Raw genomic sequence first — 57,090 nt, 5'->3', positions numbered from 1 at the left:
CCCCCCCTTTTTGGAATCCTCCATGACCTCTCCTTTAAGAATGAGCCTCAGTATTAATTACTGGGGCTCAAGCCCTTTCTATACACAATTTTAATTTCTCCCGGATTTTTATTTATGATTTAATTGATACAGCAGAAGGAATGGTATAAACCGATCGCTGGATGTCGATACTCTTTTATAAAGAAAGGAAGCCGGAATGGCTTATATACATGGCGGTTTCTTTTTGTATGAAAAGAGGAATGGGATATGTTATTTAATAGAAGAAACAGGACTGCAGATCAGGTATATCCGGGGATGCGCCAAAGCCGGAAGCATGGTGTGGATAAGAAGCGCCATTTGGGTAAACAGAAGGGCGTGGATGCGGTTCAGGCAGAACTGATGGAGCATTATCAGGATTATATGGAAGAATTTGCGGATGAGCTGTCGGCGTTTGGGGTTGTGCAGGAGATGGAGAAGGACCGGGAGATGCTGGAGGATGAGCAGTAGTTTGCCTGATTCGCATATGCTCCTGCGCAAACTCGCCTCCGGCTCAAACATGCGCCCGCATATGCTGGCAAGCTGTATTTTATAACGGAAATCTTACTGATATTCATTACAGGGGATGTTCAACTAGATAATGCATCTGTGAAAAAATATGCGTACAAAGGCAATTCGAATATCTACAAAAGCAAAAACTATTTGCTTAAAATAGTATGAATTTCTGTTGGGTGGCTGTCGTTCAAACACTAAAAGCAAGAGCGCCAGCCACTTTAAATTTTTTACAAATTCAAATGTAACAAATACTATTATTGAACATTCGCATTATACAGTTCCTTAAAATAAGAATCTGTATGTAATAGTTCTTCAAAAGTCCCTTGTCCGACAATCTTCCCTTCTCTAAAGAGAATAATTCTGTCAAAACCGGCAATGGAATTTAATCTATGTGCAATCGCAATGACCGTTTTATCTTTCATTTTTTGCATAACCGATTTCATTACAATCTCTTCTGTTAAATTATCCATTGCAGATGTTGCTTCATCCAAAATGACAAGTTCAGGGTTTTCAAACCACAAGCGGGCGAAGGCAAGTCTTTGTTTTTCTCCACCTGATAAGCAGGTTCCTTTCTCACCAATTTCAGTATCTAAGCCTTCCGCAAGATTCTCAACCAAATGAGATAGTTGCACTTCACTCAATGCGTCCAGCATTTGTTCTTTTGACACGTTCTTTTCAAATACCAGATTTTCTTTTATTGTTCCATCAAAAACGGGAACATCCTGCGATATATAGCTGACTTTGTCATACAAATTATTAAGGCAAATTCCACTTAACTCCATATCACCTAAGCAGATTTCTCCCTGATTGTATTTTAGTAATCCCAGTAATATTTTAATCACAGTGGATTTTCCAGAGCCACTTTCTCCTACAAAAGCTATTTTTTGTCCCCTTTTTATGAACAGGCTCAAATCATCAATAATTTTCCGTTCTTCATATTGGAACGATAAGTTTTTTATCGCTATTTCACCAATGTCCGTATTAATTGCGTTACCATTTCTTAATTGATTATCATCTTTTAAATCTAAAAATTCTTCAAATCTCTTATAGGATGCCTTGTCCAATTTATATTGAACATAAAGTACATTAAAAATAGCGATCGGCGTGTAAGCATTTTCAATCAGCGCAATGAGTGCAACTATAGAACCCACTGTAAGATTTTTTGTTTTCCATGCGTAAAATAAAATACCAATATCTAACATTGCCACAAGTAGCGCAAATATTGTAAAAAATGCTTCATGAATCATATTCATTTTTACTTTTGATGAAACAATATTCTCTTTGGCACTACGAGTTTTCTTTATTTCACTCGGAAACTGTTTGCTCATACGGAATACCAACATTTCCATAAAGCCCCTAACCAGAAAATGATTGAATAGCTCCTCACTGTTCAAAATCTTTTCTTTTATTTTGTATAGAAACTTTAGTAGAATATTGGTTATTATAAAAATAAGCATATAGCCTACAAACAAAATATAAGTAATTATTTTATCAATCTTCCAAATAAAATATACACTAAAAACAATGGTAGGAAGTAAATCACGAATCAAACGTAACCAGAAATTGAATACTACATTTCTGCCTGCGGATGAGCCATTCTCGATCCTTTGAACAAGTTTTCCAGTACCTATTTTCTGATATTCCGTATAATCGATTGTACTTATTTTTCTAAGCGACAAAAGCTTAAAATCCAGATAAATACCATACTCCAATTTCTTTTCTGGATAATTATCCAGATAATTCATACAATAATTTACCAGCAAAATAAGACCGTAGGTTATAACTCCTGCAAATGTAAGTGTTCCAGTCGCCAATCCGTCAATAACCTTCTGAAAATAGTCCGTCTTGTAATTAGCCATAAATGCATTAAATATACCTAGTCCAATGTAAGCTAATACCCATATTCTGTTATTCTTTAGAATTTCTTTTATATAGCGCATAACTGTACTCCTTTATATATTGTAGTTCAATCATTTGGACAGTACAGTTAACGACTGCTAGCAAGTTTATTTTCACCTCAGCACAATCTGCCAACAGTTTACATCAACTGTACTGAGTAATTATCTCGGATATATTTCATATCGTTCTCACCTCTTTCAAATAAAGTATTTCCGTTAATCTTATCATATCAAGTCCCAATATTCTAGCGCCATTTCTATAATTTGTTACCAGATTTTCTTTCCCTTATTTTCCCTTATGAGAGTTCGTAAATAAGGGGAGAACGATATAACACGATACAAAATGTAATGAAAAGGACACTTAATAGTATAGTTATAGTTTGGGTGTGATTTTAAGGCTTGCTTAATTTGAAAATACATGTATAATTATCATATAGAAATACTAGGAAATAAAAGCGATGAAACAGGAATGACTGGAGAAAGAGATAATAAGCAGCGAGATAAACTGGGACAGAGTGAGAAGTTTTTACAGCATAGGATAAAGTTACAAAGGAGACGAAGATATGGCGAAGTTGATTACACCGGAGATTTTTCAAAAGAATACAGCAGAAGATTATTTGAAAGCGGCGATCGATACGGCGGAATGGATCGATACGCTGGCAATTAAGACGGAGTATGGCAGGATCTGGCAGGCTCTGCCGGAAGGACAGGATGGATACCGGGAGGATGTTCCGTTATTTACGCCGAAGAGTATGTATGACGGTTCGGCAGGTATTGGTATTTTCTTCATTCGGCTGTATGAAGCAACCGGAGACACACGCTGGCTGACTGAGGCGGAGGAAGCAGCGGCGCATATCATTGCAACGAAGGTTGGCGTGGAATGGTATCAGACGACGCTTCATTCAGAGGTAAAGGGTATTATTCCGGTTCCGGGCTGGGCGGCAGGCCCTTACAATGGCCCGGTTGGTGAGGCGTATTTCCTTGAAGACCTGTATCAGGTGACAGGAAAACAGGCGTATCGGGATTATGTATTATATGTTGCGGATGTCCTGCTTGAAGCAACAGTAACTGATAAGAGAGGACTGCATTGGAGTGATCAGGAGGATATCACCGCAGATGGCGGATTTATCGTATTCTTAGATATCCTTTACCGTAAGACCGGTATAAAGAAATATCTGGAGCTGGCAAAGGAAGGACTTACATATGCAATGAATATCGCAGTTGGAGATGAAACCGGACGATTGATTCCATATCAGGATCATCCGGTAACAGGTCCGACGTATGACAAATATTATCTCAGTACATGTCATGGCCCGGTTGGAAGTACGCTGGCATTTCGTGAACTGTATGAGATTACCGGAGAGGAGATCTACCGGAACTGGACGATCGAATTATCGCGCGGTATCGTCCGTGCCGGTGCGCCGGAGAAACATTCCTGGGGCTTCTGGAACTGCCAGTGCCAGTGCTGTGGAACAGCAGGTATTCTGGAGCATTTTGCTGCCATGTATGAATATACCGGAGAGAAAGAGTTCTATGATTATATGATCCGTACGGCTGATGTGATGCTTTCCGATTCGGATCACCGGACACCGGGACTTCGTACCTGGTATGACAGTTGGTGGAGAACGATCCCGACCAGAGTTGTGAGCTATCCGGGACTGTATGTTGGTGTGGCAGGTTGTGCATCCTCGCTACTTCGTACCTATGCGGCGCTGACAGGTAAGAAGCTGACCAACCTGTACGAATATCATTTCTTTGAGAAGTTTTAGCGGAGCCTTATATAAAAATGTAGATCATGCTTCTAAGGCTACAGTGATTTCGGTAATGTAGTCTTGCGGGTCTTCGGCAGTGAAGCTATCTATAACATTGTGTTCCAGATATTCAGAGGAAGTATGGATGTTGTGCTCATGTTTAAAGGTCATCAGGCGGTCGTAAGTATCGCCGATCGTATCCCAGTGACCGGTGTGGTAGGCGGTGAGATATTTTCCTGCAGGCAAGGTATGGACAGGAAGCCCGTAAGGCTTGTTATCTAACAACAGGGCGACATTATCATAGACAGCGTACTTATCTGATTCGATATGGGAAGCATGCTGGAAATATGCCATATCATAATCATTTTTAAAAGTAGAACCGACCGTTAGCAGAAGATTGATCAGGTCATCGGTTTTTCGATACAGTTCAGCATCTGTAGCGGTCGGTGCTTCTGCATAGAGATAGTATCGTTCCGGGAAGTCAGCAATAAAGATGGCTGTCGGATCGATCTGCATAGCGAAATGGATCTTGCTCTTTTGCTGCGAGATCCATTTTTCCATGGAGCGTAATTTGGCAATCTCCGTATTGATCTGATGTTCACGTTCTTCTAATATATGGAGCATCTTTGCCGGATCACGGTTGGCAAGCTGCTGTTTGATCTCTTTTAACGGCATACCGAGGTCTTTTAATAAAAGGATGGTGTCAAGGATCTCGGTCTGATAGATCGAATAATAGCGGTAACCATTTGGCTGGGTGAGCTCCGGCTGAAATAAACCAATCTCATCATAATGAAACAGGGTTTCTTTTGTTATTCGCATGATCCTGGCGAACTCGCCGGTCGTCATATATATCTTTTTATTCATTTGAATTTCCTTTCATTTTCAAAATTACACTTGACTATAGGGTTACCCTATAGTATATGCTTGGCTTTGTCAATTAGAAAAGTGTTATAAAACGGAGAGGACTTGTTAAAATGGGTAAATCATTAAATCGTCGCATTACGCCATGGTCGCTGCTGAGCTTTGCAGCACCGTCAATCATCATGATGGTATTTATGTCGTTGTATACCATCGTGGATGGTATCTTTGTATCCCGATTTGTCGGAAGTAATGCATTATCATCGTTAAATATCGTATATCCCGTAGTAAATGTGGCGATCGCCATTGCCATGATGCTGGCATCGGGTGGAAATGCGATCATTAGCAAATATCTTGGAGAGGGAAATAAAAAGAGAGCATGTGAGAGCCTGACTCAGTTTGTCACGGTATGTATTCTGGTCAGCCTTGTGATCGTGGTGATCAGTCAGGTGTTCCTGACAGAGATATCCAGACTGCTGGGTTCTAATGAAGTGCTTTTGACAGACTGTAAAAGTTATCTGGGAATGGTGAGCTTATTCATTCCTGCCTGTATGTTGCAAACGTTGTTTCAGATGTATCTGGTCACAGCGGGACGGCCAACGATGGGCTTGCTGCTTATGATCGGTGCAGGTATTGTAAATGCTGTTCTTGATTACGTATTGATCGTGATCTGTGATATGGGAGTTGCAGGTGCGGCACTTGCAACAGGAATCGGTCAGTGCATTCCCGCGATTGCCGGACTTGTATTTTTCATGTTCTCCAAAGGTGAGCTTCGGTTTACCGGATTCAAGCTTTCCTTGCGGGAGCTTGGACATGCCTGCTATAACGGTTCTTCAGAGATGGTATCAGAGCTTTCAAATTCTGTTGTAACGGTATTGTTCAATCTTGTTCTGATGCGTCTTGCAGGAGAAGCCGGAGTTGCGGCTATCTCGATCCTGCTGTATGGACAGTTCTTATTCAATGCATTTTATCTGGGATTTACAATCGGGATCAGTCCGATCGTTGGGTTCCAGTATGGTGCAAAGGATAAGAAGAAGCTTCGGAGTATTTATAAGATTGCATTCCTTTTTGTGGCGGTATCGGCGATTATTCTGACGGTTATCGCAGAGGCGCTTGCGACCTGGATCATTACGGTGTTCACACATGATCCGGCAACATTTGAACTGGCAGAGATCGGATTCAAGATCTTTGCGATCAATTTCCTGTTCAGTGGATTAAATATCACATCCTCCGGTTTCTTCACAGCCCTTTCAAATGGTAAGGTGTCGGCGATCATTTCATTCAGCCGGACATTTATCTTTACGGTGTTAAGCCTTCTGATCCTACCGCATTTTCTTAAGATCTATGGAGCATGGCTGGCTGTACCGATCGCAGAAGCGGTGACGCTTCTTGTGACTGTGCCGTTTCATAAGGTGTATTTTATTGGCAAGGGGGAGAAGAATTATCTGCGGGGGTAAGTAATAGTGATAAAATTTTATAAGGATAATAAAGAAATACAGTAAAGAGAAAAGCAGGGCGGTTTCGGTAGATAGAAATCAGTCCTGCTTTTGTAGTAATTCGATATAAATTTGTAGATAGCGATTCAAGCGATCTATTTCAGTTGGTGTTCCAGTGTAAAGTATATTTGATATTTCTGGTGGCAGTTTTGACAGCGTACTGTCTTCAGATTTTCCGAATACAATATAATCCAGACTACAATCATACAGATGACAAAATTCAGTTAAATTTTTTAAGGAAAGACTGGATTTCCCACATTCGGTATGGGATATGTGCTTAGGACTTACACCAAGCTGGTCAGCTAGAGTTTCCTGAGTAATATTATGGGACTTTCGTATTTCGGCGATTCTTTTTCCTATTGCTATTAAAACATTACTTTCCATACGTGTTCTAGACCTCCTAGATATAGTTTATGTGTAAATCTATGCATTTATAACACTTTAAAAGGTTTAGTAATATTTTAAAATGGTACTTAAAAGGTTTGGTTTGAGGGAGAAATGTGATATAATGTGTAAAATCCAAGAAGCAAAAGCTAACACATAAGGATTATAAAAATATATCTTGATAAATGAGACGTAAGGAGGAATTCATATGAAATGCGAATGTGGAAGAGAATATGAGGGCAGCTTTTGTCCTTCATGTGGAAAGCCAGCATCCCAACAATTATCGACGAGTCAGGGAACAACAAATCAAACGACAGAGGGATCAAATACACAAAATCAACAACAGGTATCGAGTAATCAATACGCAACTCAACAGACCGTAGGATATCAGCAGACAGGTTCTGAAATGAAAATGAATCAGGTAGCATATAATCAGAATTATTATACGAGTCAGGGAATATCGAATCAGAATGCTTATAATGGAACATATAATACTGGGGCATATCCAAGACAAGAAGGAGGAGCCGCAAAAGGATTTTCAATAACAGCCATGGTATGCGGAATTGTTGCTTTATGCTGTTCTTGTTGTTTTTATTATATTTCATTTCCTACGGCAATTGTAGCCGTTGTTTTTGCATATTTATCTATAAAGAAACAGGCAGCGGCTGGAGCAAATCGAGGAATGGCAATAGCCGGAATGGTGTGTGGAATTGTTGCTTTAATACCAGCAATGATCGTATTGTTATGTGGAGCAAGTTTGCTTGATGAAATCTAATAAGTTTAAACAGATATATGGTTTGTTTTTTAAAAGAAGTGTGGCATTATGGATATTTATATTTTTGTTAATGGGGGTACTTGGCATAAAAGTCTTTCACATATCCTTAATAGATTTGATTCCGGCGCATTGTATTTTATACGAGAAGTATGGATTATATTGTACCGGGTGTGGGGGAACAAGGGCTGCAGTAGCATTAATGAATGGACATTTCGTTAAAAGCTTTATATATCACCCTGCTATGATATATTCGGTGCTCTTGCTTATGTTATTTGTATGTTCTGATATTATCAATAATGTATTTAAGACTAAAAAAAAGAAATTACAATTGAGTCCTGGCTGCTTTTACATAATGGTTGGAATCATAATTGGACAATGTCTTATAAAAAATATTCTTTTAATTTTCTTTAATTACAAAATAATATGATACACTTTCAAGGAGACAATATATGAAATGTTGGAATTGTGGATGCGAAGTTAATGATAATTTTTGCTCAAATTGTGGAAAAGCAGTTGGACAGCAGCCAGTAATGGACAACAATTGGGTGAAACAGAATACCTATAGTAGCCCGAATGCATATGGGTATTCATCTACATATAATCAAAATTACATTACGGATACGACGGGAGATAACTATAATCAAACTCCTGAAGAGGAATTGAATCCATTAGTAGGATTTCAAGGGAAATGTTTTTGGGTTGTTACTATTCTGGGAGTTATATTTGCTATTATCTTTTTTTCTAATGGAGATATATTGAGCGGAATTTGTTTAGTAGGTGGAGCATTTACCTTATGTCCACTGGTATTGAATCGGTTACCTAAGAAAAGACAACGTGCTATGGGTTTTGTAACCATTGTTCTTATAGGTGGAGGGTTGTTTTTTACGGGTGATATGGATTGGATAATAGAATTATTAATATGGTAGTTGAAGGAGGAGAGATTGATATATGAAATGTATATGTGGACATGATTTTGATGGGAATTTTTGCCCTTATTGCGGTAGATCCGCAGGCAATATGCAGAATCAAACAAATAATATATCCAATATTAATTTGAACAATTCAAGTGACTCGGAGGAAAAAGAAAGCGGATCAAAGATATTGAGGGAAGCCTATCATGAATCAAAGATGGCACGTTTGAAATGGATGTTTATTGGAATGTTTCTTGTTGCCATTATAGCTTTTCCAATGGGACATACCATATCGGGTATTACATTTGCGATAGCGGGAATATTGGCAATGCCTGGTTGATAAAAAAGGCAGGATCAAAGAAAGTTCTGTTGATTATCGGCAGTGCCATATTGGTGTTGCTTGGTATTTTTACCTGGTACTGGGATGATGCTTTGAGGGAAGAGGGCTGTATTGAATATATTAAGACATATCCGATGGCGACCGCAGATTATACGATAGAGGACTTTTTTGGATTTGCTTATAGTGAGGATGAACTGGATTGGTCGTATGAGAAAGTTGATGATAAAGAATATGTAACAGTCAGTTTTACAGAACCGGATGGTGTGGATGAATCTGTAATATTTGGTTTTAATAGTGATGGCTATCCGGTATTACATGATGTAATTTATGATGGCAAATCAAATGAAAGTCTTTTTGAGGATTACAATAGCCGTTTGTTTGGTGAGAGTGGGACAAAACAGGATAAAACAGAGGAAAGCGTGGTTACGACAGAGCAGCAGACTGTAAATACAACGGAGGCGGCGGAAGAAAAGAGTGAGAAGGCAGATGTATCTTCCGATGTGTATTATCTAATGGAGACTATAGATCAGGATCCATACTGGAGCGTTCAGGTAAAAAATGCGCGTGTCCGGGCAAGAAATGATGGTCAAGGTTTGGAAGTCCATTGCACGGTTTATGTCTATAATAAGGATGAAATGACATCTGGATTTGTATCATCCAATATATTTAGTGATGTTGACAATGATGGAGTAGCCTGCAAAAGAATCTGGTCAGATTGGGAATCTGGCAATTTGGCGGGAAATACAGGAGCTAATGTGGAGGTAGTTTTTGATTTTCCTGCAAATGCAAATGAAGATACCAGTCGCATCAGCATGACAGTGTGTGGAAAATATAAATTATGTCTGGCAACCCGGCCGGGATCAGATGTAACACAGGATGAATCCGTAAGTTATAACGAGAATGATCTGTATTGGTATACAAATTATAGTGCTATATATACACAAGTAGGAAATGGTTCCAATCTGCAGGTTATTAATATGAGTGATCGTTATTTGCAGTTAATGTATAGTGGCTATACATTGTCATGGTCGTTTGAATTAATACCGGATTATATTAATGAAAATGGGGTATTTATTTATTATTCAGATGGTGCAATGCTGACATATAATCCTCAATATGAAAGAATTTATCTGGCTATATCTGACCGGGATTTGTTTAATGAATATGGAGGAATATACGATAAAAGTGAGTATGAGTATACACCATAGATAAATGAATAGAAGAAAGGGAAGGTGAAAAATATGTTTTGCAGTAATTGTGGAAAAGAATTACAGGATGGATGGGCGGTATGTCCAAATTGCGGACAACCTGTAGAACAGGCCTCACCGGAGCAAATATCCGGATCTGGTCAGTCTCAGAATATAGAATACAATACTCAGACTTTTGATTATATTCAGCCTGATTTGCAAAATGACCATAATGATAGAGAGAGCAAGAAGGGAACAGAAACAACTTCATTGACAGGATACCAGAAGTTTCGTTTTTGGAGTGCGACGGTATGTGGCATCATAGTTGCTGTAGTGTTTTTTATTATGGGACAGTATCTGGCTGGAGCAGTTATGATGTTGGCTGCTGTATTATTTTGCCCTCTGATCTTAGGAAAATTTGGCGGATGGAAACGGGCGATATTTATATGCTTCGCTATCCTGGCAGCAGGTTTATCTGCAGAGATCTACTATGCTTCGAATGGGAAAAAGGATGAAGCTTCCGATAAAGTCACTACAAAACAAAGTGAGGTTTCCGAAGATCAGACAGAAATGATAACAGATGCATCAGAGGATTTGTCAACAGATACATCAACAGATGCTCAGGTTACGGAGAAAAATAGTTCAGAGAATACAAGTGAGGCACAGACTGCATACAGTGCAGATATGGTTATTGATTCCGATATGTCAGCACAGGTAGAAACTGTAAATTATACAGGTGTATATTATTTGCCTTACATAAATTATGACGGTGCAGCATGTGACGAAGTAAATAAAAGAATCGAGAAGCTTGCACAGAAATACATAGAAAATACAGATGAATATGGATCGGGTTGTATGGGAATCAGTTATAAATGGACTCTGTATGGCAATATATTATCGTTGATCATACCGCTTCAATTTGATGCAGATATGGTTGAGTATAATGTGTATGTTCTGGATCTGAAAAACGATAAGCTGCTTACGAAGAAGGATCTGCTTGCAGAACTGAATATAGATGAAGCAGATTATGAACAGGATGCACAGGATGCCATGGATGCCTGCTTTTATTCATTGTATGGAAGCTTTAAAGATACAGATGACTATTATGATGTCGTTTACAATGAAACAATAGCGTCTGAAAATGTTGCAGAGGCACTTCCATATATTGATGAAAATGGAACCCTGGGAGCTGTTGCAAAGATTTATTCTATGGCAGGAGCAAATTATTATTACCATATGGTTACGGTATTGGCGTTGGATGGAGCCTGTGAATATAGCGGAGAAAGTGATAATTATAATTCTAAGGTGCTCGCCAATACAGATAACCAGTCAGGCTCACAGGAAACAGGGGATACTTCAGATTCCGAGTATATGCTTCCGAATAGTGATTCTGAATACATATCAGATAGTGACCTGGATGGGCTGACACCGGATGAATGCCGTCTCGCCCTTAACGAAATATATGCCCGCCATGGAAGAAAATTTAATGATCCGGATTATCAGGCATATTTCAATTCCAAGAGCTGGTACAATGGAACGATTGATCCGGATGATTTCGATGATACAGCAATGTTTAATCAGTATGAGCTTGCAAACAGGGATTATATCATCGATTATGAGAAACGGATGGGGTATCGTTAGAAATATGTGATCGAATAAAATCAATCAGCTCATGATTTATACGTTCATTTTTTTCTTCGTCTTCCATGTATTCTGGAAGTGGTAGATCCGGTTGGCATTCACCGCAGATATCGATGCCGCATACGGTTTCATGGCTTAAGATGATGCCAAGCAGATGTTCCAACATATCAAGTGTCATGTCGCCCTGATTCCAGTTGGTTTCTGTGAAACGGGTAGAGAGAACATCTTTATCAATAGAAATATAAAATGGGACACCTGAGAGGATGTTTGCTGATTTCTTTCGGGCAGTCTCATTTTTTAGTTCTTCAGCAGAAAAGGTCAGAAGACGGTCTTTGCGTACTGCATCAATCTGGAAAATGTCGGCTGCTTCCGGTCCGATCAGAATTAACTGTTTCAGATTTGGATTCTGGTCCAGAACAAGTCCCGCCCAGTCACCACAGCTCATCATTCCGTCAACGAGTGGTCGCTGCATATCTGTATGGTGGTCGAATACTACGAGCGAGAACGGTCGTTTGATCTGGTCGGTTGTTATCTTTGTTACATAATGAAAATTCCCGGAGTCAATAAAATGGATACCTTTGATTCCATATGGCATGATTCGTTTCCGGATCTCGGCAGCGGCTTCATCTGAACAATACAGGTCGCAGCCTTCAATGTCAGAGCAGTCGATCCAGTGAAACCGTGGGTTATCCTTCATATCTTCATCGCAGTATACATGCGTAAAATCCAGGATGTAGTTGTTTGGTTTGTTGTTCATTATCAAAACTTCTTTCTTCAATGCATTCCGCAAAATCAGCATCCTTGCGAGCAAATAATTTTGCGTTCATTATATCATGGTTCAAAAATAATGTACAAATCTTGTATAAACGGACAAAAAATATAAAAATAACCTTGTATAAACGGACAAAAATGCAAAAATAACCTTGTATAAACGGACAAAGATATGGCATAATATATATGAAAATATGAAAGAAGGTGTAGAATGAGAAGAAAAATAAAAAATGATATTTTGAATTTTTTGAATCAGGATGCCAAAAAGAAGGCTTTGCTTGTTACTGGAGCTAGACAGATCGGTAAAACATATATAATTAGAGAATGTATAAAGGAAACCACAGCTTCTTTTGTTGAAATCAATTTTATTGAGAATAAAGAGGCAAAAAAATTATTTTCGGATTTTAAAAATACACGCGATTTTTTGCTCAGATTATCGGCATTTGCAGAAGGTGAATTAATAAAAGGTGAAACGATTATTTTTTTGGATGAGGTACAGGAGTGTAAGGAGATAGTTACGGCAATAAAATTTTTGGTTGAAGAAGGAAATTATAAATATGTATTAAGTGGTTCTCTTCTTGGTGTTGAATTAAAGGATATTCGATCAATTCCTGTCGGATATTTGCAGGTTATAGAAATGTATCCTATGGATTTTGAAGAGTTCTGTATGGCAAACAATGTGAGCCAACGGATATTGGACTCATTAAAGGATTGCTTTATAAACAAAAAAGTCGTAGATGAAGTTATACATGAAAAAATGTTGGAATTATTTCGCTTATATTTGATCGTTGGCGGAATGCCAGAGGTGGTTAAGCAATATATTGATACAAATAATATTCAGAATGTTATTGATTTGCAAAGCCAGATTATAATGCAATATAAAAAAGATATTGCTAAGTATGATCCGGAAAGCAAATTATATTTGGAAGACATATTTGATCTGATTCCAAGTGAATTGAACAATAAGAATAAACGATTTATTATGAAAAATCTTAATGAAAATTTTAAGCTTTCCAGATATGAGAATAGTTTTATATGGCTGAAGGATGCAGGGGTTGCGCTTCCGGTATTTTGTGTATCGGAACCCATGTTACCGTTGCTTATATCCAAATCGACTAATTTATTTAAGTTGTTTCTTGCAGATGTAGGACTTCTTACAGCCATGTATGCAAATGGAATTCAAAAGAAAATGTTGATGAATGAGCTCAATATAAATTATGGTGCAATATATGAAAATGTTGTTGCACAGGAGTTGAAATGTCATGGATTTAATTTGTTTTATTATAACAATAATCGATCTGGAGAATTAGATTTTATTATCGAATATGAAAATTGCGTATTGCCTATTGAGATAAAATCAGGAAAAGATTATGAAAGACATGCGGCTCTTAATAATTGCATGAAAAATCCTAGATATAATATTCATGAGGCGTTTGTTTTCTGTAATGGTAATGTAAATAAAAAAGACAATATTATATATTATCCTATTTATATGGTAACATTTTTGAATAAGGAAAAAAAACTGGGAGATATGATATATAAGCTTGATCTAAGCGCATTAATAGAATAAAAATAATTCTATGTTCATTCCATCAGATAGACATAGACAAAAATTCCTCTGCATACATTGTAAAAATGAGATTTGTAGGGGAATTTTTTTGAGAGATTATATTGAGGAAAGAGCAGAAGAAATTGGACAATATATCGTGGAAAGCGGAGCAACGGTCCGGCAGACAGCAAAGAAATTCGGAGTAAGCAAAAGCACGGTACATAAGGATGTAACCGAACGTCTGGTAAAGATCAATCCATTTCTGGCGGCAAGGATTCGCGTGGTTCTGGATGTAAATAAAGCGGAGCGGCACATCCGGGGAGGAATGGCGACGAAGGAAAAATATCTGCATGAGCGGGAAGAACAAGAGGGACAATGAATAAAAATATTTGTATAGATTGGTATAAGGCGAAAAGATATGGAGTCAGAAAATGACATGAGATGATGATGCAGAGAGGCAATTTGGAAAAGATTGCTTCTCTTTTTTAGTTTACTTGTGTTATCAGATGAGATTGGTTAAAATAAAAAATAGATATAACAAGGAGAATGTACGAGAATAAGGGGTAAAAGATAGTTAACGGAGGCGATTACAATGAGACAGAAGTTATGGAGAAAGAAAAAGTTTGTGGTAATGGCAGCGGCATTTGCATGTATTGCAGCTTTGTCCGCGTGTGGGAAAAAAGATACCGATTATAATGTGGATGTAGGTAATGGAGATGGCGGAAGCGTTCAGAGTAAATATAGTATTCCGGAATCGTGTGATACCACATTTGACGCAGGATCGACCGGGCTTAAAGAGATCCGGTTGACAGATTCGGATATTACTGTGCCGAATACCGGTGCAATGTATGTAGCTCCGGTAAAGATGAAAGAGATCGATCCGGAATATCGAAAAAATCTGGTAGAAAAGTTATTTGACACAGATAAGGGTGTCTATGTCTATTATGATATGGAGAATATGGACAAGCTGTCAAAGGAGGATATTCAGGAATATATCGATCTGTACGAGCAGCAGAAAAAGGCAGATCCGTCACATGCCGCGAATTATGATTCGGATATTGACCGTATGAACCGTTTGCTGCAAACGACTTCAAAGCAGAGAGAAAATGCGGGAGACTATTCCGCGGATGAATATATGGGTACAGTTGGTGATCTGGAATACAGAATCAGTTTTCCTCAGGAAGGGGAAAATGATACGCTTTTCCGGATAAAGGAGGATCTTCTGCAGTATCGTCCGATGGAAGGTGCGACCGGTGTATTCACATCCAGCCTGGAAGAATACAATACCGGCTTGGGTGATGAATATGGAGAGTTGGAATCGGATATTAATGAATGTTCACTATCGGTAGATGAGGCAAGGCAGATTGCTGAAGAATTTCTGTCAAAGATTGGCGGATCGGATGCGATTTTACAGAGTGAATCGGATCTGTGCTGGTTATATCGGAATGATGGTGAATCCGATCAGGAGCTTCCGGTTGTTGTCGATGGATATTCCTTTGAATATATAAGATCTGTCGAGGATCAGCCTGTGTCAGATGTAGCGGTCTGGACCGCAGATAATCTTCGTCAGGCAAATGGATTTGTGAATGTCCCAATCGAGAAATATACGATTCAGGTAGATGCAAATGGTGTAATTGAAGCTCTCTGGAACAGTTATCTGGAAGCGGATGGCAGCCCACAGGCGGTGGAACTGTTATCCTTTGATGAGATGCTTAAGAAAGCAAATGAGTCTATAGCAGCATATTACACCAAATATCCGACAGCATATAAGCAGATTGCATTTAACGATATTACGTTGTCTTACTATCTGAAACAGAAGGAAGATGGAAGCGGATTTGAATATGTTCCGGCATGGATTCTTGCAGAATACGAAGATCCTGCAGATCATGAGCTCCCGGAGCAGGTCGTAATTCTGGATGCCAGAGATGGCTCTGCCCTCGACCTGATGAAGCTTGCCGAAGCAGTCGGCGGCATTTCCAGCGCAACCGAATAGAAAGCACAGCTTGTTTGTTACAGGACAGACTACGATACACGGTGGACATTCGGCTTGCCACCCTAGTTGACGGTGGAGGTCGGCGTGATGCTCTGGCTGGTACCTCCGGCTGTCAGGGTGTAGGTGCTGCCAACTTCAAGCTCCGGGCAACTGACGATGACAGAATTGTAGGACTTTGAAGTTTCATGTGACAGGAGTACATTTCCATCGGCATCGGTCAAAACAACAGTGGTTGTTCCATTTGTATTTGATGAAAGCGTTAGCATGTAGGAACACTGGGTAGAATCCGAGCTGAAGCTCTGCGCCATGCCGGAGTATCCGGTTGACAGGAAGTAACCATCTGTAATGGTTGCGGAGATGCCGTAGTCCAGTGCACTGTCGCCATTGCTCTCCGGTCCTTCGACATATACAGTTCCACCATTCATGTAGAAATAACCATTGCTGTTGATGCCATCTCCATCGGCGTTGATCGTAACAGTGCCGCCATTGATCGTGAGGACACAGGATTCGTCGGCATCCATGTCAAAGCCTCCTATGCTGCTCGGTGCATTCCCTGGCATCTGTTTGTTGTCAGGGAACTGTGTATTTTTGGAGCTTGCAGCATTGTCAGAGGAATTTGAAGTCTGGGTTTCTGAGGTGACGGCATTTGCATTCATAGTCACAACACTGTTGTTGGTTGAATTATCATATGGATCGGATTTGTTATCCTTACTATTCACACCTTTCATTTCTTATTTGATTTGCCCCGATTTATGTGGCTGTATACCACTGATCGATTCTGGTGCAAACAAGTTGCGCTTTCTATTCGGTGTATATGCCTAATTTGCTCATGCTCCTGTGCTACGAAAATGCAGCCCAATAATTGCTTATTGTAAAAAAGTTTCTATCTATAAAATAACAGCTATAACTTAAATCAACTTAAAAATATAGCCAAAGTATACCGCACCTGCTTTTATATCGCAAATTAAAAAGACTCGTAGTTTGGGATATTCCGGCTGCTGGCGCAGCGACCGGAATATCCATGTTTGCCAATCTTTTTAATTGCGATATAGGGGCAGGTGGGGTATAATCAAGAGTGAGTTGCCAGAGGTTTTTCTGGCTGAGAAACAGAAAAGGGGTTATCCTATGAGATTTATTCATATAGCGGACGTCCATCTGGGCGCCGTTCCTGATAAAGATAAAAGCTGGAGCAAAGAGCGGGCAGACGAGATCGAATCAACATTTGACCGCCTTTTGGCTGTGGCAGAAGAACGCAAAGTAGACCTGCTGCTGATCGCGGGAGATCTGTTCCATGCACAGCCATCCCTGCAGGATCTGAAGAGTCTGGATTATAAGCTGTCGAAGCTCACAAATACAAGAACGATCATGATCGCGGGAAATCATGATTATATCAGTAAAGGATCACCGGCAGAGAGTTATGAATTTACATCGAACACAGTGCTGATGCCGGCAGACACATTCAGTAATGCATATCTGGACGATATCAATGTCTGTGTGACAGGATTCAGTTTTGGACAGGTGGAATATACAGAAGATGTCTATGCGGATATCATGCCGCAGATGGAGGATGTGGTCAATATTCTGCTGGCACATGGTGGAGATGAGAAGCATATTCCGATCAATTTTCGGCAAATGGCAGAGGCGGGATTTGACTACTGCGCGTTGGGACACATCCACAAACCAAAGCATATCGTGAAGAATAAGATGGCATATCCGGGTTCGTTAGAGCCGCTTGACCGGACAGAGACCGGCAGACATGGATTTATCTATGGACAGATTAAGGATGGCGAGACAAAGATACGTTGGGAGCCATTTAACTGTCGAAGTTATATTAATCTGGGGCTTGCTGTGAAACCGGAATATAGCGAAGCAAAGATTCTGGATGTTCTTGCGAAGCAGATGGAGAATATGGGGACACAGAATATTTACCGTATTATTCTGTCCGGACATATGGCAAATGGATTGAAACCGGATTTTTCAGGTCTGATGAGAAACTACCGTATCTATGAGATCGTGGATAATACATTGTGTGAGTACGATCTGGACAAGCTTCATCTGGATAATGAAGATAATCTGCTTGGAAAGTTTATTGAACGATTCGCGGATGCAGAGGACGAGATCAGCAAACATGCATTAAAGTATGGGGTAGAAGCAATACTTGCAACTGGAGATAAGTGATCATGTATATAAATAAGCTGTTATTAAAGGAATTTGGAAAATTTAATAATAAAGAGATCCGGCTGAAAAAGGGCTTGAATCTGATCTACGGTGCAAATGAATCCGGTAAGACAACGGTGAAAGAATTTATTGTTGGCATGCTGTATGGAATCGATAAGACCAGAGGGATCGGAGCAAGGCTGGATAATTATGAGCTTCGCAAACCGGTAAACGGCGGTGGTTATTCCGGAAAGGCATACGCTGTAACAGATGACAAAAGCTATCTTCTGGAGCGGAATTTCCTTCGTACAAATAAAAATGCAACGCTGACAGAGATTGAAACAGGAAAAGAAGTACAGCTTAAGAATCCGAATTCTTATAAAGGCATCCTGTTTGATGTAGATAAAAGCACCTATACGAATACCCTTTGTATCGGAGAACATGGTGCTGCACCGGGGAAGGAACTGGCAGAGGATCTTGGCAATTATGTGGTAAATCTGACCACAACCCGGAATGCCGATATTGATAAGACAGAAGCGGTCCGGTATCTGAAAAATGAACGCCGGAATTTTGAAAATAAAAAGCTGGCAGCAGAGATTGATCAGTTAAATGAACAGATGGATGCGCTTGGAGATGTAGACGGAGATCTGGAAGCAATCCGGGAAGAACGCCGGGAAGAGCTGGATGCTTATAATATGGAGATCGCGCGGTTGAAACGGGAGGCAAGACAGCTTGTAAACGAGAAGGATGCAGCAATTCCGGATGAAGACGAAGACCGTACCAGAAGTCATATCTTCCTTGATGTGGAAGCGCTGGATGATGATGAGGAGTTCCGTCCGAAGACACAGAAAAAGCTGACTGACAATATATTTATTATAATGCTGACTGGTATTCTGGTTGTTGCCGCAGTTATGCTGGCGGTTCACTTGCTGAATTTCCAGAAAGCAATCCAGCAGTTATTTACAATCTGTACGATCGCATTTGTGGCTGTTACGATCATTGACGGATTATTCCGGAAGGGCTTCTTTGATGGAGCGGATGCAGTACCGGATGAGGCAGAATTCGACCAGATGATCTATGAACTTGGACGTGCTACAGAATCCAGAACAGTCCGGATCGAGATCGACCGGAATTTTCAGGAAGCACATGATGCAAAATTAGAGCTGTTGAAGTTCAAAGAGCATGATGCCGTAGCAAAGCGGGATTCCTATTATGAATTAAAGGGCAAACGGGATGAGCTTCAGAAACGGTTTGAGGTGATGGAGAAGGAACAGAAGGCGATCGACCTTGCGATCCAGACTATCAATGATATATCGGTGGATATTTATAATGATTTCGGTGGCCGTTTAAATGAGAATATTTCGGAGATCGTCAGTATCATTACAGATGGCAAATATAACGATGTGAAACTGGATGAGAATATGCATATTTCGGTATTTGACGACGATCATTATATGCCGATCGAGTTCCTAAGCAGCGGAACGATTGAACAGATCTATCTGGCTGTCCGGCTGTGCATCGCAGGGCTTCTCTGCAAAGACCGTATGCCGATCATTGTAGACGATATCTTTACAGCCTATGATGAACACCGTCTGAAAAATGCACTCTACTGTATGAGCCGCATTGATACCGATCAGGTCATAATCTTTACTTCAAACAATGCCATTGGAGATATGCTGGATGATCTCTCTATGGAATATAATTATGTAGAGTTGTAAATTGATTGTAAATTAAAAATTAAAAATCCCTGTCCACTTCCAGTTCTATTGCAGGTAGGGATTGAAACATCAGTGCAACGCGTTTCAATCCCTACCTACGATAGAGCTGGATGCAGGCGGGGTTTTTTAGTTATACTTAATTACATCTCATAGTTATCAGAGATGGTATGTTTTTCTTTGTACTCAGCGATACGTGCGTTGATCCGCTCAGCAGGATCTAACAGCTCGCTGATAGAAGCATCATGATTTAAGTGGTCGATGATCAGAGCGATGTACTTGCTCATATCGGCTGATTCGTACCAATCCTTCTTGAACAGGTCAGGCATCTGGTAGGTCAGGTTGGTTGTGATGACCTTTTCGATCAGACCTTCTTCGTGGCACTTATCGAATACTTCAAGACCCTTTGTGAAGAGACCGAAGGTAGCGATACAGTAAACACGTTTTGCTTTTCTCTGCTTTAACTGTCTTGCAACATCGATCATGCTTTCACCGGAAGCAATCATATCATCGATGATGATAACATCCTTGCCCTCAACAGAATCACCAAGGAATTCATGAGCAACGATCGGATTTCTTCCATCAACAACGCGTGAATAGTCACGACGCTTGTAGAACATTCCGACATCGACACCTAACAGGTTCGCAAAGTAGATTGCTCTGTGCATAGCACCCTCATCCGGAGAAATGACCATCATATGGTTGTTGTCAATTTCAAGATCCGGTGTGGTACGGAGCAGGGTCTTGATGAACTGGTAGGTTGGACGTACATTCTCAAATCCGCTCTTAGGGATGGCATTTACGACACGAGGATCGTGTGCGTCAAATGTCACAATATTGTCAACACCATAAGACTTTAATTCCTGAAGCATAACGGCACAGTCAAGAGATTCTCTGGAAGAACGCTTGTGCTGGCGGCTTTCATAAAGGAATGGCATAATTACTGTGATCTTTTTTGGTTTATCAGTCATAGCGGCGATCAGTCGTTTCAAATCTGCATAATGGTCATCCGGAGACATACGCTGTGGCTGGCCTGCCATTGTATAAGTACAGCTATAGTTCCCGACATCAACCATAATATAGATATCTTTACCACGAACGGATTCATTCAGAATACCCTTTGCCTCACCGGAGCCGAAACGTGGACAATCGGCACTGATCAGGTAAGTATCAGCTTCATATCCGTGGAAAACAATGTTGTCTTTGTGTACATTGTCTCTGTTAGCTCTCCATTTTACGAGATAATGATCAACCTTTTCACCAAGGCCTGTACAACTTTTGTGAGCGACAATTCCGAGACTGCCCACGGGTATGGTTTCTAATTTGCTATCGTCTGGCATGATAAATATCCTCCATAATCTTATAGTGTAATGATTCGATACCTTATATTGTTAGTATCATTGATAGTATATATGCAAATGCAGAAGACTGCAATGCCATCAGTTAGAAGTTTTATTCTGGATCCGGTCTTTTCGTTTGGTGTAGCGGATATTTGTTCCATATAATGGAAATACCTTAAAGTCACCAATGATACGGGACATGATACGTTCCGTATACCGGTCAGAAAGCTCCCGCATACTCAGATTGGTTGAGATCAGAGTAGCAAGGGATCGGTTGTTGCGCATGTTTATGATCTCAAACAACTGGGAATTGACGAAGGTATTCGGAACCTCGGTGCCGAGATCGTCGATGATCAGCAGTTCACAGTTATAGATATAATCATATAACATCATCTTTTCTTTTTCACGCACATTACCCATTATAATGCCTGATAAAATATTTTCAAATAAATTTATTGAAGTCAGATAAAGAACTGTGTGTCCTTTGTCTAACAAAGCCTTTGCAATACAGTTGGACAGGAAGGTTTTTCCAAGCCCTGTTTCTCCATAGAGGAGAATGCCGGAGTGGGATTCGTCAAAATGCTCGACATATTCCTTACATGCTGCTAAAGTATTCGAGGCATTCTCGTATGGCGTATGCTTATGCGTGCCATCGTTTTCCCGGCTGTAGTAGTTCAGGGAAAAAGTAGAGAAATTCTCTCTCTCCAGGATTTCGCGGATCGTGGACTGGTTATACAGCTCGTCGATCACCTTCTGTGTCATACATTTGCAGGGACGGTTTCCCTGATAACCGGTGTCGTGACAGAGCGGACATTCATAGATCGGTTCCAGATAATCTTCCGGATATCCGTGTTCTTTTAAAAGCGCTTTTTATGAGCTGCCAACTCACGGTTATTCCGGTTGATATCTTCCATATTAACAGGCAGTTTCCGTATTCTGTTTCTTGCTGCCTGAATAGAAGAGGAAGCGATTTCCTGATCGATCTTTTTTATCTCAGGAATCTTTTCATATATTTCAGCTTTTCTATTGTCTGCCAGAATTTCATTTTCAAGACGCTTCCGTTGAAAGCCTGACAATATACTATCATAATCTATATTTTTCATAATTACACATAATCCTTATTTAGTGAGAATTTATCTCATCTAGGAACAACTGCTCCATTTCATCAAGCTCAGCCGACATGTCTTTTTGCTGGAATGAATTGAAAGCATTCGGTTTAGCATTGTACTGACTTGATTTTTGTGATGTATTTCGTTTTTTTGCTTCGTGATATTCTGTGCTTGCCTTGGCAATATCATCGACTGTTTTGACACCCTGTTGCTGCCATTTTTTCAGGATACCGTTGATATAGGCAAATGTTACATCGTGAGGATGCTGTGCAATTCCACGGTTGCAGGCTTCAATGATGACCGGCAGTTCAAAGCCCATTTCCTTATTCCAGGAATCCATCCATGCGACTTCTCCTGTGGTTGGAGCTTTCCGGTTGATACCAAGTGCCTTAAAGACTGCACGGTACAATGGGTTGCCATTTTCAGCAGCTTCCTTTGCTTCCTCCAGTGTGTGGATGCCGGCCTGATACCAGTTTTTGGCAATGCCCTCTGCATAACGGAGATCCGGTTTCTCAATGCTGACACAGTATTCGATCAGATATTCCATGATCTCGGTGGAGAAGCCTAACTGATCGTGAATATAGATCAGGATCTCGATATCATTCACCGATAATTCTTTTCTGAAATAGGTTTCTGCTTCAAATATCACGTCGGCAAATGCATCATCTTCCTTTGCCTTTGCTGCAAGGGCGGCAGAGTAAGGCTGTTTCTCCGGAAATACAGACGCCGGTTTCTGAACCGGTTCCGGTCCTGATATGGTATTCTTGGTATGTACCGGTTTGCTTGCTGCTGGAACAGCAGGCTTCTTTTTCTTTTCCGGAAACTTTAATAAAGAGATGCTGTCGAGCGACAGGGAGGTGTCTGCCTCTTCCTTTGTTTTTTCATGCAGAGGAAGAAGGGTAATACCTGTAAGCTGGCCGGATGCATCGTAATCCAGACGTAATACGTCCTCGCTGATCCAGTACCGGATCGCACGGCAGATATCCTTCTCTGTGAGGTTGAAATGATCTGCAATATCAGCTACCGAGATCGGTGCTTTTGAGGACAACAGTCGGATAAGATATAGATAGACCTTGACAAATTCGCCATTTGCTTCGGTCATATAATAATCAATAAAATGATTCGATACCAGGGAAAATGTTTCCTTTGCTTCTGTTGAAATTGTGATGTAACTCATGGTAACTTTTCCCGCCTTTCATAACTTTTGGATGTCTCCAAACCTTCTCTGGTCAAGAAGTGCTCACATTATAGCATGTGTTTTTTAAATTGCAAATAGAACAAATAGTCGGTTGGAAAAATGGACAGGGATGTTGATTTTGTGGATAATGTGGAGAAGTTTTGGATAAAAAAATTATTTGTTACTAACACATCGGGAACAGGTGCTAAAACAGGGCATTTGTGAAAAAAAGAAAGTAAATTTTATGTAAACAAATGAAAAGAGCTGTATGAGGAAAACTCCTTCACACAGCTCTGTGGATAATGTGGATAATTATTTTTTTATCAGCTCATTTCCGATAGAATCGACATTTCCGGCACCCATAGTTATCAACAAATCATTTTTTTTGCAATTTTTCAATAAATAATTTTCGATGTCCATAAAGGATGGCAGATAGAACGCATCGGTTCCATAAGAAGCAATCTTTTCGGCGAGCTGCTTTGAGGATACCAGACCTGTGTCTTTCTCTCTGGCCGCATAGATATCAGCAACGATAACATGGTCACAGACACTTAAGACCTTTGCAAAGTCATCGAAAAGGGCATATGTTCTGCTGTAGGTATGAGGCTGGAATACACACCATAATTCATGGTAGTCTGTATTCTTTGCAGCGGCGAGGGTTGCAGCAATCTCAGTTGGATGATGTGCATAGTCATCCATGACCTTTACATTGTCGAGGATCGTTCCTTTATATTCGAATCTCCGCTCTGCACCCTTACAATGCAGCAGACCTGCTTTGATCGCATCGATTTCGATGTCAAGCTCTGTTGCGGCAGCAATAGCAGATAAGGAATTGTATACGTTATGCTTTCCAAATACATGAAGTGTGATGTCGGTGATCTCTTTTCCGTCGATCACAAGGGTATAAGTTGGACGGCCAAATTCATCAAAGCGGATATTTGCAGCGCTGTAATGGTTCTTTGGATCTTCACCGAAAGTAATAACCTGGCACTTCAGATCTCTTGTTACGGTATCAAAATACTGCATATCACCATTTACAATGACTTTTCCGTTTTCAGGAGTCTTTGTTGCAAATGTGTGGAATGACTCCGCGATCTCTTCAATGCCGCTGAAGAAATCCAGATGATCCGCATCAACATTTAAGATAATGCTGATGTATGGTTTGAATGCGTGGAAGCTGTTTGTATACTCGCAGGCTTCTGTTACAAAGTAATCAGAAGAACCTACACGGATATTTCCACCGATATCATCGATGATTCCGCCAACGGAAATTGTCGGGTCAACGTCGGCCTCTAACATAATATAAGAAAGCATGGCAGTTGTGGTTGTCTTACCATGTGTACCACTGACTGCGATGGAGTATTTATAATTCTCCATGATCTGACCTAAGAGCTGTGCTCTTGTCAGCATAGGGATATTTTTGGATTTTGCAGCCTGAAATTCTTCATTATCCGGATGGATGGCTGCTGTATATACGACAAGGTCGATCTGATCTGTAATATTGCTTGCAGTTTGTCCAATATTGATCAGAGCACCCATGTCAGAAAGTTTATCCGTCATATCGGATGCTTTCATATCGGAACCGGTGACTTTAAAACCTTCTTTGATAAGAATTTCGGCAAGTCCGCTCATGCTGATACCACCGATTCCCATAAAATGTACATTTATTGGATGATTAAAATCAATTTTATACATGATGTTTCGCCTTCCTGAAAAGAATATTTGTGAGTATTATAGCATAGATAAAAAAGGAGTGGATTAATTTTTCATAAAAATTGAAAAGTTCAGAATTTAGTGTGCGATGCGGACAAAATGAAAACGAAAAATAGAAAATTATACGGTATCATGTCAAATATAGGCAGATTTCCGTGATTATTAACAGAAATTTGTCGTTTTTTTTGACATGGAAAACATAAATAGTTCACATATTGTTCATGAAATGTTCACACATATACTGTAACATACAATACGAAAGCTTTTCATATATTTGAATCCTTTCCCCCCTCATTTGGAGCCACCATTTTGGTGGCTCTTTTCTTTTTTAAATGTAACAAAAGGTGCTTTCGTATATCCGTGCCGTGGTCTGGCGGTGTTATAAATATCTCACTGCGGTTTCTGTTCACTGCACATGTCTGATTCGTAAATGCTCCTGTGCTAACTCGTCCTTCGGACTCAGACAAGCACCCGCATTTACTGACAATGCGCAGTTCACGACGAAATCCTCGCAATGATATTTTATAACACCGCCAGACCATGGCGCGGATATACGGAAGCACCTTTTGCTCATTATATCGCATGAAATGTCTTGTTATGGAGATGATATAGGTATGTTTGGAGATTTTTTTCGATATTGGGATGAGCTGCCGGAGCAAGGTGGTTTTTCGTTATTTGGATGGATTCATATAGGCTGGCTGGTTGGAATTATATTTGTATGTATAGTGACCGGTTATTATTATAGAAAGGCAGATGCTGCTGTTCAGGACAGAATCCTGAAAATACTGACGGGGATATGTCTGTGTCTGGAATTAGGTAAGGATTTTTATTTGATATGGATCGGGGAGATGGGGATATCATATCTTCCGTTTGAGATGTGCGGACTGGCGATTTTTGTGGAACTGGGATTTGCATTTTTCCACCGGGAATTTCTAGGAGAAATTATGTGCGTGATCAGTATGCCCGGTGCAATGGCAGCATTGTTATTTCCGGACTGGACCAGATATCCGTTATTTAATTACATGCACATCAATTCTTTTCTGATACATGGACTTTTAGTGCTCATTCCGGTGCTTGTTCTGACATCCGGCAGATACAAACCTTCTATAAAAAGGATCTGGCAGATCTTTTTGTTCTTGTTTACAGTTGTTCCCTCTGTCTATGTTATAAACAGGATCTGGGGCTGCAACTTTATGTTCCTCTGTTATCCGTCCAATGGTTCTCCATTTCTGTCTGTTTATCTGCGGCATGGCTATGTTCCATATCTGATCACGTATGCCGTTACAGTTATTCTTTGTATTTTGGTTATATATGGAATACTGGACAAAATCGCTTCCTTTTGTGGTAAAAATGTGGTATACATTAATAGGAAGAATTAGTTGAGAAAAAAAGTCATAATAATAGAAAATATGCGCAGAAAGAACTGCGTATACGGAAGATAGAATACGGAGAATGAGAAAAAATGATAACAAACGATGCGACGCTTTTAAAAGTAAAACATGAAGTATTGTATGAAGTTGCCAAGCTTGCGTATGCCGGACGATTGGAGGAAGAAAGAGACAGTCTTCCTTATAAGATGGTTCCGGGACCGCAGCCGGCATTTCGATGTTGTATCTACCGGGAACGAGAGGTTATCAGACAGAGGATCCGGCTTGCGGAAGGTAAAGCACCGGGTGCTGAAGATGACGGAAATATTGTACAGGTCATTAATTCCGCCTGTGAAGGATGTCCGATCTCCCGATATGTAGTAACAGATAACTGTCAGAAGTGTATGGGTAAAGCCTGTCAGGCAGCCTGCCGGTTTGGAGCGATCAGCATGGGGCGGGATAAGTCCTATATTGATCCATCTAAATGTAAAGAGTGTGGGCAGTGTGCAAAAGCCTGTCCTTATAATGCGATCGCAGATCTGGTACGACCTTGCATGAAGAGCTGCCCTGTGGATGCGATCTCGGTGGCCGATAATGGTACCGGTATTGCCGTGATCAATCAGGACAAATGCATACAGTGTGTTCCTGTGTCCATAAATGCCCGTTTGGCGCGATCGGTTCTAAGACATTTATCGTGGATATCATTAAGAAGATGCGTTCAGATATTAAGGTGTTTGCTATGCTTGCACCTGCAACGATCGGCCAATTTGGTGCAGATATTACGATGGCAAGCTGGAGAACCGCTTTAAAGAAGATTGGTTTTTATGATGTTGTAGATGTATCACTTGGAGCGGACATGACTGCCATGAATGAGGCGAAGGAATGGATCGAAGCCAAGGAGAAGGGGGAGAAGAAGACAACCTCCTGCTGTCCGGCATTTAAGAACTATATTGAGAAGCATTTTCCGACATTAAAGGATGCGATCTCAGAGACAGTATCACCGATGTGTGCAGCATCCCGTTATATAAAGGAAAAATTTCCGGGTGCAGTTACTGTATTCATTGGACCGTGTATCGCGAAGAAAGCGGAATCCATGTCAGGAGAGAAGGATACTGCAGATTATGCACTGACTTATGGTGAGATCCGTGCGATGCTTCGTGCAAAGGGTGTAAAGCTGGAGCCGGAAGAAGATACGGATGATCAGGGCAGTATCTATGGTAAGAAATTTGCAAATGCAGGTGGTGTAACCGCAGCAGTTCTTGAAAGTATGAAAGAACTTGGCTGTACCGGTGATGTATCTGTATGCAAATGCAGTGGCATAACCGAATGCAAGAAGGCATTGACGCTGATGAAGGTCGGAAGACTTCCAGAAGACTTCATCGAAGGTATGGTATGTGAAGGTGGCTGTGTCGGCGGTCCATCGAGACACCGGGATCCAAATCTTGCAATGCGTGACAGAAATGCAGCACTTGCAAAATCATCGGATATATTGATCAAGGACAATCTGGACAAACAGAATGCAGAAACGGTTGATATGATCCGTTAGATATAAGAAGGTAATTGTAATATCGGATGTGGGGACTTCTGATATTACAGGGAAAAGCAGAAACTATTAACAACAAAAGAAAATAAAGAAGAAAGTAAGAAAATTAAATGTCGCCAGACGAAACATAAAATAAGCCCGGCGGCATTTTTTTCGATGGAGGTTACACGCATGGTAGCACAGATTTTGGCACTTGCCATTTTTGTAGTTATGTTCGGATTGATCATATCTGAAAAATTTGAGCGTCATGTTATCACATTGGTATGTGGACTGGCAACACTTGTTCTGGTATTTGGTGTAGCAATGCACAGCATGGATGCGATACTTGAAACATTAAATATCAGAAACATTTTTACACTTTCGTTCTGGTATGAGGCAGGAGCCTCATCCGAGAGTACGGGTGGTATCAACTGGGCCACGATTATCTTTCTTGCGGGAATGATGGTTATGGTAGAAGGTATGGCAAAGGCGGGTTTCTTTCGCTGGCTATGTATGACGATCGCGAAAGCCGTTCGGTATAGGGTCATTCCGATATTTATTACATTCATGATCATGTCATTTGTCCTTGCTATGTTCATTGACAGTATCACGGTTATCCTGTTCTTAGCAGCAGTTACGGTGGAACTGGCGCAGCTTCTGGACTTTAATCCGATTCCGCTGATCCTGTCTGAGATCTTCTGTGCAAATCTGGGTGGATCGGCAACAATGTGTGGTGATCCTCCAAATATCATTGTCGGAACATCCCTTCGGTATTCGTTCTCCGATTTTATTACAAATACCGGCCTGATGGCGGTACTTTCACTGGTGGTTATTATTTTTTACTTTTATTTTTGTTTCAGGAAAGAACTCACTGCATCTTCGGCGTCACAGACTTCGGAGAAAGATCATCCATCACCGGTATCTGCGATCACGGATAAACGGGCATTTGCCATTAGCTGTGTGATCTTTTTATGTGCGGTTGCCTTACTTATCACACATGCACAGACCGGACTGACAGTTGCATTTATCGGTCTGTTTATAGCAATACTGGTTCTTCTGACATCAGGAAAGAATATCGGACATATTTTAAAAAATGTAGATTATAAAACGATCCTTTTCTTTATTGGTCTGTTTGTTGTAGTCGGTGGTCTGGAGCAGACCGGTATTCTGGAACTGGCAGCCGGATTTATCGGGAAGGTAAGCCATGGAAATGCCAAGGTAATGATAGCCATTATTATCTGGGTATCCGCGATCGCAAGTGCATTTGTAGATAATATTCCATTTGCCGCAACCATGATCCCGGTTATCAAGACTCTGGCAGCATCGACAGGTGTGGATCTCTCGGTTCTTGCATGGTCACTGGCAATGGGTACAGATATCGGTGGAAGTGCGACTCCGATCGGGGCATCGGCAAATGTTGTCGGAATGTCGATCGCGGCAAAAGAAGGTCATCCGATCTCTTGGGGCAAATATTGTAAGGTATCGGCTCCGGCATCCGTTATCGTTATTCTGATCTCAATGGTCTGCATTTATCTGCGATATTTCTAAATTATAATAAAGGTGGAATATAACTGCAACCAGCTAATTATATATTGACATTACCAAAGATTTCGTAATGAGATGCATAGTGCCAGTAAATACGAGTGCCTGTTTGAGTCCGAAGGACGAGTTGGCACAGGAGTATTTACGAATCAGGCATATGCAGCGAATAGAAATCGACGTAAGTCAATATATAATTAGCTGGTTGTAGTTATAATTCCCCCGTTTTTTGTAAAAATGAACTGCAAAAAACTGTTGACAGATAAGTGAAATATGGTACTATAGGTAAAGTAGTTTTCAAACTACGTTTGAAGTTAACGAAAAACCCAGAATAAAGTCTGGAAAAACCGAGAACGAAGTTGCAAAAACGTGAAAAAAGGAAACACATTTTTCATTATATAGATCATTATTTTACGGAGGAACAGACAGTATGATAACAGAGTTAAAACCGGAAGAAGGAATTGCCGGAAAGTTTGTCAAGACAGCATTTGATGAGAATGGTGTATTAAGCAAGATTGAATTTACAAATGATGAGACCTTTAATTTTGCATTTGATGTAGTGGATGCATTAGCAGAAAAGACACCGGATAAGACAGCATTGATCTATGTGTCCAGAGATAAGGAAGAAAAGAAGTTTACATTTAAAGAGATCAAAGAGTATTCCAATATGGCAGCAAATTATTATAAGAGCCTTGGTATCAAGAAGGGCGACAGAGTGCTGCTGGTATTAAAGCGTCATTATCAGTTCTGGTTTACGATCCTTGCACTTCACAAGATTGGAGCTGTAGCAATTCCTGCAACCAATATCTTAAAGGTAGAAGATTACAGATACAGAATTGAAGCTGCAAATGTAAAGGCTGTTGTATGTACAGCTGATGACAAGATTCCGGATGCAATGGCAGCCATCGATCCGGATGATAAGGTGATCAAGGTTATCGTAAATGGTGAGAGAGAGCATTTCCATCCATTTGATAAAGATATCCTTTCATTCAGCAAAGAATTTGCACGTCCGACAGGTGAAGATACAGTCTATGCACATGATACCATGATCATCATGTTCACATCAGGAACAACCAAGCATCCAAAGATGGTTGCACATAATCATCTGTATGCACTTGGACATTATATTACAGCAAGATATTGGCATAACGTAAAGACGGATGGTATTCATTTTACAGTATCCGATACTGGCTGGGGTAAGGCTCTCTGGGGCAAGCTCTATGGTCAGTGGTTATGCGAGACCTGTATCTTCGTTTATGATTTTGATGTATTCAGTGCAGACAATATCATGAAGCTTGTAGAACAGTACAAGATCACAACCTTCTGTGCGCCACCGACCCTTTACAGAATCCTTGTTAAGATGGATCTGAGCAAATACGACCTTTCCGCACTGACTTACTGCACAACTGCAGGAGAAGCTCTGAATCCGGAAGTATTCTATAAATTCAAAGAGATGACAGGATTTACGATCTTTGAAGGCTTTGGTCAGACAGAGACTACACTTGCGATCGGAAATCTGAAAAATACAACACCGAGACCGGGTTCCATGGGTAAGGCAAGCCCACTCTATGATGTTCACATTATGAGACCGGACGGAACACTTGCTGATGTAGATGAGACCGGTGAGATCGTTATTAAGATTGCAGATGGCGAACCATATGGTCTGTTCTCTACTTATAATAATGATGAGAAAATGACAAAAGAAGTTAAGCACGACGGTTATTACCACATGGGTGATACCGCATATATGGACAAGGATGGATATTTCTGGTTCGTAGGCCGTGTGGATGATATCATCAAGGTTGCCGGATACCGTGTTGGACCTTTTGAGATTGAAAATGAGATTATGAAGATCCCATATGTTCTGGAATGTGCAGTTACAGCTATACCGGATGGAACCAGAGGACAGGCGATCAAGGCAACGATCGTTCTGACAGAAGGAACGGTTGGCGATGATAACCTGAAGAAAGAGCTGAAGCGTTATTTCAAGGAGAACATGGCGAGCTACAAACGTCCTCGTGTGATCGAATTTGTCGATGAGATGCCAAAGACGATCAGTGGTAAGGTAAGACGTGTAGAGATCAAAGAGAAAGACTGGAAATAAGTCCGGACGATTATCTGCTGGGATAGATTACAGGCAGATGAAATGACATAGCCTGTGAGAAGCAGGCAGGAAATGGAGATGTTCATAAAATGATAGATATGGAAATTAAGCCATATGAGCGTATGGTTTATTACTATGAAACTGACAGAATGGGAATTGTTCATCATTCTAACTATATCAGATGGTTTGAGGAAGCGAGACTGGACTGGATGAAGCAGATTGGATGGGATTACAAGACCATCGAGGACGACAATATCATTATTCCGGTATTGTCGGTATCTGCGGAATACAAAACCATGTCCAGATATGGAGACAACATTGTGATCTATGTAAAGCTTGCAGAGTACACAGGCATCCGTATTGGATTTTCCTATGAAGTACATGACAAGAAGACTGGAGAGCTTCGGTGCGTCGGCACATCCTGTCATTGTCTGCTGGATGAGAACAATAAGCCGGTGTTCATGCGGAAACGTTATCCGGAGAAGGATGCGTTCTTCAAGGAGCTCATGAAGCAGCAGGCTGAAGAATAATATTATAAAAAACGCCCACACCGTGATCAGATCATTTCTTTATGCAGAACACTTTCGTTCTGTGTCTCACGTAGCGGTACTAAATTCACCGCAGAGCGGTTCATCAAGGACCGACGGGAGACAAGGTCTGCCAAAAGAAATATCTGATCACAGCGTGGGCGTTTTTTATAGCTACATTTGTTTGTGTCTCACGTAACGCAAGTGCTCTGCATAAAGAAATGATCCGGACATGGTGAGAGTTTTATAGAATTGCCAAGTTTCCCTGCCAGATCCTCGCTGTTGACACATTGTTTTATAATTGCTAGTATAGGCTTGATATAGGGGATTTCCATGCGGAATCAGGTATTATGTATGAGCTTGTTAGGAAAACTTGTTAAGAAAGATTATGAAGATCATGGCTGCAGGGCATGATGTATTTTGAAATGATATGAGGTTAGAATGAGAAAGATAAAAGAAAACAGAGAGAAAATGTATAGATCGCGTTGGACGAAAATTGTTAGTTATATGTTGGTAATGGTGATGGCTGTTTCCTTGTTTGGACAGGTTGCTGTGAATGGAGCATTTGACGGAACTGGCAAACAGGCAGGCACAGGTGTGATCGCGGGGCTTAGCCAGGTAGAGGCAGCTTCGGATACTTCTATTGATTATAAGGCGGCTTTGAAGGAAACGTCTGTTGCAATCGAGAAAAAACTGACAACCTATAAGGTGGAAGTGGCAGATGAAACAGGCGGAACTTCCGTCGTAGACTGGTATGGTCCTGCAAATGCTTCAATCGGTGGCGAGTGGGCTGTGATCGGAGAAAGCCGTTATGGACGGAAGAATGTATTGTGGTATCGTGCCTATTATGAGAATCTGGTACGGGTATTACAGGCAGCCGGAGAAGCACAGGCATCTGCTGATGGAACAACTACAGGCGGAAGTGCAAAGACTGTGCCATTGAAGCTCGACAGCAGAAAGGGAACGGAAAATTCCAGAGCCATTCTTGCACTGACTGCTATGGGGATAGATGCGTCAAACGTAGAAGGGTATGATCTGACAGCAGCTTTGTCGGATATGACATATGTAAAAAAACAGGGCTTAAATGGACCAATCTGGGCGTTGATTGCGCTGGATTCCGGTAATTATGAGATACCGCAGATCACATCGGGTAAAACAACAGCCCAGGTATCCAGAGAAAAATTGTTATCTTATATATTAAGCAGTGAGCTTACAGATGGTGGATTTAATCTGACGAAAAGTGATTCACAGGGGGCAGATCCGGATGTGACAGCAATGGCATTGCAGGCATTTGCACCATATTATACCGGACGGATAACTGTTGGAACAGAACTTCAGAAGCAGATCAGGGAAGCAGTGGACCGGAACATACAAGTTCTCTCAGATATGCAGAAAACCTCCGGAGCATACAGTTCATATGGAAGTGAGAATGCAGAAAGCACGGCACAGGTGCTGGTGGCTTTATCCAGTCTTGGAATTGATGGAAGAACGGACAGTCGTTTTGTAAAAAATGGAAAGTCTGTGCTGGATGGTCTGTTGTATTTTTATATATCATCAACCGGAATGTTTAAACATGTAGACACGGAAAAATCCGGCAATCAGATGGCGACCGAGCAGTCGTTTTACGCATTGGTAGCGTATCAGAGGTTCCAGAATAAAAAGGCAACCTTGTATGATATGACAGATGCGGATAAAGCATGTGTTATGGATCTGACAGATTGCAGCGTAACCATTTCAAAGACCGCATACATATATACCGGAAAGACGATCAGACCTGCAGTGACTGTTACCTGTAAAAAGCTGGATGGAACAACGATCACTTTAAAAAAAGACACAGATTATACAGTCACATATAAGAATAATAAAATGCCGGGCAAGGCAACGGTCGTAGTAAAAGGTAAGGGTGATTATACTGGAAGCGTAAGCAGAACGATCACGATCGCACCGACGGCAACGGTGATTTCTTCGGTGACAAATACAGAAACCGGAATCCGGCTGAAATGGAAAAAGACGACAGACGCAGAGAAATATATCATATATCGTAAAGCGAAAAATGGCTCCTGGAAGAAATATAAGTCGGTAAAGGCGGCAAATGGATGTTCCTTTACAGATACTAAAGTTACAAATGGAAGCAAATACGCATATAAGATACGGGCGTATGCGGATGGTGTATATGGAGCATACAGTTCCATACACACAATATACCGAGTAAAACAGCCAGCCCTGAAAGTAAAAAAGACAGGAAAAGGCAGACTGAAGTGTTCCTGGAAGAAGAACACGAAGGCGAACAGTTACCAGATCATGTATGGAACGAAGGCGTCCATGCAGGGGGCAAAGACGATCGCGATAAAAAAAGCCGGAACCGTGAAAAAGACTATAGCCGGATTAAAAGCCGGAAAGAAATACTATGTACGGATCCGGAGCTGTAAAACGGTGAATAAAAGGAAGTATTACAGCAGTTGGAGCAAGACCGTAAATATCCGGGCGTGATCGGGATCGTAGAAGCTGACTAAACATGCAGATACCCGGAGAACAGAAACTACAGGTACAATAAATACCGTATGACAGAAAGCAGCAGCATATGAAGTTCATTAAAAAAAATTTAAAAAAAATAATTGGTATTCTGGCGGTGGTGCTGATCCTTACCATGGCATTCTGGTATGGTGGAAATGCACCGGGTTCCAGAGGCTTTTCCGGATTTGGAAAGCAGCATACGGAATCCCGGAATTCGACCGAACTGGCAGAAACTGAAACCGGTCAGGAGGAAACCGGAAGGTCATCGATGACGGAATCGGAAACAACAGACGGTCAGGACGCTGATAGTCAGGACACGGATCGTACAGATGAGACATCAGAAGGAGTGGCAACAGAAGATGGACAGGATCCATATGGCCCGGATGGACAAGGCTCCTCAGGGACGACAGAGGTTCTGACCGAACAGCCAACGACGGAACAAACGACTGAAACAAAAGAACCGAAAACAACGGAACAGCCAACGACGGAAGAAGAACCGGGGCAGAATACGACAGAAGCTCCAACGACGGAACGGCCGGCGCATCAGAAACCGGAGAAGCCTGCAACAACGGAAGAACCGGAAACGACAGAGCAGAAGCAGACCGAGGAGCAGACATATACCTGCACGATATCGATTAACTGCGATAATATTCTGAAAAACTGGAATATGTTAGATAAGAGTAAGCAGTCCTGTGTACCTGCCGATGGCTGGATACTGAAGGAAGTCGAGGTAGAATTTAAAAAGGGACAGACCGTATTTGATGTATTAAAGGATATTACGAAAAAAAAGAGTATACAGCTTGAATATTCCTTTACTGCATTATACGGAAGCTACTACATTGAGGGAATTCATAATCTGTATGAATTTGACTGCGGAGAATTATCCGGTTGGGAGTATTGTGTCAATGGGAAGTTCCCGGCATTTGGATGCTCAAAATATGTATTGAAAGATGGAGATAAGATTGAATGGAAATACACCTGTGACCTTGGAGCAGATGTAGGAAATCCATATTTTGAATAACAGACAGGAGAAACAGGTGAAGAAGATCAGAAGGGATGCATTTGCAGACAGTCATCCAATCGTGAATTTGATATATTTTATATTTGTCATCGGATTTGCAATGATGTCGCTTCATCCGGTTAGTTTAGGGATCGCTTTTTTGGGAGCGGTCTCATATTCTATCTGCCTGAATGGCAGACGGGCACTATATCAGAATCTGCGCTATATGCTGCCGGTTGTGATATTGACGGCACTCATTAATCCGGTATTCAGTCATCAGGGGGTGACGATCCTGCGGTATCTGCCGTCCGGCAATCCGCTGACGCTCGAATCTATTCTGTATGGTATAGCGGCTGCTGTAATGCTGGTGACAGTACTGTGCTGGTTCTCATCCTTCAATAGGATCATGACTTCTGATAAAATGATCTATCTGTTTGGGCGGCTGGCACCGTATCTGTCGATCGTTCTGTCTATGACGTTGAAGTTCCTGCCGGAATTTACCGCAAGGATCCGACAGGTATATCAGGCACAGAAAGCGGCAGGCTGTGTGATGTCTGGGAAATATTTTAAACGGCTTCGAACCGGTATGCGGGTGATCTCTTCGGCAGCAACCTGGGCGTTAGAACGGGCGGTCATAACAGGTGACAGTATGAAGAGCCGGGGATATGGGTTAAAAGGCAGGACAGCATATTCGTTATTTCATTTTAGAAAAAGTGATGGCTGCTGTCTGGTCGTGATTCTGGCAGCGGGAAGCTTTGTTGCGGCAGGAATGATCCGGGGCGTGATCGATTGGCAGTATTATCCGGATATAACAGGAAATGGATCAGACGGAATGGGAACTGCGGTATTTGCAGGCTATCTGTTATTAGTAAGCCTGCCATGTGTGATGCATTTGTATCAGGCAATCCGGGAAAGGAAGAAAAGATGAAATTATATGAGATCGATAATCTGACATTTGCATATCCGGATATTGCATCGGAGAGGGATGATGTTTATCTGAAGCCGGTATTAAAGGATATCGGCCTTTCCATAGAAAAGGGCAGCTTTGTCATTGTCGCAGGTGGTTCCGGAAGTGGGAAGACGACATTGCTCAGACAGTTGAAATCCGTTTTGACACCTCGTGGAAAACGGGAAGGAACTGTCTGTTTTCAGGGGAAAAAACTTGGAGACATAGATGATCGTGTACAGACGGAGCAGATCGGATTTGTTGTACAGGATGTAGATGCACAGCTTGTAACGGATAAGGTATGGCATGAGCTTGCATTTGGGCTGGAAAGTCTTGGATATGATAATGCCTTTATTCAGAAGCGGGTAGCGGAAATGTGCTCATTCTTTGGTCTGGATGGGATTTTTCACAAAAAGGTAAATGAATTGTCCGGCGGACAGAAGCAGTTGGTAAACCTGGCATCAGTCATGGCAATGGCGCCGGAGGTGGTGATCTTAGATGAGCCGGCAAGCCAGTTAGATCCAATGGCAGCGAGGGAATTTTTTCAGTGCCTGTATCGTATTAACCGGGAACTTGGAACTACAGTGATCCTGACAGAACACAGACTGGAGGAAATCTGGCCGATGTGCAGCCAGTTCATTCTGATGGAAGATGGCAGAGTGATCTATGATGGAAGCATTGCAGATGGCGTGGTGCTGTTGGCACAGAATGCACCGGCAATCGAGATCCCTGCGGCATGCAGGATAGCATTTGGATTGTCAGGTTATGGAGTTACAGACTGTCCGGTTACAGTTGCAGAGGGCAGAGAATGGCTGCGGCAGTATGATGAGAAACATGAACAGATGGCAGCAGGGGGACAGTCAGAGCAGGCGGATACGCAGGGAAAAAATCAGACAGCGGAGAACGTGATCGATATTAAGGATGTATTTTTTCATTATCCATCCATGGAGAAAGAGGTATTGTCCGGACTTACCTTGTCGGTAAAGCGGCAGGAGATCCTTGCCATAAATGGTACAAATGGATGCGGAAAGTCAACATTGTTATCCCTGATCGCAGGGAACTACCGGCCGGACAGAGGCAGGATCCGGCGGGAGAAGCAACTCCGGATCGGATATCTTCCGCAGGATCCCAAGCTGTTATTTACTGCAAATACAGTTGGAGAAGAACTGGGACTGATCCGCAGACATGGGACGTTTGAGGTGGCGGAGCAGGAGATTTCGAAGGAGACAATATGGAACAGTATTCATTTCTGCCGGCTGGAATCTGTACTGACGCAGCATCCATATGATCTGTCAGGGGGAGAACAGCAGAGACTTGGACTTGCAAAGGTACTGCTTGCTGCTCCGGATGTGATACTGATGGATGAACCGACAAAGGGCATGGATGCAGCATTTAAAAAGCGGTTTTCGCATATGATGAAGAAGCTTAAAGCTTCCGGACATACGATCGTGATGGTAAGTCATGATATTGAATTCTGTGCAGAAACGGCTGACAGGATCTGTCTGATCTTTGATGGCAGAGTGGCAACGGTTGCGGGAACAAACGATTATTTTTCAGGAAATGAATTCTATACGACTGCGGCAGCCAGAATAGCAAAAGGAACAATTCGGGACGCTGTAACGGTTGAGGATATTCTGCATGCATATGGTAAAACCGGTGCTTGGGATCAACCGGATGACGATATAGATGACGGAATTGTATGGACAGATACTGGGAACAGGAAGGAAAATGACGAAGCAAAGCAGGAAGAAGACCGGATAGGAAGCGGCACTCAAAGCGAGATATCAATACAGGAGAAAAAACCGGAAAAAATGTCATTTGTCCGAAAACTGGGACTTCTACTTACAACGGTTATCATGGCGTTCTGTTTTTATAAGACAATGACACAGGCGGATCTGACCCGGCTGATTGAGGATGGAACGGTGACCGGAGAAGGTATACAATATCTGATCTTGTATGGTATATTTATATTGGCAACGGTCATATATATTCTGTTGCTGCGTCCGGTCGGAAGAAACAGGGATCAGGATATTGACCTGCGCAGAAGGAACCGGATCAGCAGAAAAAAATTGATCATAACGGTTCTTTGTATTGCAGCAGTGGCAGGAACGATCTGGTTTGGCAAGACGGTTCTGTCAGACCGGAAGTATTATTTTATTTCCCTTCTGGTTCTGATCGAAATGATGATACCGTTTCTCACAGCCTTTGAGACAAAGGCACTGGGAGCACGGGATATTGTAACGGTGGCAGTTCTGTGCGCGCTTGCTACAGTCGGAAGAACAGCATTTTTTATGATACCGAATTTTAATCCGGTTATGGCGATCGTGATCATCAGCGGGGTAGCATTTGGATGTGAGACCGGATTTGTGACCGGAGCGGTGACGATGCTGGTATCGAATATGGTATTTGGACAGGGACCGTGGACACCATGGCAGATGTTTTCACTTGGCCTGGTTGGTTTTGCGGCGGGGCTTGTATTTAATAACAGCCGGGTCAGAAGTCAGAATGTGACGAAACTTGGCTTGTGTATCTTTGGCGGCCTGTGCTGTATTCTGATCTATGGCGGTATCATGAATCCGGCGTCTGTGATCATGTGGCAGCCGGCAGTGAACCTTAAGATGATCGTGGCAGCGTATGTAACCGGCTTTCCGTTTGATGTGGTACAGGGATTTGCGACGGTTCTGTTTCTGTGGATCATGGCCCGGCCATTTTTGCTGAAACTGGACCGGATCAAGATAAAATATGGAGTATTGTGTGAGGTAAAACAGCATGCTTAGAAATTGTAGTCTGGAAGAGATATCGGATGGTCGTTTATACGATCAGACGGATATGGTAAAAGCATATTGCAATGAATGTAAAGGGTGTCATGCCTGCTGTGAGGGAATGGGAAATTCCATCATCTTAGATCCGCTGGATGTGAGCAGACTGACAAAGGAGACAGGGAAGAGTTTTGAAGCTCTGCTTGCCGATACGATAGAGTTAAATGTTGTAGATGGGTTGATCCTTCCAAATATCAAGATGGTAAATGGAACATGTACTTTTTTAAATGCAGAAGGCAGATGTGGGATCCATGCGGCAAGGCCGGGATTCTGCAGACTGTTTCCGCTTGGCAGATATTATGAGGATGGCGGATTTAAATACTTTCTTCAGATCCATGAATGTGATCGGGCAGGCAAGGTGAAGGTCAAGGTATCGAAATGGATCGATACACCGGATCTGCCGAGATATACAGAGTACATTAATGAGTGGCATGATTTTCAGAAGCAGGTGCAGGAGACATTTGCACGGATCCGTATGCAGGACGGGGCAGAAGAAAGTAAGGATGCACGGATCAAGCAGATGTGTATGTATATTCTGAATATCATGTATGTTGCGAGATATGAGGAGAACCGGGATTTTTATGAGCAGTTTGAGATGCGATTGGAGCATCTGAAGGAACTGCTTGAGTCAGGAATCTAGCAGACAGATCCTGATCGGGAACGGTATAAATGCGGATAAGAGGCGGGGAGTGTGAACGATGGTAAAAAGAGCATATAAAAGACTGGCATTTTATATAAGTATATTTGTGATCCTTATGGCAGGCGTGATCCTGATCTTCTGTGCAAGAGAGATCCGGGAGACAACGGAGCAGGTGGATGATGAGATGAACAATAATATAGATTATGCCGCTATGTCCTGTCAGAACTGCCTGTCGGATGCGATCGATATTCTGACAGTGAATTATTTCACAGTGCAGTATATGCATGAGTCGGGATATAGTATGGATGAGTTCCGTACATATTTTACCGAACAGACCGATTATCTGAAAAATGAAGAAAGTATGCAGTATCTGGGGATTTATGGATATATTGACGGAGAACTGATGCTGAGTACTGCATGGGAGCAGCCAGAGGGATATCGGATCGAGGATCGTTCCTGGTATCAGGAGATGAAGCAGAATGGTACAGAACTTACGATCACGACACCATATCTGGATATGAAGACGAACCGGCAGGTGGTATCCGTCGGACGTATGTTTCGGGACGGTTCGAACCTGATTGGTGTGGATGTTGATCTGGAGGTGCTGTCAGATCTTCTGAAAGAGTTGGATGCAGGAACGGGTGAGGTCTATATTGTAGATCAGACCGGAAGTATTATTGCAGGCGGAGAGTCTGCATATATGGGAAAGACACTGGACAGCATGTATCACAGAACGGACGCATATGAGACTTATGTTTCAGATATTGATAAGGAACTTGCGTTGGAGACAGAAGGTACGGTCAGTTATAAGACAGATAATGCATGGATATCTGTGAAGCCAATCCTTGATAACTGGTATGTGGTTGCGATCGTGGATAAGAATGAAGTCAGCAAACTGGCAGCAAAAAATGCAATTCCTTCTGCGGTGACACTGATTGTTGTACTGCTGGTATTCTTCATGCTTTATATGAACTTGTTTGTCCGTGTATACCGGACGGGAAAAAAGGGCAGAGCTTCGATTGGGATTGAACGGTATGAGTCCGGTTCTGTTCTGCAGGATAACAGGCGTGTAAAACAGGTTGTATTCTATGTATATATTTTATTGGCTACATATTTTGTCATGATGTTTTACAGGTTTCAGAAGGCTCCGGTGTTCATTGTTGTGACATTGACCACAATGTTGGTCAGCTTTCTTGTGACTTTTATCAGAAAGACTACGGTAAAGATACATGGATTATGTATGTCGGGCTGCCTGTTTGCAATCGTTGCGATGTATGGACTGGTACCGGGTGAACATAACCGCCTGACTGATATGTTTCTTGCGGCAGCCGTTGTTGTGTCATTGTACCAGAAGATGGAACTGAATATATTTATGCTGATCAGTACCATCGTTTATTATTTGTATATGGTTCTTGCCGGCCGCTATATATCACAGGCAGATCCACTCGATGTCAGCGAGACGGTTATGGATCTGCTTATCATATTGATTGGAAGTCTGATGCTTCTTGTGGTGATCGCATGGAACAAGCAGCTTCAGGTTCGTTTGAAACAGAAGGCAGAAGAAGCAGAGGCTGCGGCGAACAGCAAGTCCGCATTTCTTGCAAACATCTCACATGAGATCAGGACTCCGTTAAATGCGATCCTGGGTATGAATGAGCTGGTGCTCCGGGAGAGCAGACAGCCGCATATCAAGGAATACGCTATGTATATCAAGAATTCCGGTAAATCGTTGCTTACGATCATCAGTGATATTCTGGATCTGTCCAAGATTGAAGCCGGAAAGGTATATCTGGTGAATGAGAACTATTCGCTGAGCAGCCTTGTGGAGGATGTTGAACGATCCATCCAGAAGCGTATTATGGAAAAAGGGCTGGAACTTAAGATCTATGTAGAACCGGAGCTACATGAGAATTTGAAGGGTGACGAGGTGCGTATCAAACAGATTATTATGAACCTTTTAACAAATGCAGTAAAATATACAGAAAAGGGTGAAGTTCGTCTCTATATCACAGGAACTGTTATGGATAATAAACAGAACCTGACGATTGAAGTTTCCGATACTGGCATTGGTATGCGGAGTGAGGATATGGATAAGCTGTTTACAAATTTTGAACGACTGGATCTGAAGCGGAACCGCTCAGTTGAAGGTACAGGACTGGGACTTCCGATCACCAAGAATCTGCTGGTTGCAATGGGTGGAGATATTACAGTCAGCAGTGTATATGGTGAAGGTTCCACATTTACGGCAACGGTTGGACAGGAGATCGTAAATGAAGAACAGATCGGGGATTACAGAAAGAAATATAAAGAACAGCTTCATCAAGAGGTCTGTTATCAGGAGTCCTTCCATGCAGAGGATGCCCGGATCCTGGTTGTAGATGATAATGAGGTTAATCTGAAGGTCGTGGTTGGACTTGCAAAGAATACAAAACTTCAGATCGATACGGCACTTAGTGCGGCAGAAGGACTGGAACTGATCCGCCAGCATACCTATCAGCTTCTGCTGATCGATCATATGATGCCGGAAATGGATGGAATCGAGATGCTCCAGCATGTGAAGACCATGGATGGCGGCATTTATAAAGATATACCGGCAGTTGCGATTACGGCAAATGCATTATCAGGAGCAAAGCAAACGTATCTGGATGCTGGCTTCTGCGGTTATCTGTCGAAGCCGATCAATCCGGAACGCTTTGAACAGATCATTAAAGATAATCTTCCACAGGAATATGTAACGGAATGTGGAGACGGGAATGGAGATACTGTCACAGGAGGACAGGAAACAGACGGCACACCGGATCTACAGCAGGCAGAAGAATGGAGCATACCGGGAATTGATATCGCGAAAGCCTTATCCTATATTGGCGGAAGCAGAGAGCTGTATATCAGTCTGCTGCAGACTTATCTGGATGGAAGTGAAGAACGGATCCAGAAGCTTGAAGAATGTAAGAACAAAGAAGACATTTTTAATTATGATATAACGATCCACGGCCTGAAGGGAATATCCGCAAGCATTGGTGCAGATTCTATGGCGGCAGCCGCTGCAGGGCTGGAAGAAGCATGTAAGGATCCACAGACGGCATTGGCGTACATTCAGATGAATCATGACCAGGCAGTAAGCCAGTACCGGGAGCTTCTGGAGCAGATAAAAAAATGGCTTGCGAATATAGAAACAGATGGTAAAATAGAAAAAGAAGCGGTCACAAATATAACGGAGATGCTTACGATCATCAGTGAATTAAAAACTGCTGTTTTTGAGTATAAAGAGAAAGCTGCATGCACCTGTCTGGAACGATTGTACAAGATAGAGATACCGGAGTTAGCAGATGAAATGGGTGCAAAGTATTATGGAATACTCGATAAGCTGTATCAGTATGTTTCAGATTATGATATGGATAAAGCTTATGAACTGGCAGAAAAACTGGAAACGGATATTAGGAGGATACTTAAGTGAAACGAACAGTATTGGTTATAGATGATGATAAGATGATACTTGATATGATCCAGGGAATCCTGGAGGACAAATTTGAAGTATCAGCCGTGAATGATGGACAGAAGGCGTTCCGTGTCCTTGAACGGATTCATCCGGATGTCATCCTGTTGGATCTGAAGATGCCGGGTATGGATGGATATGATGTGATATCCAGACTGAAGGTGAATCAGGAATATAAGAGTATTCCGGTTATTTTCCTGACGGCAGTTACAGATGAGTATTCAGAGACAAAATGCTTTGAAGCAGGAGCGGAAGACTACATCTGTAAACCATTTACAGCGAATGCATTAACAGCGCGGCTCGAACGTGTCTTAAATATTCATGAGTGTGTAAGGATATAAGAAACAATGGGAAAAGAGACAAAGACAAATGCGATGCGGATTCTCGATCGTATGAAGATTCCGTATACGCTCAATCAATATAACTGTGAAGAATTTATCGATGGTGTGCATGTTGCAGATATGCTTGGACAGAGCTACGACGAGAGCTTCAAGACGATCGTTACGGTCGGAAAGAGTCAGGGATATTATGTATTTGCACTTCCAATCGACAAAGAGATCGACCTGAAAAAAGCAGCTAAGGTTGTCGGTGAGAAAAACCTTGAGCTACTTCCTGTAAAAGATATCAATAAAGTTACCGGGTATATCCGTGGCGGCTGTACACCGATCGGCATGAAGAAAGCATATCCGACCGTGATCCATGAAAGTGCGGAAACACTTCCTCAGATGATCGTATCCGGTGGACGCCTTGGCGAACAGATCATGTTAAAGCCGGATGATTTAGTTCGCGCGGTGAACGGACGGTATGCGGATATTATATCGGCTAAGTGATTTTTGACATTAGAAGATTATAGATAAAGTCGTAATAAAACAAATGGGGAGAGAATTAAATGGAGAGGAAGGACTGGATTGATCAGTTGAGAGGCTTTGCCTTTTTTATTGTTGTTTTGTGTCATGCAAGTGTGCTCGGAGTGATATCACATGTTGGAGCGGCATTTCATATGCCGTTGTTTTTTATGATATCAGGATTATTATTTTATCCGGAAAAAGTGTTGGAAAGAAGTTTGATTTCGCAGGTTGGACATAAGTTTCAAAGTATTATTATTCCATATTTTTGGGTTGTATTTTCGTTATTTCCAATATGGGTATTAAATTATCGGGTTTTGCGAAAGGGAAAAGCAAATTATTGGCATACATTAATAGGAAATCTTGTATCGCAGGATAAAATTTATCCTGCGACTGTAAATCCGGTTTGGTTTCTTGGAGCATTATTTTTTGCATATTTATATATTCTGATTATAGTAAAAATAACAGGAAGACAACGATGGCTTCGGTTACTTATGGCATTTGGCATCATGGCTCTGGGATTTTATTTTTCAGATAAGCAGTTGCCATACCATGTTAATACAGGAATGGTCGGAGCAGGTTATATTTATACTGGTTATTTGGTTCGCAGATATATACTGGAAAAGAATGTATTGAGAAATTATAAGAACCTTGTAATAGTTATACTTACAACAATTGGATTTGTTAGTGCATTCAGCAATAAGACTGTGTTCATGGTATATGGACAATATTATTCAATACCATTATTTGTGACATCATCATTAACATTTAGTATTGCCCTGATCTTGTTATTCAGCGAGTTCTCAAAGGATAAAGTTCTTGCTTTTATGGGAAGAAATACATTATTTGCGCTGGGAGCACATATAGCTTTAATTCGAATATGTCAAGCAATATGGGCAGATAAATTATCAAGTTCGTTTATCAAAATGTTCATGGTGTTTGGTGTAGAAGCTTTGCTTCTGGGAATTGCATATGTGATGAATCGGTGGTGGCCATATATGAATGGCAAGTATACAGCGAATACTAATTCAAAGAAAGCTTTTATTTTTCGAATGATTATGGTTTGCTGGTGCATGATCGTGCCGGTATGGATGAGTGTTGTACGATGGCTGACAGATGAAAAGGGCAGAAGTTTTATTTTTACAGTTTTATTTACAATTTTAATAGGGGGATTATTTACAATCATCACTTCTAAATATGTAAAGTGGATATATCTTGAAAAGAAACAGGTATAAAAAAGAGGCTTCCTAACGATAATTCGAACAGGAAGCCTTTATGTTTAATGAATAAAATGTTCAATCCATTTTGTTAATTGGTTTACAATTAATGCTAATACAATAGATATGGCAACCATAATCAGCTCATTTCGACCATAACAGGTAGGGTGACCGTAATCGCGCATAACACCTCGTACAGTAACATGTGCCAGATACAATTCCAGAGAATATTTGCCGAACCATTCAAAGAACTTCTTTATCCAATTATGTATTTTTTCAAAATGTTTCAGCTTGCTGAATAAAATTGCAATTAAAATACATGCACTGATATTGAGAAAAGCAGCAGAATATCGTGCGAATATGATCTTGCTTCCTTTTCGAAACTGAATTGCAAATAACGATAAGAGCATTAATCCATAAGTCCCGCCGGATATAGACCTTTTTTCATATGAGTATTTGCCGATAAAACAGCCTAAACAGAAAAAGGGAATACGTAATAAGGCCAGATTGGTATTATCAAACAACTCTTTATTGGATAAGCGGATTACAAATGTGATCATGGTAAAAAAAGTAAATAAATTAATTATACGCATTTGCTCAGATTCTTCATCTGGTGCCTTATCTATTGCGCGGAAAATGAATGGAAAGATAAGATAACAAAAGCAAATTAATAAAATATACCAGAACCATGACATCCCTCGGGTGAAAAATGAATAAAAGGACAAATCAGAGAAAAAAGCTTTTACCCCAGTCTTATCAAATAAAAAATCATTCCAGCAGAGCGCAGGGATGGCAATTAAAAAATAAGGAATAAGAATCCGTGTGAATCTCCGCTTATAAAACTGGGAAATATCCGGATGCTTTTTCATTGCGTAGTACAAACCAAAACCGGATAAGAAAAGAAAACCGTCTACACTTGAACTGGTGATATAGTTACGGAAAAATTCTACCCATCCGTTTTTGTGGACGTGATAGATGCCACAGTCCTCCACATAATGAAAGATTATAATACATATAATAGAAATTCCCATCAAAACCCCACGATAATCTGAGATTACATCCCATGTTGGTCTTTTCCTTGTCTTTACAGTATTCATTTTAAACTCCTTTTTCAATATATATTACTGGTTCAATGTGCAAAAACAATCATACCGCAAAAAGTAAAGCTTGTACATATGCCAATATTAACAAATCGGATAAAACAATGAAATGTCGCGGATGCTATCTTAATAAATATAACATGGGCTTGCCTGAACTTATGTTATGTTCTATAATAAACCTAATTATGTTTATTAATACAAGAGGAGTCAGGATCAATGCATTTAGGTGTATTAAAAAAGTTTTTAAATAAAAAAATAGATGGAAAAGAAATCAATACAGAGGCTGCAGGGAAAGCTGATATTACAGAGAAAGTAATACTGGAAGATCAGGAGATAGATATTGAACAGAAAAAAGAACTGATCGAACAGGCAAAGCAGGAAAAACTGGATCAGATCCGGGCAATGGAAGATGAGATAAATGCAGAGGAAACCGCTCATGTTCATGAGATCTGTGCAGGAAAAGAAAAGGACAAGGTATGGGCGTTCTGTGCCGGGCAGTACAGTAATGATTTTCGGGGGAATCCAAAATATCTGTTTTTGTATATCAATAATTATAGAAAAGATATTGTTCCATACTGGCTGTGTGATGATGTAGAACTGATCGAGATGATCCGTGGTATGGGCTTTCATGCATATCGCATGGGAACACCTCAGGCAGAAACGATCATCAGCTATACCGGCGTACTGGTTTCTGAGCAGGTAAAGGCATTTATTCCGGATGGACTGGAACAAGCAAAGTATCTGAATCTCTGGCACGGTGTTGGCGGTGTAAAGGTTGTAGAGCGTAAGATCAAAGAAGGACGTTTACTGCCGGAGCTTGCAAAGAAATATATTGCAAGAAATGAATATTATCGTACCTATGAATTATATCTGGCACCATCTGCATTTATTGAGAATATAGCAAAGGCGGAGCTTGGATTAACGGAGAAGCAGATTGTAAGAGCCGGATATCCAAGATGCTTGTATCAAGCGAATTATAAGAAGATTGAAACATATGATCATGATCTGATCGGACAGAAGGGGCTTCCGGAGGATACCAAGATTGTTGCATATACACCAACGTATCGGAATAATCCGGATGGTGAGCTGTTCTCCAAGGCAATTCCGGATATTGACCGTATCATAGAGGTATGTGAGAAAGAGCATCTGTTGATGATATTTAAGATGCATCCGCTGCTTGAAAAGGAACAGGGATTCCTCTGGGCAAAGCAGAGATATGCAGATTGTAAATGGCTTTTGTTCTGGGATAACACCAATGATTTCTATGAGATCTTAGATAAGATCGATCTGTGTATCATGGATTATTCCTCTATATTTACAGATTTTATTGCGGCAGGCTGCAAGCATTTCCTGCGGTATGCGTTTGACTTTGACAATGACGATCTGGATTTCCCGATGGATTATGATGAGGTTACACCGGGCCGAAAATGTAAGAATTTTGATGAATTGGTTCAGGCACTTTCGGAATATGAGAAAGACGATATCAGCGATAGTCTGGATCGGATCAGTAAGCTGTACTGGGAGTATTCTACTTCAGACAGTATGGATAAGATCATTGACAGCACGATCGCATTTGTACCGGAGAAGGTAGAGCTTCCAACTCTGTATAGCTTTGATATCTTTGATACGCTGTTTTCCAGAAAGGTACTCGATCCGGTTGGCATCTTCTACTATGTACAGGAAAAAATGCAGGAGGATGGAGGGTTCCCAAGAGCGCTTGTTCTGAATTATCCATCGATCCGTAAAACATCAGAAGCCAATGTAAGAGAATATTATAATAAATCAATTGCACTTCGTGAATCAGAAAAGGTTGAGATTCAGTTTGATGAGATCTTTGCCCGTATGGCATCCGTATATAATCTGACAGATGAGCAGGTACAGAAGCTAAAGGCTTGGGAGCTGGAATGTGAATATGACAATGTAGTCCCGTTGCCGGAGCAGATCGATATGATTAAGAAATATCTGGCACAGAAAGATACGGTTATTCTGGTCAGTGATATGTATCTGCCGAAGAATGTGATCCTTGAGATGCTCCGCAGAGCGGAGCCGATGTTAACAGAACTGCCACTGTATCTGTCCTGTGAATATGGAGTTCAGAAGGTATCACAGCAGTTATTCTTTGAAGTATTTGCAAGTTTTGAACCATATTATGATTTTAAGAAGTGGGTTCATTATGGTGATAATCCGATTGCCGATCACAATCCGCCAAGAAAGATTGGAATCGAAGTAAGACAGGTTGCAAAACCGGAATTTTCCGATATTCAGACACAGTTGGTAGAACAGCTTGGAACGTATGATTCCTATCTGGTGGCTGCACTTCAGACCAGAATGGCTGCAAAGGCAGTATATACAAGAGATGAATTTGTATCCACATTTGTGACGATCTGCATGGTTCCATATGTAGACTGGGCGCTTCGGGATGCGATCAGAAGAGGATATCAGACGTTATATTTCATTTCCCGTGACGGACATCCATTAAAACGGATCGCAGATGCGATCATTGAGGCGCGGGGACTTAACGTAAAGACAAAATACATCTATGCATCCAGAAGAACATGGAGAATCCCTTCTTTTATCCATGAGGTTGACCGTGAATTCTGGGAGCCATATGGCAGTTTTGGAAATATCACTTCTAAGGACAAGCTGTTAAAAGCAATGGATCTGACAGACCGTCAGTTCCGTAAGTTTTTCCCGGCGGTTGTTTTGGATGGAGTTAATTTTACAGATAAGAAAGTATTAAATGGTCTGATCGACATATTTAAAAAGTCCGAAAGCTATAATCAGTATCTGATGAAAAAGGGAGCAGAAGAACGTGTACTTGTCAGCAGATATCTGGAGCAGGAGATTGACCGGACAGAGAAATTTGCCTTTGTGGAATACTGGGGCAGAGGTTATACACAGGACTGCTTTGTCAGACTGTGGCATGATATTGTAGGGGAAGAAGTGGATGTGCCTTATTATTACAGCAGAACGGTACTTCCGATGATTGGTCATTCCGTACGGTATAATTTTACAACCAATAATACAGCACAGTTCTTTATGGAAGGTATCTTTGCAAATATGCCATATAAGAGTATTGAGAAATATCAGGTAGTAGATGGCAGGGTAGAGCCGATCATTGTTCCGGTTCCACACGATACGAGCCTGTTTGACTCCATGCAGAGACTTCTTCCGGAATTTGCATATCAGTATGCGAAGCTTCCACTTCATACACCGGAAGATACAGACCGGATGCTGTATGAATTTGCATTGAATTATTATAGAAATAATCTGGAAAATGAGGAATTTGCTGAGCAGATCGGTGGACTGGTAGATTCGATTTCCCTCTATGGTAAGAAGCGTGAATTTGCACCGCCATTTACCATGAAGATGTTAGACAGCTTTGCGTCGAAGGAGAAAACCCGTGGAATGGGAAGTGTTACGACGAGTATCACGATGTCTGTAACCCGTGCTTCGGAAGAAGTAAAAAGACGGTATTTTGAGATGTACCAGATCATGCCGGGTGATGGATATGCTTCCGGCAGACTGTTATCAGAAGGAGAACTGGAAGAGAACAGAAAATACAAAGAGAAATACGAAGAGATCAAGGAGCGTGCAGAGCGATTTGCCGAATTATATGACGAGGCATCGGATGTATACGGTATTGAGAACAAGATCGTATTTGTAACAAATGCGAAGAATTTTACATCCGGATATCTTGGCAAGATGGCAGAAATGATGAAAGCACATAAGGAATTTTCGGTTGTTTTGCTTCGTATGGGTAACACCAAAAAGACGGATGAAGAGATTGCAGCGATTGTTGCATCTGCAAGATACATTATTGTTCCGGCAGCGATCCACCTGTTCTGTCGGACATCCTTCAGAATGGGAACAGATATGATCATGCTTCGTGATAATGCATTTAACCTTTATAATCAGGGGTATGAGGTTCGCTATTTCCTCAAATGGAAGCAGAAATATTTTGATTATGTCCTGAATAATGATACGGATATCCTTCAGGTTCCATCGGAACATCAGAGAGCGGAATTTGATAAGCAGTTCTCGCCAAAGGAAATGGATCGGGAAGTTCTGTATGGAAACTGCAGTACGGATATGTATTTTGATAAGGACTTCATCAGTGAGGCAAAACAGAAGCTGCAGGATCTTTTCCCGGAGACAGCAGACAGAAAGGTTATCCTGTACATGCCAACGCTTCGTAGAGTGAATTCCAGCAGCATATGGGCGAGAATCTTCAATATGCAGGCATTAAGCAAACTGATCGGTGATAAGTACTGTGTGGTTGTCAGCCTGAATGCGATCCAGAGCAAGAATGGATTTAAGAATGAACTGGAAGTAGAAGGCTTCAGTAAATGTATTAACAAGAACAATGGTATGACGATCCGTGCCTTAATGGTAGCAAGTGATGTGATCGTAGGTGATTACAGAGATTCCTTCTTTGAGACAACGATTCTGCGTAAGCCGGCATATTCGACCGCCTATGATTATGAGAAGATCATCAAGGGGCTGAATATGTCCCTGCATGCAAATGCATTTGATCAGAACCTGTTCTGCCCGATCGTCAGAACCGAACAGGAGCTTGCGGATCAGTTGAAGCAGATCGATCACTATGATTATCAGAAGATGGATCAGTTCCGGGAGAAGATGTTTGCAAACTGCGACGGACATTCCATGGAGCGTGTGCGTGATTATCTGCTTGCACATTACAAGGATTACGATAATCTGGTTACAAAGGATGAGCAGAAAAAGAATAAAGAATTTTATGAGAAATATCAGGAGCTGAAGAAGGTTGCGGATGAATTTGCAGAGGCATATGAGCTGGTCGTTCCGGAAACGGATATTGTAGATCAGATCGTTCTGTTATCTGAAAGAGCACTCACAAATAATGATCCATTGTTCCAGTTGAAGGAATATCTGAAGGAACAGAAGATCTCCTGTAAGGTATTAATGCTGGATCAGAAAAAGACGGATCTTCTGCTATTAGCAAGGGAGCTTGCAACAGCAAGATATATTGTGACTTCAAAACCTGTTTCAATCCTGTGTCGCTGTGAACTTCGGGAGGAAACAGAGCAGATTATGTTGCCAGAGCTTGCATTTTCATTATATAAGAAAGAACTTCAGGCTGTTGATGAGATTAGGTGGAAGAGAAAGGGCGCGCATCTTGCTGCACAGAATCCGGTTTCGGTGCTTCAGATTCCGTCTGAAGGACAGGAAGATCTGTTCCGTAAGACCTATTCCGGAAATGGAAATGTTTATTGTGGACTGAAGGGAAGTTGCAATACGGATCAGTATTTTGACCAGAAGCTGATAGAGGAATCCAGAAATGCACTTATGAAGCTGATACCGGAGCTGAATGGACGTAAGATCATTCTGTATATGCCAAGCTGGAGAAAAGATAAAGAAACCAGAAAGACGGCGATGCTTTCTCTGAGCAAAATGCAGACAGCGCTTCAGGATAAGTACATGGTTGTGCTTCATTTTGATCAGGCAGGTCAGAAGGAAAAGAACCTGGAACAGTACGAGATCCCTGGTTTCTGCAAGGTGCTCGAAAAAGAGATTCCGGCACGAAGACTGCTGATGGCAGCCGATGTGATCGTAGGAGATTACAGTGCTTTATTCTTTGAGAGTGTGCTGCTTGGAAAACCGATGTATTCATCTGCATATGATTATGAGACATTCATAGAAAAAGACAGCATTCAGATAACAGCAGAAGAATTTGCAAATGAAATGTTCTGTCCGATCGTGAAGTCTGCAGAAGATCTGGTGAATGAGATCCGACAGATTGAATCATATGATTATCAGAAGCTGGAAGTATTTAGAAAAGATGTATTTGCTGACTGCGATGGTAATTCAGTCAGACGAGTTGCAGAATATCTGCAGCAACAGAGATAGAAAATGTGACAACAATACAGGAGCCGTTCCCGATTATGGGGAGCGGCTCTTTTTACTTTATAGGAAAGTTTGTCTTATAAAGTAAAAAACTCCAGAAATTTGTTATGCGAAGAGAGCGTTTCTTTACGGAATAAACGAAATATGGGATTCCTGTTTATATTTATAAAGAATTAAGATAAAAATATATTGAAATGAAGATCCGGTTGTGTATAATGTTAAGTATCTATATTCAGGTATAGCAGTTTCTTGCGCTCAAAATTAAAGAGGTGCGTATAATAATATATCTGAAGGAAGCAACAAAAGAGCAAAGAACAACAAAGAAAAAGAGAACAAGAACAACAAATGGAGGTAGAGAGAATGGGAAGGAAAAGCAAAAAAGTAGTTGCGCTTTTACTGGCATTGCTCATGGTCTTCTCAGTTTGTTCACCAGTCAGCGGTGGAACAGGTCTTGGAAGTACCAGTGCAAAAGCTGGAAACAGTGCACAGCCGGCGACAGCGTCAGATGCAGAGGAGAGCGAAAAGGGAATTACTCCTTTGGCAAATACGGATGGACTGACTCTCAGTGACTTTGAAATTACTGTGAATGGAACGGTAGTCAAAGATGATTCAAACGTGAAAAATGGAGACAGCGTTGGAATATCATTTAAATGGGCAATCGCTAACAATTCCGGTGTAAAGAATTTTGAAGTCGACCTGAAATCACAGGGAATTGAAATTAACGATTATGCAGAAACTGTTCTATATGATGAAAGTGGTAAAGATGTTGGTACCTGGTATATACAAGAGGGCAAATATTATATCACTTTAAGAGATGAGTTTCTGGAAGAAAGTGAGATCAATGGATGGGCGAACATCGATGGAACGGTTGATTTTTCATCGTCTGATCTGAATACAGAAGACAAAGGAAAGATTAAGATCGGAGATGCAAGCTTTACTGTTAATGTTGATCTGAATGAGGCCGAAAGCTATGCAGGCTCCAACAAGAGCAAGGGTGCTGTAACATGGAATCCGGATGGCTCTATCACACAGTCCTATGAAGTAACGGTCACGGCATATAATGGCAAGGTTACACTCGGGGATGCAACAGAGACGATGGGTTCTGCGCTTACGAATATATCAAATATACAGGTAAACGGAACCGGTTACACAAGCTGGTCAGATGCACAGGCAGCAATGTCAGGCATGGTTCTTGATTCGAAGGATGAATCAGCAAAAACAGCGAAGATCACCTATGATGTAACAGTCAGTGCAGCAGATGTAAAGCAGGCATTTGCGGAAGGTGATGTGAATATCTTCGACAATAAGTTCTCAGTAAAATATAAGACGAATAAGGACAATGACAAGGATACAGGCAGTGTTACAACAGGGCTTAATATCAGAAAACCATCGTTGTCCAAGAACGGAACCTGGAACACGGATGCATCCGGCAAGAAGACATCGATCACATGGACAGTTGAGCTTCAGTTGGGAGATCTGACAAAGGATCCAACCTTTGATATTAATAATGTAGCGATCAAGGATACATTAGGACAGTATCTTACAGCTTCCGGTCTTCCGGCAGGGGTAAGCCTTGCTGATCTGAAGCTTAGTGACTTTACAAAGAATGGTGATACATACAAATTCACATATACAACGGATGTAGCAGATACTGCCTTGGATTCTGCACTTCCGACAGTGCTTACAAATGATGTAGATGTAGATTTTGATGGAACGAAATATAAAAAGACCGGTACCATGCAGACAGATGGCAAGGGTATTCTGGATAAGGAATTTGTAAAAGCAAATGCAGATGGTACATTAACATGGAAGATATCAATCAATATACCTGCATCAGATACGATCACAGAAGTGTCATTAAATGAATCCGATAAATCAAATGGAAGCTGGCAGTCATTTGTGTCTAATGTGGATATTGAGGGAACAAATGTCATCAACAATGGTTCTCTGGTAGCCGGAAATGGAATTGTAGCTTCTGTCACGAAAGCAGATCAGTGGGGTATCCAGTTCCGATTTGATGATGCGTATATCGCATCAAAGAAGGGACAGGTTATAGAGGTTACAATTATTACCAAGCCGGAAAATCTTACAGATGGGGCAAATTTTATTAACCATGCAAATCTGACTTATAAGGATAAGAATGATACAAAGTTCTCTGCGGATGCAGAAGCAAATTATAAATATACAAATAGTCTGGATAAGACAGGAACGGTCAGCACAACAAAACTGAATACGATCGATTATTCGTTATCTATTAATTTATCTGAGATTTCCGATGATCTGAAGGTTGGCGATGTGATCACAGTTACTGATACGCTGCCTGATACGCTGCAGTTTAATGATGATGCTGAGCTGCAGCTGAAAAAATGGGCAAACCAGTGGTATTCACAGGCAGATGGCAGTGCAGCAGCCATCACGGGAAGCATCAGCGGACATACGATCACATACTCGATCCCTGTTACACAGCAGATATTGGATGGTATAGCAGATGTAGCATCGAATACTTCATTTACCAAGTATGTGGCAGAGATTACATATTCTGCATCGGTAGCAGATGATATATTAACAGATTATGTTAAGAATGGTGCTACGATCAGTGTAACAAACAATGCAGAGGTTTCTTATAATGGAGAGACCAAAGGTAATGGTTCAACAACGAATACGTTAACACCTGGAGATACAGTTAAGAAGTCAGGTGTATATATTCTGGATCAGAAGAAGAACAATGGTGAATCTACAACAGTCAAAGATCAGGTTGTGGAATATACCGTATATGTCAATACAAATGCTGCAAAACTTGCAAATGGAAAGACAATCTATGCCGAAGATAAAATGGGCAGCGCATTGATCTTCCAGGTTGATTCTCTTCACATTTATGAATATACCGGTGAAGGAGATCCGGAAAAAGACAGTTCAAACTGGACGGATGTTACTTCCGGATGTGCTTATTCATATGACAGCAACAGCAGAACTGTAAAATGGCTTTGCCGGATGGCAAAGCACTGAAGCTTGTATACAGAGCAGAAGTTAATCAGGTATTTGGTGGTTCGCTGAATGCTTCCAATGCTTCGAACAGTTTCAGCCTTACAGGTTATACAGGATCAAACGGATCAACAAATACAAGTATTTCAACAATTGTCCAGAAACCGAACGTATGGGCAGAATCTGTAACAGGTACGATCACATTGTATAAGTACTGGACAGATAGCAATAAGCAGATGCAGATGTTGAATGGCTCGACATTTGCCCTGTATGAATGTAAGAAAAATGCTGCAGGTGAGTGGACAAAGGATATTGGTCCTACACCTGTTATGACGAATATATCTTTAGGTGCTGATGGTACCAAGGAGATTAGCGGTCTTGCATATGATAAGGTATTTGCACTGTATGAAACAACTGCAGATGATAATTTTGAAGTAAATAAAGATCCATATTACTTTATGGTAAGTAAGAGTAACAGTGATGTGGTTGCTCCAAGCTGGGTAGATCAGCGATTTAACAGCGGTTATCTGTATTATGAGAATAAACCGGGCAGCTTTACAGTTAAGAAAACGGTTGATGGAGATACAGACTCACTGCAGGGTTATGAAGAATTTACATTTGACCTGACAGAAATAAACAAACCAAGTTTTGCCGCCGGAAAAGTAACGTATTCTACAAAATCAGGCGGAGTTGGAAAAACTGTAACTTCCAGTACAGTTACCGGTGTAGGAAGTTTTGGAGAGATTCAGTATGACACAGCTGATATCGGAAAAACTTTTTATTATGTAGTGTCTGAGCAGGAAGGTACTGTCCCTGGAATGACATATGACGCTTCCTTCTATATTATATCGTTGGAAGTAGATGCAAATGCAGCATCAGGTATCTATACCAAGAATGTGTCCGTTCAGAAATATGAATCGGATGGAACACCGGTTGCAGGTTCCTATTCAGCAGATGCGTTGGGATTTGATAATTCTACAGCACCAAAGAAGGGTGATCTGAAGCTTGAAAAGGTAGTAAGTGGTGCGTATACACCGGATGCAGGAACAACATATAAGATTTCTGTAAAGAATAAGACAACAAATAAATACTATGACAAAGACGGAAAAGAAAGTGCTGCTCAGGTATATATTGAAGTACCGGCCGATGGAAGCGTAACGATCAAGGATCTTCCGGTTGGAGATTATACAGTAGCCGAGAATGAAACGGATGCAGCAAAAGCTGGTTATGCATTAACAGTAACCGGAACGGGGGATGTTAAGGTAACTAAGGATACAACCACGACCGCAACCG

Annotated in this window: 41 protein-coding genes and 1 pseudogene; 31 read left to right on the top strand and 11 right to left on the bottom strand. The window is 41.3% G+C overall.

Going from position 1 to position 57,090, the window contains the following annotated elements; all coding sequences use genetic code 11:
- Nucleotides 1–246 precede the first annotated feature (246 nt).
- Entirely contained in the window at nucleotides 247–486 is a 240-nt protein-coding gene (locus DW959_RS13580; RefSeq protein WP_021944676.1) for a hypothetical protein, read from the top strand.
- A 299-nt stretch (nucleotides 487–785) separates the two neighbouring features.
- Here the strand turns inward: DW959_RS13580 and DW959_RS13575 are convergent, their stop codons facing one another.
- Nucleotides 786–2,471 (bottom strand): ABC transporter ATP-binding protein, encoded by a 1,686-nt coding sequence (locus tag DW959_RS13575; protein WP_117784471.1) that lies wholly within the window; start codon nucleotides 2,469–2,471, stop codon nucleotides 786–788.
- Nucleotides 2,472–2,992: 521 nt separating this feature from the next.
- Between DW959_RS13575 and DW959_RS13570 the strand changes: the two genes are divergently transcribed.
- Entirely contained in the window at nucleotides 2,993–4,198 is a 1,206-nt protein-coding gene (locus DW959_RS13570; protein WP_117822366.1) for a lanthionine synthetase LanC family protein, read from the top strand.
- A 24-nt stretch (nucleotides 4,199–4,222) separates the two neighbouring features.
- On the opposite strand, the gene DW959_RS13565 is transcribed toward DW959_RS13570, so the two are convergent.
- On the bottom strand, nucleotides 4,223–5,044 hold the full coding sequence (locus DW959_RS13565) for a MerR family transcriptional regulator (RefSeq protein ID WP_117808086.1): 822 nt from the start codon (nucleotides 5,042–5,044) through the stop codon (nucleotides 4,223–4,225).
- A gap of 110 nt (nucleotides 5,045–5,154) precedes the next feature.
- On the opposite strand from DW959_RS13565, the gene DW959_RS13560 reads away from it, so the two are divergent.
- Entirely contained in the window at nucleotides 5,155–6,495 is a 1,341-nt protein-coding gene (locus DW959_RS13560) for an MATE family efflux transporter (protein ID WP_117822365.1), read from the top strand.
- Nucleotides 6,496–6,573: 78 nt separating this feature from the next.
- On the opposite strand, the gene DW959_RS13555 is transcribed toward DW959_RS13560, so the two are convergent.
- A complete protein-coding gene (locus DW959_RS13555; RefSeq protein ID WP_118616399.1) occupies nucleotides 6,574–6,918 on the bottom strand; it encodes a helix-turn-helix transcriptional regulator in 345 nt (114 codons plus the stop codon).
- Nucleotides 6,919–7,126: 208 nt separating this feature from the next.
- Between DW959_RS13555 and DW959_RS13550 the strand changes: the two genes are divergently transcribed.
- Genes DW959_RS13550 through DW959_RS13525 form a run of 6 tightly spaced genes read left to right on the top strand, consistent with a single transcriptional unit; the run spans nucleotide 7,127 to nucleotide 11,772 of the window.
- Entirely contained in the window at nucleotides 7,127–7,693 is a 567-nt protein-coding gene (locus DW959_RS13550; protein WP_118616397.1) for a DUF4190 domain-containing protein, read from the top strand.
- Entirely contained in the window at nucleotides 7,683–8,120 is a 438-nt protein-coding gene (locus tag DW959_RS15170; RefSeq protein ID WP_117822362.1) for a DUF2752 domain-containing protein, read from the top strand. Before DW959_RS13550 ends, DW959_RS15170 begins: the two co-directional genes overlap by 11 nt.
- Before the next feature lie 22 nt (nucleotides 8,121–8,142).
- Nucleotides 8,143–8,619 carry a zinc ribbon domain-containing protein gene (locus tag DW959_RS13540; protein ID WP_117822361.1) on the top strand — a complete coding sequence of 159 codons (477 nt, stop codon included), beginning with the start codon at nucleotides 8,143–8,145 and terminating at the stop codon, nucleotides 8,617–8,619.
- Nucleotides 8,620–8,641: 22 nt separating this feature from the next.
- Nucleotides 8,642–8,944 (top strand): hypothetical protein, encoded by a 303-nt coding sequence (locus DW959_RS13535; protein ID WP_118616395.1) that lies wholly within the window; start codon nucleotides 8,642–8,644, stop codon nucleotides 8,942–8,944.
- Complete coding sequence (locus DW959_RS13530; protein ID WP_118616393.1) at nucleotides 8,941–10,152, top strand: hypothetical protein; 1,212 nt, start codon at nucleotides 8,941–8,943, stop codon at nucleotides 10,150–10,152. Before DW959_RS13535 ends, DW959_RS13530 begins: the two co-directional genes overlap by 4 nt.
- A 33-nt stretch (nucleotides 10,153–10,185) precedes the next feature.
- A complete protein-coding gene (locus DW959_RS13525) occupies nucleotides 10,186–11,772 on the top strand; it encodes a YARHG domain-containing protein (RefSeq protein WP_117822359.1) in 1,587 nt (528 codons plus the stop codon).
- Here DW959_RS13525 and DW959_RS13520 read toward each other — a convergent pair.
- Nucleotides 11,738–12,529: an arginase family protein gene (locus tag DW959_RS13520; protein ID WP_242997304.1), complete on the bottom strand. Its 792-nt coding sequence runs from the start codon at nucleotides 12,527–12,529 to the stop codon at nucleotides 11,738–11,740. The genes DW959_RS13525 and DW959_RS13520 overlap by 35 nt on opposite strands.
- A 225-nt stretch (nucleotides 12,530–12,754) precedes the next feature.
- Here DW959_RS13520 and DW959_RS13510 point away from each other — a divergent pair, with 225 nt between their 5' ends.
- From DW959_RS13510 to DW959_RS13500, 3 genes are all read left to right on the top strand, one after another.
- Nucleotides 12,755–14,113 (top strand): AAA family ATPase, encoded by a 1,359-nt coding sequence (locus tag DW959_RS13510; RefSeq protein ID WP_117822356.1) that lies wholly within the window; start codon nucleotides 12,755–12,757, stop codon nucleotides 14,111–14,113.
- An 88-nt stretch (nucleotides 14,114–14,201) separates the two neighbouring features.
- Nucleotides 14,202–14,471, top strand: a complete 270-nt coding sequence (gene spoIIID, locus DW959_RS13505; protein WP_117784465.1) for a sporulation transcriptional regulator SpoIIID — start codon at nucleotides 14,202–14,204, stop codon at nucleotides 14,469–14,471.
- Between the two features lie 213 nt (nucleotides 14,472–14,684).
- Nucleotides 14,685–16,085: a DUF6034 family protein gene (locus DW959_RS13500; protein WP_117822355.1), complete on the top strand. Its 1,401-nt coding sequence runs from the start codon at nucleotides 14,685–14,687 to the stop codon at nucleotides 16,083–16,085.
- 62 nt (nucleotides 16,086–16,147) lie between these two features.
- Here the strand turns inward: DW959_RS13500 and DW959_RS13495 are convergent, their stop codons facing one another.
- On the bottom strand, nucleotides 16,148–16,804 hold the full coding sequence (locus DW959_RS13495) for a hypothetical protein (RefSeq protein ID WP_147340241.1): 657 nt from the start codon (nucleotides 16,802–16,804) through the stop codon (nucleotides 16,148–16,150).
- Between the two features lie 406 nt (nucleotides 16,805–17,210).
- On the opposite strand from DW959_RS13495, the gene DW959_RS13490 reads away from it, so the two are divergent.
- Nucleotides 17,211–18,263, top strand: a complete 1,053-nt coding sequence (locus DW959_RS13490; RefSeq protein WP_226801102.1) for a DNA repair exonuclease — start codon at nucleotides 17,211–17,213, stop codon at nucleotides 18,261–18,263.
- Between the two features lie 2 nt (nucleotides 18,264–18,265).
- Nucleotides 18,266–19,960 (top strand): AAA family ATPase, encoded by a 1,695-nt coding sequence (locus DW959_RS13485; RefSeq protein WP_117822352.1) that lies wholly within the window; start codon nucleotides 18,266–18,268, stop codon nucleotides 19,958–19,960.
- 140 nt (nucleotides 19,961–20,100) lie between these two features.
- Here DW959_RS13485 and DW959_RS13480 read toward each other — a convergent pair whose 3' ends face one another.
- From DW959_RS13480 to murC, 5 genes are all read right to left on the bottom strand, one after another.
- Complete coding sequence (locus tag DW959_RS13480; protein WP_347465299.1) at nucleotides 20,101–21,300, bottom strand: ribose-phosphate pyrophosphokinase; 1,200 nt, start codon at nucleotides 21,298–21,300, stop codon at nucleotides 20,101–20,103.
- Nucleotides 21,301–21,396: 96 nt separating this feature from the next.
- Nucleotides 21,397–22,119: an ATP-binding protein gene (locus DW959_RS13475; RefSeq protein WP_243023411.1), complete on the bottom strand. Its 723-nt coding sequence runs from the start codon at nucleotides 22,117–22,119 to the stop codon at nucleotides 21,397–21,399.
- Nucleotides 22,120–22,154: 35 nt separating this feature from the next.
- Nucleotides 22,155–22,400, bottom strand: a complete 246-nt coding sequence (locus tag DW959_RS14770; protein WP_243023410.1) for a hypothetical protein — start codon at nucleotides 22,398–22,400, stop codon at nucleotides 22,155–22,157.
- A gap of 19 nt (nucleotides 22,401–22,419) precedes the next feature.
- Complete coding sequence (locus tag DW959_RS13470) at nucleotides 22,420–23,583, bottom strand: DnaD domain protein (RefSeq protein WP_021944688.1); 1,164 nt, start codon at nucleotides 23,581–23,583, stop codon at nucleotides 22,420–22,422.
- A 312-nt stretch (nucleotides 23,584–23,895) separates the two neighbouring features.
- Nucleotides 23,896–25,278, bottom strand: coding sequence for a UDP-N-acetylmuramate--L-alanine ligase (gene murC, locus DW959_RS13465; RefSeq protein ID WP_117822350.1), 1,383 nt, complete (start codon nucleotides 25,276–25,278; stop codon nucleotides 23,896–23,898).
- Nucleotides 25,279–25,910: 632 nt separating this feature from the next.
- Here murC and DW959_RS13455 point away from each other — a divergent pair.
- The 14 genes and pseudogenes from DW959_RS13455 (at nucleotide 25,911) to DW959_RS13390 (ending at nucleotide 45,847) form a co-directional block, all read left to right on the top strand.
- The gene (locus DW959_RS13455; protein ID WP_181983882.1) at nucleotides 25,911–26,675 is read left to right on the top strand and encodes a YwaF family protein; all 765 of its coding nucleotides are present in this window, start codon (nucleotides 25,911–25,913) and stop codon (nucleotides 26,673–26,675) included.
- Between the two features lie 83 nt (nucleotides 26,676–26,758).
- A pseudogene (locus DW959_RS13450) lies at nucleotides 26,759–28,209 on the top strand (4Fe-4S dicluster domain-containing protein).
- Between the two features lie 168 nt (nucleotides 28,210–28,377).
- Nucleotides 28,378–29,733, top strand: coding sequence for an ArsB/NhaD family transporter (locus DW959_RS13445; protein ID WP_207664460.1), 1,356 nt, complete (start codon nucleotides 28,378–28,380; stop codon nucleotides 29,731–29,733).
- A gap of 421 nt (nucleotides 29,734–30,154) precedes the next feature.
- Nucleotides 30,155–31,828 (top strand): AMP-binding protein, encoded by a 1,674-nt coding sequence (locus DW959_RS13440; RefSeq protein WP_117784457.1) that lies wholly within the window; start codon nucleotides 30,155–30,157, stop codon nucleotides 31,826–31,828.
- A gap of 89 nt (nucleotides 31,829–31,917) precedes the next feature.
- Nucleotides 31,918–32,358: a thioesterase family protein gene (locus DW959_RS13435; RefSeq protein WP_117808115.1), complete on the top strand. Its 441-nt coding sequence runs from the start codon at nucleotides 31,918–31,920 to the stop codon at nucleotides 32,356–32,358.
- A 438-nt stretch (nucleotides 32,359–32,796) separates the two neighbouring features.
- Nucleotides 32,797–34,845 (top strand): hypothetical protein, encoded by a 2,049-nt coding sequence (locus DW959_RS13430; protein WP_117822347.1) that lies wholly within the window; start codon nucleotides 32,797–32,799, stop codon nucleotides 34,843–34,845.
- A 91-nt stretch (nucleotides 34,846–34,936) separates the two neighbouring features.
- Nucleotides 34,937–35,890 (top strand): DUF4430 domain-containing protein, encoded by a 954-nt coding sequence (locus DW959_RS13425; RefSeq protein WP_117822346.1) that lies wholly within the window; start codon nucleotides 34,937–34,939, stop codon nucleotides 35,888–35,890.
- Nucleotides 35,883–36,797, top strand: a complete 915-nt coding sequence (locus DW959_RS13420) for an energy-coupling factor transporter transmembrane component T (RefSeq protein ID WP_179960572.1) — start codon at nucleotides 35,883–35,885, stop codon at nucleotides 36,795–36,797. The genes DW959_RS13425 and DW959_RS13420 overlap by 8 nt, the downstream gene beginning before the upstream one ends.
- Nucleotides 36,794–39,592 carry an ECF transporter S component gene (locus DW959_RS14765; RefSeq protein ID WP_147340239.1) on the top strand — a complete coding sequence of 933 codons (2,799 nt, stop codon included), beginning with the start codon at nucleotides 36,794–36,796 and terminating at the stop codon, nucleotides 39,590–39,592. Before DW959_RS13420 ends, DW959_RS14765 begins: the two co-directional genes overlap by 4 nt.
- A complete protein-coding gene (locus DW959_RS13410) occupies nucleotides 39,585–40,274 on the top strand; it encodes a YkgJ family cysteine cluster protein (RefSeq protein WP_117808119.1) in 690 nt (229 codons plus the stop codon). The genes DW959_RS14765 and DW959_RS13410 overlap by 8 nt, the downstream gene beginning before the upstream one ends.
- 58 nt (nucleotides 40,275–40,332) lie before the next feature.
- Nucleotides 40,333–43,728: an ATP-binding protein gene (locus DW959_RS13405; RefSeq protein WP_117822344.1), complete on the top strand. Its 3,396-nt coding sequence runs from the start codon at nucleotides 40,333–40,335 to the stop codon at nucleotides 43,726–43,728.
- Nucleotides 43,725–44,108 (top strand): response regulator, encoded by a 384-nt coding sequence (locus DW959_RS13400; protein WP_117822343.1) that lies wholly within the window; start codon nucleotides 43,725–43,727, stop codon nucleotides 44,106–44,108. Before DW959_RS13405 ends, DW959_RS13400 begins: the two co-directional genes overlap by 4 nt.
- 6 nt (nucleotides 44,109–44,114) lie before the next feature.
- Entirely contained in the window at nucleotides 44,115–44,597 is a 483-nt protein-coding gene (gene ybaK / locus DW959_RS13395) for a Cys-tRNA(Pro) deacylase (protein ID WP_117808122.1), read from the top strand.
- Nucleotides 44,598–44,656: 59 nt separating this feature from the next.
- Nucleotides 44,657–45,847, top strand: coding sequence for an acyltransferase (locus DW959_RS13390; protein WP_117808123.1), 1,191 nt, complete (start codon nucleotides 44,657–44,659; stop codon nucleotides 45,845–45,847).
- A gap of 44 nt (nucleotides 45,848–45,891) precedes the next feature.
- On the opposite strand, the gene DW959_RS13385 is transcribed toward DW959_RS13390, so the two are convergent.
- Nucleotides 45,892–46,926: an acyltransferase gene (locus DW959_RS13385; RefSeq protein WP_117822342.1), complete on the bottom strand. Its 1,035-nt coding sequence runs from the start codon at nucleotides 46,924–46,926 to the stop codon at nucleotides 45,892–45,894.
- A 219-nt stretch (nucleotides 46,927–47,145) separates the two neighbouring features.
- Between DW959_RS13385 and DW959_RS13380 the strand changes: the two genes are divergently transcribed.
- The 3 genes from DW959_RS13380 to DW959_RS13370 all read left to right on the top strand — a co-directional run.
- The gene (locus tag DW959_RS13380) at nucleotides 47,146–52,818 is read left to right on the top strand and encodes a CDP-glycerol glycerophosphotransferase family protein (protein ID WP_118616389.1); all 5,673 of its coding nucleotides are present in this window, start codon (nucleotides 47,146–47,148) and stop codon (nucleotides 52,816–52,818) included.
- 357 nt (nucleotides 52,819–53,175) lie between these two features.
- Nucleotides 53,176–55,821, top strand: a complete 2,646-nt coding sequence (locus tag DW959_RS13375; RefSeq protein ID WP_118616387.1) for a hypothetical protein — start codon at nucleotides 53,176–53,178, stop codon at nucleotides 55,819–55,821.
- Nucleotides 55,794–57,090: FctA domain-containing protein (locus tag DW959_RS13370; protein WP_147353086.1), on the top strand; the 1,297-nt coding region annotated here is incomplete at its 3' end. The genes DW959_RS13375 and DW959_RS13370, both read left to right, overlap by 28 nt.

Origin of the sequence: Clostridium sp. AM46-21 (assembly GCF_003480025.1) — a bacterium.
GTDB classification, from domain to species: domain Bacteria; phylum Bacillota; class Clostridia; order Lachnospirales; family Lachnospiraceae; genus Coprococcus; species Coprococcus ammoniilyticus.
Note: the sequence above shows the minus strand (reverse complement) of the source record. Positions and strands in the feature narration are given on the sequence as shown.

What these genes read in the sequence shown, in the direction of transcription:
- DW959_RS14770 (WP_243023410.1), bottom strand. Translation starts at nt 22,400, where the DNA reads ATGAAAAATATAGATTATGATAGTATATTGTCAGGCTTTCAACGGAAG.
- DW959_RS13550 (WP_118616397.1), top strand. Translation starts at nt 7,127, where the DNA reads ATGAAATGCGAATGTGGAAGAGAATATGAGGGCAGCTTTTGTCCTTCA.
- DW959_RS14765 (WP_147340239.1), top strand. Translation starts at nt 36,794, where the DNA reads ATGAAATTATATGAGATCGATAATCTGACATTTGCATATCCGGATATT.
- DW959_RS13425 (WP_117822346.1), top strand. Translation starts at nt 34,937, where the DNA reads ATGAAGTTCATTAAAAAAAATTTAAAAAAAATAATTGGTATTCTGGCG.
- DW959_RS13380 (WP_118616389.1), top strand. Translation starts at nt 47,146, where the DNA reads ATGCATTTAGGTGTATTAAAAAAGTTTTTAAATAAAAAAATAGATGGA.
- DW959_RS13565 (WP_117808086.1), bottom strand. Translation starts at nt 5,044, where the DNA reads ATGAATAAAAAGATATATATGACGACCGGCGAGTTCGCCAGGATCATG.
- DW959_RS13580 (WP_021944676.1), top strand. Translation starts at nt 247, where the DNA reads ATGTTATTTAATAGAAGAAACAGGACTGCAGATCAGGTATATCCGGGG.
- DW959_RS13375 (WP_118616387.1), top strand. Translation starts at nt 53,176, where the DNA reads ATGGGAAGGAAAAGCAAAAAAGTAGTTGCGCTTTTACTGGCATTGCTC.
- DW959_RS13440 (WP_117784457.1), top strand. Translation starts at nt 30,155, where the DNA reads ATGATAACAGAGTTAAAACCGGAAGAAGGAATTGCCGGAAAGTTTGTC.
- DW959_RS13490 (WP_226801102.1), top strand. Translation starts at nt 17,211, where the DNA reads ATGAGATTTATTCATATAGCGGACGTCCATCTGGGCGCCGTTCCTGAT.
- DW959_RS13430 (WP_117822347.1), top strand. Translation starts at nt 32,797, where the DNA reads ATGAGAAAGATAAAAGAAAACAGAGAGAAAATGTATAGATCGCGTTGG.
- DW959_RS13385 (WP_117822342.1), bottom strand. Translation starts at nt 46,926, where the DNA reads ATGAATACTGTAAAGACAAGGAAAAGACCAACATGGGATGTAATCTCA.
- DW959_RS13485 (WP_117822352.1), top strand. Translation starts at nt 18,266, where the DNA reads ATGTATATAAATAAGCTGTTATTAAAGGAATTTGGAAAATTTAATAAT.
- DW959_RS13540 (WP_117822361.1), top strand. Translation starts at nt 8,143, where the DNA reads ATGAAATGTTGGAATTGTGGATGCGAAGTTAATGATAATTTTTGCTCA.
- DW959_RS13535 (WP_118616395.1), top strand. Translation starts at nt 8,642, where the DNA reads ATGAAATGTATATGTGGACATGATTTTGATGGGAATTTTTGCCCTTAT.
- DW959_RS13445 (WP_207664460.1), top strand. Translation starts at nt 28,378, where the DNA reads ATGGTAGCACAGATTTTGGCACTTGCCATTTTTGTAGTTATGTTCGGA.
- DW959_RS13410 (WP_117808119.1), top strand. Translation starts at nt 39,585, where the DNA reads ATGCTTAGAAATTGTAGTCTGGAAGAGATATCGGATGGTCGTTTATAC.
- DW959_RS13510 (WP_117822356.1), top strand. Translation starts at nt 12,755, where the DNA reads ATGAGAAGAAAAATAAAAAATGATATTTTGAATTTTTTGAATCAGGAT.
- DW959_RS13570 (WP_117822366.1), top strand. Translation starts at nt 2,993, where the DNA reads ATGGCGAAGTTGATTACACCGGAGATTTTTCAAAAGAATACAGCAGAA.
- DW959_RS13455 (WP_181983882.1), top strand. Translation starts at nt 25,911, where the DNA reads ATGTTTGGAGATTTTTTTCGATATTGGGATGAGCTGCCGGAGCAAGGT.
- DW959_RS15170 (WP_117822362.1), top strand. Translation starts at nt 7,683, where the DNA reads ATGAAATCTAATAAGTTTAAACAGATATATGGTTTGTTTTTTAAAAGA.
- DW959_RS13560 (WP_117822365.1), top strand. Translation starts at nt 5,155, where the DNA reads ATGGGTAAATCATTAAATCGTCGCATTACGCCATGGTCGCTGCTGAGC.
- DW959_RS13575 (WP_117784471.1), bottom strand. Translation starts at nt 2,471, where the DNA reads ATGCGCTATATAAAAGAAATTCTAAAGAATAACAGAATATGGGTATTA.
- DW959_RS13470 (WP_021944688.1), bottom strand. Translation starts at nt 23,583, where the DNA reads ATGAGTTACATCACAATTTCAACAGAAGCAAAGGAAACATTTTCCCTG.
- DW959_RS13405 (WP_117822344.1), top strand. Translation starts at nt 40,333, where the DNA reads ATGGTAAAAAGAGCATATAAAAGACTGGCATTTTATATAAGTATATTT.
- DW959_RS13500 (WP_117822355.1), top strand. Translation starts at nt 14,685, where the DNA reads ATGAGACAGAAGTTATGGAGAAAGAAAAAGTTTGTGGTAATGGCAGCG.
- DW959_RS13525 (WP_117822359.1), top strand. Translation starts at nt 10,186, where the DNA reads ATGTTTTGCAGTAATTGTGGAAAAGAATTACAGGATGGATGGGCGGTA.
- murC (WP_117822350.1), bottom strand. Translation starts at nt 25,278, where the DNA reads ATGTATAAAATTGATTTTAATCATCCAATAAATGTACATTTTATGGGA.
- DW959_RS13555 (WP_118616399.1), bottom strand. Translation starts at nt 6,918, where the DNA reads ATGGAAAGTAATGTTTTAATAGCAATAGGAAAAAGAATCGCCGAAATA.
- ybaK (WP_117808122.1), top strand. Translation starts at nt 44,115, where the DNA reads ATGGGAAAAGAGACAAAGACAAATGCGATGCGGATTCTCGATCGTATG.
- DW959_RS13520 (WP_242997304.1), bottom strand. Translation starts at nt 12,529, where the DNA reads ATGAACAACAAACCAAACAACTACATCCTGGATTTTACGCATGTATAC.
- DW959_RS13435 (WP_117808115.1), top strand. Translation starts at nt 31,918, where the DNA reads ATGATAGATATGGAAATTAAGCCATATGAGCGTATGGTTTATTACTAT.
- DW959_RS13390 (WP_117808123.1), top strand. Translation starts at nt 44,657, where the DNA reads ATGGAGAGGAAGGACTGGATTGATCAGTTGAGAGGCTTTGCCTTTTTT.